The sequence below is a fragment of the Salinicola sp. JS01 genome, from assembly GCF_030284585.1.
Lineage (GTDB): Bacteria > Pseudomonadota > Gammaproteobacteria > Pseudomonadales > Halomonadaceae > Salinicola.
In genome coordinates this window covers 2,978,611-3,035,745 of sequence record NZ_CP127244.1, presented here as the reverse complement: position 1 = coordinate 3,035,745, position 57,135 = coordinate 2,978,611, and the positions used below count along the sequence as shown (strand labels likewise).

General features: G+C 62.6%; 48 protein-coding genes (1 of these 48 only partly in view). 26 read left to right on the top strand and 22 right to left on the bottom strand.

Annotated elements, in window-relative coordinates; translation table 11 throughout:
- Window positions 1-101: 101 nt before the first annotated feature.
- Both glrR and QO259_RS13875 read left to right on the top strand, forming a co-directional pair.
- Window positions 102-1,481, top strand: a complete 1,380-nt coding sequence (glrR, locus tag QO259_RS13880; RefSeq protein WP_285952780.1) for a two-component system response regulator GlrR — start codon at window positions 102-104, stop codon at window positions 1,479-1,481.
- An 858-nt stretch (window positions 1,482-2,339) separates the two neighbouring features.
- Window positions 2,340-4,406 (top strand): DUF4132 domain-containing protein, encoded by a 2,067-nt coding sequence (locus QO259_RS13875; protein WP_285950407.1) that lies wholly within the window; start codon window positions 2,340-2,342, stop codon window positions 4,404-4,406.
- 34 nt (window positions 4,407-4,440) lie between these two features.
- On the opposite strand, the gene QO259_RS13870 is transcribed toward QO259_RS13875, so the two are convergent.
- On the bottom strand, window positions 4,441-5,400 hold the full coding sequence (locus QO259_RS13870) for a LysR family transcriptional regulator (RefSeq protein WP_285950406.1): 960 nt from the start codon (window positions 5,398-5,400) through the stop codon (window positions 4,441-4,443).
- 256 nt (window positions 5,401-5,656) lie between these two features.
- Between QO259_RS13870 and QO259_RS13865 the strand changes: the two genes are divergently transcribed.
- Entirely contained in the window at window positions 5,657-6,463 is an 807-nt protein-coding gene (locus QO259_RS13865) for an NAD(P)H-dependent oxidoreductase (RefSeq protein ID WP_285950405.1), read from the top strand.
- A 25-nt stretch (window positions 6,464-6,488) separates the two neighbouring features.
- Here the strand turns inward: QO259_RS13865 and hepT are convergent, their stop codons facing one another.
- The 3 genes from hepT to xseA are packed head-to-tail and all read right to left on the bottom strand — an operon-like array spanning window position 6,489 to window position 8,743.
- A complete protein-coding gene (gene hepT / locus QO259_RS13860) occupies window positions 6,489-6,914 on the bottom strand; it encodes a type VII toxin-antitoxin system HepT family RNase toxin (protein ID WP_285950404.1) in 426 nt (141 codons plus the stop codon).
- Complete coding sequence (locus tag QO259_RS13855) at window positions 6,907-7,305, bottom strand: nucleotidyltransferase domain-containing protein (protein ID WP_285950403.1); 399 nt, start codon at window positions 7,303-7,305, stop codon at window positions 6,907-6,909. The genes hepT and QO259_RS13855 overlap by 8 nt, the downstream gene beginning before the upstream one ends.
- A gap of 55 nt (window positions 7,306-7,360) precedes the next feature.
- On the bottom strand, window positions 7,361-8,743 hold the full coding sequence (gene xseA, locus QO259_RS13850; protein WP_285950402.1) for an exodeoxyribonuclease VII large subunit: 1,383 nt from the start codon (window positions 8,741-8,743) through the stop codon (window positions 7,361-7,363).
- A 244-nt stretch (window positions 8,744-8,987) separates the two neighbouring features.
- Between xseA and guaB the strand changes: the two genes are divergently transcribed.
- From guaB to QO259_RS13830, 4 genes are all read left to right on the top strand, one after another.
- Window positions 8,988-10,457 carry an IMP dehydrogenase gene (gene guaB, locus QO259_RS13845; RefSeq protein ID WP_035477352.1) on the top strand — a complete coding sequence of 490 codons (1,470 nt, stop codon included), beginning with the start codon at window positions 8,988-8,990 and terminating at the stop codon, window positions 10,455-10,457.
- Window positions 10,458-10,628: 171 nt separating this feature from the next.
- Entirely contained in the window at window positions 10,629-12,203 is a 1,575-nt protein-coding gene (gene guaA, locus QO259_RS13840; protein ID WP_035477354.1) for a glutamine-hydrolyzing GMP synthase, read from the top strand.
- A gap of 115 nt (window positions 12,204-12,318) precedes the next feature.
- Window positions 12,319-14,496, top strand: coding sequence for an ATP-binding protein (locus tag QO259_RS13835; RefSeq protein WP_285950401.1), 2,178 nt, complete (start codon window positions 12,319-12,321; stop codon window positions 14,494-14,496).
- Window positions 14,497-14,527: 31 nt separating this feature from the next.
- The gene (locus QO259_RS13830) at window positions 14,528-17,794 is read left to right on the top strand and encodes a hypothetical protein (protein WP_285950400.1); all 3,267 of its coding nucleotides are present in this window, start codon (window positions 14,528-14,530) and stop codon (window positions 17,792-17,794) included.
- Window positions 17,795-17,924: 130 nt separating this feature from the next.
- Here QO259_RS13830 and QO259_RS13825 read toward each other — a convergent pair whose 3' ends face one another.
- The 3 genes from QO259_RS13825 to QO259_RS13815 all read right to left on the bottom strand — a co-directional run bounded on the left by QO259_RS13825 (window position 17,925) and on the right by QO259_RS13815 (window position 19,693).
- Window positions 17,925-18,272, bottom strand: coding sequence for a hypothetical protein (locus QO259_RS13825; RefSeq protein WP_285950399.1), 348 nt, complete (start codon window positions 18,270-18,272; stop codon window positions 17,925-17,927).
- An 83-nt stretch (window positions 18,273-18,355) separates the two neighbouring features.
- Window positions 18,356-18,697, bottom strand: a complete 342-nt coding sequence (locus QO259_RS13820) for an ArsR/SmtB family transcription factor (RefSeq protein ID WP_167406495.1) — start codon at window positions 18,695-18,697, stop codon at window positions 18,356-18,358.
- A gap of 123 nt (window positions 18,698-18,820) precedes the next feature.
- Window positions 18,821-19,693 (bottom strand): SDR family NAD(P)-dependent oxidoreductase, encoded by an 873-nt coding sequence (locus tag QO259_RS13815; RefSeq protein WP_285950398.1) that lies wholly within the window; start codon window positions 19,691-19,693, stop codon window positions 18,821-18,823.
- A gap of 118 nt (window positions 19,694-19,811) precedes the next feature.
- Between QO259_RS13815 and QO259_RS13810 the strand changes: the two genes are divergently transcribed.
- The 3 genes from QO259_RS13810 (at window position 19,812) to QO259_RS13800 (ending at window position 23,405) form a co-directional block, all read left to right on the top strand.
- Entirely contained in the window at window positions 19,812-20,729 is a 918-nt protein-coding gene (locus tag QO259_RS13810; protein WP_285950397.1) for a LysR family transcriptional regulator, read from the top strand.
- A 74-nt stretch (window positions 20,730-20,803) separates the two neighbouring features.
- Complete coding sequence (nosP, locus tag QO259_RS13805; protein WP_285950396.1) at window positions 20,804-22,036, top strand: nitric oxide-sensing protein NosP; 1,233 nt, start codon at window positions 20,804-20,806, stop codon at window positions 22,034-22,036.
- Window positions 21,951-23,405, top strand: coding sequence for a hybrid sensor histidine kinase/response regulator (locus tag QO259_RS13800; RefSeq protein WP_285950395.1), 1,455 nt, complete (start codon window positions 21,951-21,953; stop codon window positions 23,403-23,405). The genes nosP and QO259_RS13800 overlap by 86 nt, the downstream gene beginning before the upstream one ends.
- A gap of 17 nt (window positions 23,406-23,422) precedes the next feature.
- Here the strand turns inward: QO259_RS13800 and QO259_RS13795 are convergent, their stop codons facing one another.
- Complete coding sequence (locus QO259_RS13795) at window positions 23,423-24,169, bottom strand: response regulator (protein WP_285950394.1); 747 nt, start codon at window positions 24,167-24,169, stop codon at window positions 23,423-23,425.
- A gap of 132 nt (window positions 24,170-24,301) precedes the next feature.
- On the opposite strand from QO259_RS13795, the gene exaC reads away from it, so the two are divergent.
- From exaC to QO259_RS13770, 5 genes are all read left to right on the top strand, one after another.
- Entirely contained in the window at window positions 24,302-25,822 is a 1,521-nt protein-coding gene (gene exaC, locus QO259_RS13790) for an acetaldehyde dehydrogenase ExaC (protein WP_285950393.1), read from the top strand.
- A 112-nt stretch (window positions 25,823-25,934) separates the two neighbouring features.
- Window positions 25,935-26,111: a hypothetical protein gene (locus QO259_RS13785; protein WP_285950392.1), complete on the top strand. Its 177-nt coding sequence runs from the start codon at window positions 25,935-25,937 to the stop codon at window positions 26,109-26,111.
- A gap of 340 nt (window positions 26,112-26,451) precedes the next feature.
- The gene (locus QO259_RS13780; RefSeq protein WP_285950391.1) at window positions 26,452-27,429 is read left to right on the top strand and encodes a DUF1852 domain-containing protein; all 978 of its coding nucleotides are present in this window, start codon (window positions 26,452-26,454) and stop codon (window positions 27,427-27,429) included.
- Window positions 27,430-27,510: 81 nt separating this feature from the next.
- Window positions 27,511-28,539, top strand: a complete 1,029-nt coding sequence (locus tag QO259_RS13775) for a methionine synthase (RefSeq protein WP_285950390.1) — start codon at window positions 27,511-27,513, stop codon at window positions 28,537-28,539.
- A 121-nt stretch (window positions 28,540-28,660) separates the two neighbouring features.
- Window positions 28,661-29,137, top strand: a complete 477-nt coding sequence (locus QO259_RS13770) for an NYN domain-containing protein (RefSeq protein WP_110714640.1) — start codon at window positions 28,661-28,663, stop codon at window positions 29,135-29,137.
- 184 nt (window positions 29,138-29,321) lie between these two features.
- Here the strand turns inward: QO259_RS13770 and QO259_RS13765 are convergent, their stop codons facing one another.
- Window positions 29,322-29,723, bottom strand: a complete 402-nt coding sequence (locus QO259_RS13765; RefSeq protein WP_207032810.1) for a RidA family protein — start codon at window positions 29,721-29,723, stop codon at window positions 29,322-29,324.
- 182 nt (window positions 29,724-29,905) lie between these two features.
- Between QO259_RS13765 and QO259_RS13760 the strand changes: the two genes are divergently transcribed.
- Window positions 29,906-30,826, top strand: coding sequence for a LysR family transcriptional regulator (locus tag QO259_RS13760; protein WP_285950389.1), 921 nt, complete (start codon window positions 29,906-29,908; stop codon window positions 30,824-30,826).
- Between the two features lie 68 nt (window positions 30,827-30,894).
- Here the strand turns inward: QO259_RS13760 and QO259_RS13755 are convergent, their stop codons facing one another.
- A complete protein-coding gene (locus QO259_RS13755; RefSeq protein WP_285950388.1) occupies window positions 30,895-32,406 on the bottom strand; it encodes a DUF2252 domain-containing protein in 1,512 nt (503 codons plus the stop codon).
- 220 nt (window positions 32,407-32,626) lie between these two features.
- On the opposite strand from QO259_RS13755, the gene QO259_RS13750 reads away from it, so the two are divergent.
- Window positions 32,627-32,779, top strand: a complete 153-nt coding sequence (locus QO259_RS13750; protein ID WP_207032803.1) for a DUF2256 domain-containing protein — start codon at window positions 32,627-32,629, stop codon at window positions 32,777-32,779.
- Window positions 32,780-33,094: 315 nt separating this feature from the next.
- Window positions 33,095-34,198 carry a GGDEF domain-containing protein gene (locus QO259_RS13745; protein ID WP_285950387.1) on the top strand — a complete coding sequence of 368 codons (1,104 nt, stop codon included), beginning with the start codon at window positions 33,095-33,097 and terminating at the stop codon, window positions 34,196-34,198.
- Window positions 34,199-34,287: 89 nt separating this feature from the next.
- On the opposite strand, the gene QO259_RS13740 is transcribed toward QO259_RS13745, so the two are convergent.
- A complete protein-coding gene (locus QO259_RS13740; RefSeq protein WP_285950386.1) occupies window positions 34,288-35,250 on the bottom strand; it encodes an AraC family transcriptional regulator in 963 nt (320 codons plus the stop codon).
- 199 nt (window positions 35,251-35,449) lie between these two features.
- Between QO259_RS13740 and QO259_RS13735 the strand changes: the two genes are divergently transcribed.
- Complete coding sequence (locus QO259_RS13735) at window positions 35,450-36,844, top strand: NAD-dependent succinate-semialdehyde dehydrogenase (protein WP_353057288.1); 1,395 nt, start codon at window positions 35,450-35,452, stop codon at window positions 36,842-36,844.
- Window positions 36,845-36,905: 61 nt separating this feature from the next.
- Here QO259_RS13735 and QO259_RS13730 read toward each other — a convergent pair whose 3' ends face one another.
- Entirely contained in the window at window positions 36,906-37,820 is a 915-nt protein-coding gene (locus QO259_RS13730; protein WP_285950384.1) for a LysR family transcriptional regulator, read from the bottom strand.
- A 226-nt stretch (window positions 37,821-38,046) separates the two neighbouring features.
- On the opposite strand from QO259_RS13730, the gene QO259_RS13725 reads away from it, so the two are divergent.
- The 4 genes from QO259_RS13725 (at window position 38,047) to QO259_RS13710 (ending at window position 43,623) form a co-directional block, all read left to right on the top strand.
- Window positions 38,047-38,688 carry a glutathione S-transferase family protein gene (locus QO259_RS13725; RefSeq protein ID WP_285950383.1) on the top strand — a complete coding sequence of 214 codons (642 nt, stop codon included), beginning with the start codon at window positions 38,047-38,049 and terminating at the stop codon, window positions 38,686-38,688.
- Window positions 38,689-38,716: 28 nt separating this feature from the next.
- Window positions 38,717-40,387, top strand: a complete 1,671-nt coding sequence (locus QO259_RS13720; RefSeq protein ID WP_285950382.1) for a pyridoxamine 5'-phosphate oxidase family protein — start codon at window positions 38,717-38,719, stop codon at window positions 40,385-40,387.
- Between the two features lie 141 nt (window positions 40,388-40,528).
- On the top strand, window positions 40,529-41,725 hold the full coding sequence (lldD, locus tag QO259_RS13715; RefSeq protein ID WP_285950381.1) for an FMN-dependent L-lactate dehydrogenase LldD: 1,197 nt from the start codon (window positions 40,529-40,531) through the stop codon (window positions 41,723-41,725).
- Between the two features lie 194 nt (window positions 41,726-41,919).
- Complete coding sequence (locus QO259_RS13710) at window positions 41,920-43,623, top strand: mechanosensitive ion channel family protein (protein WP_285950380.1); 1,704 nt, start codon at window positions 41,920-41,922, stop codon at window positions 43,621-43,623.
- Window positions 43,624-43,672: 49 nt separating this feature from the next.
- Here the strand turns inward: QO259_RS13710 and QO259_RS13705 are convergent, their stop codons facing one another.
- From QO259_RS13705 to QO259_RS13695, 3 genes are all read right to left on the bottom strand, one after another.
- Window positions 43,673-44,128 (bottom strand): hypothetical protein, encoded by a 456-nt coding sequence (locus tag QO259_RS13705; protein ID WP_285950379.1) that lies wholly within the window; start codon window positions 44,126-44,128, stop codon window positions 43,673-43,675.
- A gap of 366 nt (window positions 44,129-44,494) precedes the next feature.
- Window positions 44,495-45,949 (bottom strand): PQQ-dependent sugar dehydrogenase, encoded by a 1,455-nt coding sequence (locus QO259_RS13700; RefSeq protein WP_285950378.1) that lies wholly within the window; start codon window positions 45,947-45,949, stop codon window positions 44,495-44,497.
- Window positions 45,949-46,407 carry a DUF2231 domain-containing protein gene (locus QO259_RS13695; protein ID WP_285950377.1) on the bottom strand — a complete coding sequence of 153 codons (459 nt, stop codon included), beginning with the start codon at window positions 46,405-46,407 and terminating at the stop codon, window positions 45,949-45,951. The genes QO259_RS13700 and QO259_RS13695 overlap by 1 nt, the downstream gene beginning before the upstream one ends.
- A 231-nt stretch (window positions 46,408-46,638) precedes the next feature.
- Between QO259_RS13695 and QO259_RS13690 the strand changes: the two genes are divergently transcribed.
- On the top strand, window positions 46,639-47,556 hold the full coding sequence (locus tag QO259_RS13690) for a DMT family transporter (protein ID WP_285950376.1): 918 nt from the start codon (window positions 46,639-46,641) through the stop codon (window positions 47,554-47,556).
- 63 nt (window positions 47,557-47,619) lie between these two features.
- Entirely contained in the window at window positions 47,620-48,273 is a 654-nt protein-coding gene (tmpT, locus tag QO259_RS13685; RefSeq protein ID WP_285950375.1) for a thiopurine S-methyltransferase, read from the top strand.
- A 102-nt stretch (window positions 48,274-48,375) separates the two neighbouring features.
- On the opposite strand, the gene QO259_RS13680 is transcribed toward tmpT, so the two are convergent.
- From QO259_RS13680 to QO259_RS13670, 3 genes are all read right to left on the bottom strand, one after another.
- Complete coding sequence (locus tag QO259_RS13680; protein ID WP_285950374.1) at window positions 48,376-49,860, bottom strand: tripartite tricarboxylate transporter permease; 1,485 nt, start codon at window positions 49,858-49,860, stop codon at window positions 48,376-48,378.
- Window positions 49,861-49,936: 76 nt separating this feature from the next.
- Window positions 49,937-50,389 (bottom strand): tripartite tricarboxylate transporter TctB family protein, encoded by a 453-nt coding sequence (locus QO259_RS13675; protein ID WP_285950373.1) that lies wholly within the window; start codon window positions 50,387-50,389, stop codon window positions 49,937-49,939.
- 38 nt (window positions 50,390-50,427) lie between these two features.
- The gene (locus tag QO259_RS13670; protein ID WP_285950372.1) at window positions 50,428-51,393 is read right to left on the bottom strand and encodes a Bug family tripartite tricarboxylate transporter substrate binding protein; all 966 of its coding nucleotides are present in this window, start codon (window positions 51,391-51,393) and stop codon (window positions 50,428-50,430) included.
- A gap of 112 nt (window positions 51,394-51,505) precedes the next feature.
- Between QO259_RS13670 and QO259_RS13665 the strand changes: the two genes are divergently transcribed.
- Window positions 51,506-52,519, top strand: coding sequence for a LacI family DNA-binding transcriptional regulator (locus QO259_RS13665; protein ID WP_285950371.1), 1,014 nt, complete (start codon window positions 51,506-51,508; stop codon window positions 52,517-52,519).
- Between the two features lie 47 nt (window positions 52,520-52,566).
- On the opposite strand, the gene QO259_RS13660 is transcribed toward QO259_RS13665, so the two are convergent.
- The 4 genes from QO259_RS13660 to QO259_RS13645 all read right to left on the bottom strand — a co-directional run.
- Window positions 52,567-54,015: an APC family permease gene (locus tag QO259_RS13660; protein WP_285950370.1), complete on the bottom strand. Its 1,449-nt coding sequence runs from the start codon at window positions 54,013-54,015 to the stop codon at window positions 52,567-52,569.
- Window positions 54,016-54,085: 70 nt separating this feature from the next.
- Window positions 54,086-54,862 carry a carbon-nitrogen hydrolase family protein gene (locus QO259_RS13655; protein ID WP_285950369.1) on the bottom strand — a complete coding sequence of 259 codons (777 nt, stop codon included), beginning with the start codon at window positions 54,860-54,862 and terminating at the stop codon, window positions 54,086-54,088.
- A 132-nt stretch (window positions 54,863-54,994) separates the two neighbouring features.
- Entirely contained in the window at window positions 54,995-56,299 is a 1,305-nt protein-coding gene (locus QO259_RS13650) for an aspartate aminotransferase family protein (RefSeq protein WP_285950368.1), read from the bottom strand.
- Window positions 56,300-56,340: 41 nt separating this feature from the next.
- On the bottom strand, window positions 56,341-57,135 hold the 3' portion of the coding sequence (locus QO259_RS13645; protein ID WP_285950367.1) for a CoA-acylating methylmalonate-semialdehyde dehydrogenase. 705 nt of this gene lie beyond the right edge of the window; the window shows 795 of its 1,500 coding nt (coding positions 706-1,500); its start codon lies beyond the right edge, outside the window — the gene reads right to left on this strand; it ends in the stop codon at window positions 56,341-56,343.

Below are 57,135 nucleotides of genomic sequence, written 5' to 3'. Positions count from 1 at the left end.
GACCGGTCTGTCTCGATGACAGGCCGCGCGATGGCAGGAGGAGTCCATTCATGTCTTTGCAAACCGACGTCACCAAGCGCCGCCCGACGCGCACGCCCGCGATGCAGCCGGGGCGGTCTACCAGCACCGCGCACATCCTGCTGGTCGACGACGACCCCAGCCTGCTCAAGCTGCTGGGCATGCGCCTGGAGAGCCGTGGCTTTCGGGTCACCACCGCCGAGAGTGGCCGCGCCGCGCTCAGCCACCTGGCCGACGACACCCCGGATCTGGTGCTCTCCGATCTGCGCATGGACGAGATGGATGGGCTGGCGCTGTTCCATGAACTGCAGCGCCGGGTGCCCGGCATGCCGGTGATCATTCTCACCGCCCATGGCTCGATCCCCGATGCGGTGAGCGCCACCCAGCAGGGGGTGTTCAGCTTCCTGACCAAGCCGGTCGACCGTAACGAGCTGTTCGCCGCCATCGACGAAGCGCTGGCGCAGACGCCGACCACCCGCGGCGAGGGCGGCGAGATGTGGCGCTCCCAGATCATCACCCGCAGCCCGCAGATGGAGCGCATCCTGGAGCAGGCCTACATGGTCGCCGCCTCCGATGTCAGCGTGCTGGTGACCGGCCCCAGCGGGACCGGCAAGGAGCTGCTGGCCAACGCCATGCACCAGGCCAGCCCGCGTGCCGACAAGCCGTTCGTGGCGATCAACTGCGGCGCGCTGCCGGAGCAGCTGCTCGAGAGCGAGCTGTTCGGCCACGCCCGCGGCGCCTTCACCGGCGCGGTCAGCCAGCACGAAGGGCTGTTCCTGGCCGCCGACGGCGGCACCCTGTTCCTCGACGAGATCGGCGACATGCCGCTGACCCTGCAGGTCAAGCTGCTGCGTGCGCTGCAGGAGCGCCAGATCCGCCCGCTGGGCAGCACCAAGTCGGTGCCGATCGACGTGCGCATCATCTCGGCGACCCACCGCGATCTCGACCGCGCCATGCACGAAGGCGACTTCCGCGAGGATCTCTACTACCGCCTCAACGTGGTCAATCTCAAGCTGCCGCCGCTCAAGGAGCGCGCCGAGGACATCCCGCTGCTGGCCAAGCATATGGTGGCCCAGGTCGCCGCCCGGCATAAATCGTTCGTCAAGGGCTTCTCGCCGGAGGCGCTCAACCTGCTCGCCTCCAGCGCCTGGCCCGGCAACGTGCGCCAACTGGTCAACGTGGTCGAGCAGTGCGTGGCGCTGACCAGCACGCCGATGATCCCCGAAGCGCTGGTCTCCCAGGCGCTGGCGGCGGAGGAGAACGCGCTGCCCTCGTTCAGCGAAGCGCGCGCCGGGTTCGAGCGCAGCTATCTGATCAAGGTGCTCAAGATCACCGAGGGCAATGTCACCCAGGCGGCGCGTATCGCCGGGCGCAACCGCACCGACTTCTACAAGCTGCTGGCCCGCCACGAACTCGACCCCGGCGCCTTCAAGCCCAGCGCGATGCCCGATACTACGAGTTGAGTGACGATGGATGTGTCGTTGCCTTTCACGCAGAGACCTGCCGGTGAATGTCGGCACGCTTTTGAAATCGCTTGTTTTAGTGCAGCTCTAGCTGTCAATCGAGTGGCTGTCTGTGATCTCTCAGTAGGCCCCCGATGAACAGTCTACAGAGAGATTACAGCTAGTTCATGCCCAAGCCGGTTTTATATCGACGATGAAGACGACACACTGCTTTTCACGACCACCTATCACGACAACGAGCACATTAAATTCGATCAGATGACCCTGGCGAGTCACTATGCCAACTTTTACACAGAAGTTTTTACCACCGCGTTCAAGGGTCGCTCGGCGGTCATAGGCAATCGGTGCTACGATGATCTAAACCACGACTGATCGTGATTGTTTCGAAGGTCTGAATACAAGCGACTTCTGGATTCAGAAAATTACGCTCAAAGGTGCGGTTGACTCGTTTGCTCTCGTCCTCTTCGACGACGAGGCGCTGGCCAGCAATCACATCTTGACTATCACTCGACTCAATTCATCGCTATAACGACCAATGGCTAATGCTTTCAACTCCCGTGCGATTGTCAGGCCACTATGAGTTGATGTTGGTTGGCGCGAAATTGGTAGGGAAGTCGTGTGAGGTTAGTATAATATGGCGAGTCATTTGCTGCCTAATTGCGTAATTTGATTTTCAGCGTAACTTTTTCGTTGGATAGGGCGTTCGGTAGCGAAGTCAATATGGGAGGCGATGCATTGGTTAGCTCAATCACACCCTTTAGCCGGTGCCGGCGCGCTCTGTCTCACCTTGAGGTGAGTCATTGCCTGACGACACAAGAGATCAACAGATTAACTAATGATGAGCTGCACGAGCTACTAGTGCTATCAGGGAGAACACTGTTCGAGCTTCGAGAGCTTCGTCTAGCTGGCGATAGCAAAGGGGATGCTCCAGAATTGCTGGTGATGATCGATACGTTATTTTTTATCGACCGGCAACGTGCTTTCCCCCTGACCCCCGAATTGTGCTTGGAGCGGTTGTCATCGCTTTTGTCTTGTGCATCGGGAAAGTCTGGTAAGAGACTTCGCGCCAGCCTAGTGTCAAATGTGATTCGTTTTCTTCAGCGCTGTACTGATCCAGCCGTCCATATTTTGCAAGATGTGCTTTTGCAACTTCTGAATAATGATGTCACCAGATCGGCAACTCCTTCTTGGAAAGAGGTTTATATTAGGTTGGCTATTACAGGCTGCCTTTTGCCAGAGAATATTGGTAAAGTGCAGTCTTTTGGTAAAGATTTTTCTTCATCTTCGCCGATATTTAGTGATGAATTTGGTTTGGTTTGCTCTTGGCCTGTTGGGACGAAGTTGGATTGGGCAGGCTTGTTCCTAGATGATGATGTCGATGACACTCAAATCATACCCGCACGAGATCCTCTTTGGGATGTGATCGAGCAGTGCCCGGGTTACGGGGGCTTTGCGAAGAAAGCCCTGCAAGTCGCAGCGCAACGGCTAACAGAAATTCATAATGGGGCTCTTCCCTATCGTGCTGATGGAGCTTTCGACGGAGCCGAGATAGCTGCTCTTGATCGGGCGAGTCGTTACGCTTTAAGACGAGACGAAGAGTGGGGGCACGCTGTGATGATGCGCCTGCTGCCAGATGCAAGTGTTGCGCCTACTTCGGCTAAGACCGCTCCTTCTCAGGCGCTGGCATTCGGTCTGGCCAAAGCTATAGCGACTTTCCCCACTCCTGAGGCCATCACGGCATTGCGTGAGGCGAACCGTGTCGTCAGGCATGCAGCTCTTGCCAAGCGTTTGCGCCGCGAGTTGGGTGCCGCAGAACGGGAGTTGCCTTTTTGGCCAGAGCGCGCGCTACGCATCGCAGCTCATAAGAAACTGAATCGAACACAGAGAGCCACTTTGATCAATGCACTCGAAGGCTCTTTCTATACGAGCAATCGCTTTACGTTTGATCACTGGCGCTATCTGAGTCAGCGTTATCCAGGGGTCTTGTCGTTGTTCGAGTCGCTGGTCTGGCGCGTAACGATAAATCAGAAGAAAACTGTCTCTTTTATTCCCCGCTTTCACGAAGATGAAGTCTTTGGGATCGAGTGCCTTGATTCAAGTGGGAAGTGTGTGGAGCCTTTTCCAGACACAGCAATGGTCGACCTTTGGCATCCCTCTGAAGCTGATGAGGAAGAGCGTCAGGCATGGCAACACTACGTTGTCAAACGGCGTCTGAAACAGCCGTTTCGACAGATCTGGCGAGAGTGCTTTACCGCGCCGGATAGCAGCACTCCCTCGCCTTACCCCTACCAAATGTTATCGGTAAAGCCTTTTGCTGGGCTGGCGCGTAAGCAAGGATGGGTCAATGATCGTGATGGTTGTTATTACCGTTTATTTGGGCCATTGCGTCTTGTTCTAGAACTTAGCGATAGAGTCGTGCCGGGCTCCACGGGGGTTGTCGAGATTAAAATGCTTAAGCTCTTTGAAAGCACCCACAGTGGATTTAGACCCATTTCATTTGTGGAAATTCCAACGCGATTGGCCTCTGAAATGCTCCGTTGCGTTGATCTCTTGGTCAGTGTCGCGACTATTGCGGAGAAAGCTTCTGTATCATTATCTCCGGCGGAGCGCACGCGTCGCGAATCTGCGGCTATGTTTCTTGCGCATGGGCGCACTGCGTCTGCAATGACTCAGCTTAGGCGTGATGCATTAGAAAAACTGTTTGAGGGGTATGATGCCCGGATAGTTTTTGATGGGCACTATGTCCGTTTGGAAGATTTTGCTATTCATCTCGGTTCCAGTGTTGTTTTTCATAAGGGGGAGCGAGTCGATTTTAATATCCCTGATCAGCCCAGAAGTGCTCAGGTGCCGTGGTTGCCTTATGACGAAGCCCTTCTTGAAAGAATTGTCATGATTCTGATGGTTATCAGGGAACAGGTGAAGTGAGGTGCTGCTTCAGCATCAGCTATTGCGCGACGTATTATGTTCTATCGTTGTCTACACTTTTCTCCGACCCAGCCGACGCTGCCTGCTGCCCTGAGCCAGCTTGCACCAGATCCGCGAGGCGCTGACGCAGCCAGCGCTGTAGCGGATGAGTGGTGGTGCGCTCGTGCCACAGCAGGGCCATGTCGAAGCCGGGCACGATCAGCGGTGGCGCCAGCCGCTGCAGTTGTTCGGCTCGCCCGGCGGCGACCCGCGAGGGCACCAGGGCGAGCAGCTCGCTGCGCGCGACGATCTCCGGCACGACCAGAAACCCCGGCGCCGAGAGCGCCACACGGCGGTGTCGGCCGATCGCCGCCAGGGCGTCGTCCACCGGCCCGCGGAAGCCACCACCCTGGGGCGAGACGATGACGTGCGCCAGCGCGCAGAAGGTCTCGAGATCGAGCGCCCCGCCCACCCCGGGGTGACCGGCGCGGGCGATCGCCACGTAGTGCTCGTGGTAGAGCCTGCGCATGCGCAGGGTCTCCGGGGCGATCTCTGGCATCGTCAGCGCCAGGTCGACCTCGCCGCGGGCCATCTGCGCCGCCAGCGCGGCATGGTCCAGCGTGCGCCAGGCGATCGTCAGCCCCGGGGCCTCTTGGCTCAGCGCCAGGGCCAGTGGCAGCAGCACCGCGTACTGCACGTAGTCGCTGGCGGCGAGGGTCACCGTGGCGCGGGCGGTGGCCGGATCGAAGGGGCTGGTGCTGGCCACCACCTGGCGCACGCTCTCTAGCGCGGCGTGCAGCGGCGCTTGTAGCTCCAGCGCGCGCTGGGTCGGGATCATGCCGCGCGGGGCGGGCAGTAGCAGTGGGTCACCCAGCAGCTCGCGCAGCCGGGTCAGGCGAGTGGAGATCGCCGGCTGGCTCAGGTGCAGGCGCTGGGCGGCGCGGCTGACGTTACGCTCCGCTAGCAAGGTGTCGAGAGTCACCAGCAGATTGAGGTCCAACCGCTCGATATCCATTGAATTTATACCTGGTCATAAAATATCCGATTTCAAAGATACCAGAGCCGGCGTCAAGATCGTGATCGACCCCGCACACCCGCGGAACGACCACCGACAAGGGAAATGCTGAATAAATCGACGAGCGAGATGAAGCGCAAGGCGCATGGAACACAGAACACGAGACATAACATGGGGTTAGGTGAGTGTTCGAGTACCACGCAACGCAGCGATTCGCTCGCGCAGGCATTTATGCAGCGTTTCCCAAGGAGCCGGCATGTCCCATATCCTGATCATCCACGCCCACCCCGAACCGCAGTCGCTGACCAGCGCGCTGAAAGACCTGGCAGTGGCTACCCTCGAAGCCCAGGGGCACGAGGTGCAGGTCTCCGACCTCTACGCCATGCGCTGGAAGACACTCGCCGACCGCGAGGATTTCACCGAGACGTTCGATGCCGAGCGGCTGCGCTATATCGCCGAGTCCCGCCACGCTTACGCCAACGATACGCAGACGACGGATATCGCCGCCGAGCAGCAAAAGCTCCTATGGGCCGATGCGGTGCTGTTCAGCTTTCCGCTGTGGTGGTTCGGCATGCCGGCGATCCTCAAGGGCTGGGTCGACCGGGTCTTCGCCTTCGGCTTCGCCTATGGCGTGGGGGAGCATGGCGGCGAGCGCTGGGGTGACCGCTACGGCGAGGGCATGCTGGCCGGGCGCCGCGCCATGCTGATGGTGCCGATCGGCGGGCGCGCGCCGCACTACAGCGAGCGCGGCGTCAACGGCAGCCTGGAGGAGATTCTGTGGCCGATTCACCACGGCACGCTGTTCTATCCCGGGCTGACGGTCATGCCGCCGTTTCCGGTCTATTCAAGCGACCGTCTGGACGAGGCCGGCTGGCAGCAGGTCGCAGCGGATCTCGAGCGGCGCCTGGCGGGGCTGTTCAGCGATGCGCCGATCGCCTACCGACGCCAGAACGGCGGCCATTACGACGGCGAGCAGCGCCTCAAGCCGGGGCTAGGGAAGGGGGAGGGAGGTACGCGGATTCATCTGCTGCAGCCGGGTGACCCGGGGCAGCGCCCGGTATAGCCGACTCGAGAGCGTGACTATCGTCTCAATGCCTCAATGCCTCAATGGCGTCACGTGAAAAAGCCAGCAGTGCCAGGTAGTGATCCTGCTCGATGACGTCGCGAACGATTTCATCATCGACCTTCAGGTAATCGTGTACCAGCACGTTGCGAAGCCCGATGATCTTGCGCCACGGGGTCGTCGTATCGATGACGCCTTTGTCCATCAAGCGCTGAAAGGCCGTTATCGCTTCGCCACTGGTGTGGCCGGTTTGCTGTCTCGCCCAGTGTTTGGCCACGCCAATGCAGCTCTCGATAAGGACCTGAAGCGTTCTCGCCGCGGCATGCTGTTCCAGACGCGACCACGGGCGCTGCCTTGAAATGTCACGCAGGACATCGATATCGGCCTGGCACTCGTTCAGGTGGTCGCCCAAGGCATCGAGATAAGCGGTGCCGGGATGTGTATCAGCCATGTCGCTTCCGCTGGTGAAGATAATCCAGTTCCCAACGGGACATGATACGGGTTTCCTGCTGCATGCGAAGTTGCGGATGCAGATCCAGCAGCAAGCGGCCCTCGCTGAGCACGGTCCAGGCCAGCGGAATGGGGGCAATGGCCAGATCGATGACACTCAACTGCGCTTCGGGTAGCCCCAGTACATCCTGCCAATCCAGAGCCAGTAATTCGGGTCGAAGTCTGCGATCTAACGCTGGCTCCATCCAATCGATAAACACGACGGCCAGATCGTAATCACTCCCTGCCTGATGGCTCTCCCTGGCTCGCGAGCCATACAGCCACAACGCGGCCAGATCATTGCGCTGCCTGGCCAGGTCAACGAGGCGTCCTAGGGTGGGGTCTTCCGGCATTGTGGCGCCCTCGTGCGGTCGATAATGGGCATTATGGCACTGCCTGCGCGCGCTTTCAGCGCTTCAGACGCCGCTTCACTTCCAGCTTCAGACGCCCCTCGCCGAGGCGGGCGGTGAGCGTCTGGCCCGGCTGGGTCTGGCTGGCGGCGCGAATCACCTGGCCGCTGTCATCCTGCAGGATGGCGTAGCCGCGCCCCAATACCGCCAGCGGGCTGACCGCGTTGAGTTCCCGCGCGACCCCTTCGAGCCGCTGGCGCTCCTGGCGCAGCCGCATCTGCTGGGCGGCCTCGAGGCGCGTGCCCAGACGCTCGACCCGCTCGCGGGCCTGGCCCAGGGTGCGTCTGGGGTCGAGCAGGGCAAAGCGGCGCTGGGTGGCGTCGTAGCGCTGGTGCTCCTGCTGCAGGCGCTGGCGCATCGCCAGACGCAGGCGCCGCTCCAGCCCGTCCAGATGCTGGCGCTGCTGAGCCAGCCGCTCGCCGGGGTGGCGCAGCCGGGCGCGCAGATGATCCAGACGCTGCGACTCGGCATCCGCACGCCGCTGCCAGGCGCGAACGAGCCGGGCGCGCTGCTGGGCCAGCCCTGCACTCAGCTCGCGGCGGTCCGGCACCAACCGCTCCGCCGCCGCCGAGGGAGTCGGCGCGCGCAGGTCGGCGGCGAACTCGGCCAGGGTGAAATCCACCTCGTGGCCGATGGCAGCCAGCACCGGCAGGCGCGAATGAAAGATCGCCCGTGCCAGATGCTCGTCATTGAACGCCCAAAGATCCTCCAGGCTGCCGCCGCCGCGGGTGATCAGCACGGCATCGAACGGCTCGGGGGCGCCCGGTGCACGCGTCTCGACCGGCGTCTCGGCGTCCCGCCGCGCCTGGCGGTTGACCAGCGCGAGTGCACGGATCAGCGCCGGCGGCGCCTCGCGCCCCTGTACCGGCGTCGGGAACAGGCTCACCCGGGTCAGCGGCCAGCGCGCCGCGAGCACCGCCAGTACATCGCGGATCGCCGCGCCGCTGGGTGAGGTGATCAGCGCCAGATGGCGTGGTGGATAGGGCAGGGCGCGCGCATTGGCGAACACGCCCTCCGCCTCCAGCTGACGCTTGAGCCGCTCATAGGCCGCCATCAGCTCGCCTTCGCCGCTCGCCTGCACCGCATCGACGATCAACTGATAGTCGCCGCGCGGCTCGAAGATCGACACCCGCCCGCGCACCTTGATGCGGTCGCCATCCTTCAGCGCTACCCGGGAGAGGCTGGCGCGGTTGCGGAAGAAGGCACAGCGCAGCTGCGCCCGGGCATCCTTGAGGGTGAAATAGAGATGGCCGGAAGCGGGGCGCGCCAGCCCCGAGATCTCGCCCTCGACCCAGCAGTCGCCGAAGCCGCGTTCCAGCATCTGGCGGGCCTGGCGGTTGAGATCGCTGACGGAGAGGGCCTGGGGCGTCGGGGCGGGCATGCGGGTTTCCAGCGCTCGGGGATGGCCCGGCAGCGTAACACGAAGGCCGCCACGGGCGGCAGCGCGACCCGTCAGGCCACTTCGGTGGCGCGGGACTTCTCCATCGGCATTGAGGCTCATCGACCAAATGACTATAATGCGCGATTAACTTTTCGCAGCACCCGCCGAGTCGTCAGTCCCCAGACCCGGCGCCGGACGGGCGTTGCCACCGGCCCCCACCACCTGCCAAATTGGGTTTCCGACTATGCTACGTATGGCGCAAGAAGCTCTTACGTTCGATGACGTATTACTCGTACCCCGCTACTCGGATGTCCTGCCCAGAGACGTCGACCTCAGATCCCGCCTGACCCGCAAGCTGACCCTCAACATCCCGCTGCTCTCTTCCGCCATGGACACCGTCACCGAAGCGCGCCTGGCCATCGCCATGGCCCAGGAAGGTGGCATCGGCATCATCCACAAGAACATGACCATCGCCCAGCAGGCGTCGGAAGTGCGCAAGGTCAAGAAGCACGAGAGCGTCATCGTCAAGGACCCGGTCACCGTGGGTCCGAACGCCAAGCTTCAGGACCTGCTCTCGATGGCCGACGAGTACGGCTACTCGGGCTTCCCGGTGGTCGAGGGCGAGACCCTGGTGGGCATCGTCACCGGGCGTGACATGCGCTTCCAGCCGGACCACAGCGACACCGTCGAAGCGATCATGACCCCGCGCGACAAGCTGGTCACCGTGCTCGAAGGCACCGATCTCGACACCATCAAGTCGAAGCTGCAGGAAAACCGCATCGAGAAGATCCTGGTCGTCGACAAGGACTTCCACCTGCGCGGCCTGGTCACCGTGCGCGACATCGAAAAAGCGCGCACCTACCCCAACGCCGCCAAGGATGCCGACGGTCGCCTGCTGGTGGGTGCCGCCGTGGGCACCGGCCCGGAGACCCCGGAGCGGGTTGCGGCGCTGGTCGAAGCCGGTGTCGACGCGCTGGTGGTCGACACCGCCCACGGCCACTCCAAGGGCGTGATCGACCGCGTGCGCTGGGTCAAGGAGCACTACCCGGAGCTGCAGGTGATCGGCGGCAACATTGCCACCGGTGAAGCCGCCGTGGCGCTGGCCGAAGCCGGCGCGGATGCGGTCAAGGTGGGTATCGGCCCCGGCTCCATCTGCACCACCCGCGTGGTCACCGGTGTCGGCGTACTGCAGATCACCGCGGTGGCCAACGTCGCCGAGGCCCTCGCCCCCTACGACATCCCGCTGATCGCCGACGGTGGCGTGCGCTACTCCGGTGATATCGCCAAGGCCATCGTCGCCGGCGCCAGCACCGTGATGCTCGGCAGCATGCTCGCCGGTACCGAAGAGTCCCCGGGTGAGGTCGAGCTGTTCCAGGGCCGCACCTACAAGGCCTACCGCGGCATGGGCTCGATGGGCGCCATGTCCCAGAGCCAGGGCTCCTCCGACCGCTACTTCCAGAGTAAGGACGAAGGCGTCGAGAAGCTGGTGCCGGAAGGTATCGAAGGCCGCGTGCCCTACAAGGGCCAGATGAGCGCCATCGTGCACCAGATGATGGGCGGCCTGCGCGCCTCCATGGGCTACACCGGCTGCCACAACATCGACGAGATGCGCACGCTGCCGGAGTTCGTCAAGATCACCGGCGCCGGCGTGGTCGAGTCCCATGTGCACGACGTGCAGATCACCAAGGAAGCGCCGAACTACCGGGGCGCCTGATCGTTGGTGATTCGGGAAACCCACTATGCATCGCTCGGAAGGTTTCCCGTCATGGCCGAGTGCCTCCCGCAGGGGCTCGGCCAGCGACACAGTTTCCAGCCATTCCCGGCTTTGTCAGCGGCGCCTAACAGCGCCGCTGCTCGTTTAAGACTCACACCCAGGGCTCATTCGATGACCGACATCCATTCGCACAAGATCCTGATTCTCGACTTCGGCTCCCAGTACACCCAGCTGATCGCCCGCCGCGTGCGCGAGATCGGGGTCTACTCGGAGATCCGCGCCTTCGATATCACCGAAGAAGAGATCCGCGAATACAACCCCAACGGCATCATCCTCTCCGGCGGGCCGGAGTCGGTCTCCGAGCTGGGCTCCCCGCGTGCCCCCGAGTGCGTGTTCGAGCTGGGCCTGCCGGTGTTCGGCATCTGCTACGGCATGCAGACCATGGCGGAACAGCTCGGCGGCGCCACCGAAGGCTCCGACAAGCGTGAGTTCGGCTACGCCCAGATCAACGTCTCCAGCGAAGACGACCTGCTCGGCGGCATCAAGGATCACGTCGGCCACGACGGCGGCGCGCTGCTCGACGTGTGGATGAGCCACGGCGACAAGGTCGCCCGCGCCCCGGCCGAGTTCACGGTGACCGCCTCGACCCCGAGCTGCCCGATCGCCGCCATGAGCTGGGCCGAGAAGCGCTTCTACGGCGTACAGTTCCACCCGGAAGTGACCCACACCCTGCAGGGCCAGCGCATCCTCGAACGCTTCGTGCTCGAGATCTGCCAGGCCGAGCGGCTGTGGACCCCGGCGCAGATCATCGAAGACCTGACCGAGCGCGTGCGCGCCCAGGTCGGCGACCGCCACGTGCTGCTCGGCCTCTCCGGCGGGGTCGACTCCTCCGTGGTCGCCGCACTCCTGCACAAAGCGATCGGTGAGCAGCTCACCTGTGTGTTCGTCGACAACGGCCTGCTGCGCAAGAACGAAGGCGACCAGGTGATGGAGACCTTCTCCCAGCATATGGGTGTCAAGGTGATCCGGGTCGACGCCGAAGACGAGTTCCTGACCAAGCTCGGCGGTGAAAACGACCCCGAAGCCAAGCGCAAGATCATCGGCAACACCTTCATCGACGTTTTCGACCGTGAAGCGGCCAAGATCGATGGTGTCGACTTCCTCGCCCAGGGCACCATCTACCCGGACGTGATCGAATCCGCCGCCAGCAAGACCGGCAAGGCCCACGTGATCAAGTCGCACCACAACGTCGGTGGCCTGCCCGAGACCATGAAGCTCAAGCTGGTCGAACCGCTGCGCGAACTGTTCAAGGACGAAGTGCGCAAGCTCGGCCTGGAACTCGGCCTGCCCTACGACATGGTCTACCGCCATCCGTTCCCGGGGCCGGGCCTGGGCGTGCGTATTCTCGGCGAAGTCAAAAAAGAGTACGCCGACATTCTGCGTGAAGCCGACGCCATCTTCATCGAAGAGCTGCACAACGCCGACTGGTACCACAAGACCAGCCAGGCCTTTGCCGTCTTCCTGCCGGTGAAATCGGTCGGCGTGGTCGGCGACGGTCGCCGCTACGAATGGGTCATCGCCCTGCGCGCCGTCGAAACTATCGACTTTATGACCGCCCGCTGGGCCCACCTGCCGTACGAGTTGCTCGAAAAGGTGTCTAACCGCATCATCAACGAGATCAGCGGCGTCTCCCGCGTGACCTACGACGTCAGCAGCAAGCCGCCCGCGACGATCGAGTGGGAGTGAGGCTGCGTAGCCAACATCGCCTAACAGACCCGCCGCAAGGCGGGTTTTTTTTTAGATATGTTGACAAGGCAGTAACGGCAAGTGATTCTGCGATAAACTGTAAAGGTGATGTGCCATGTCAACAATAGTTGTACCCTCCGATGCTTCTAAATATTCTTTTCCCTCCACCAAAGGGCACGTTTTTCGAGATAGTACAATCGCTACGCTAGAACTGTATTTAAAGAACTATAATGTTGTTTATATATATGGTGATGAGGGGTTTGGCAAAACATCATTAATGGCAAAATTTTTGGAGCGCAATTCGGAAAGGTGTGTCGCCATATCGATAGATCCTTTTGTTAAGTATTCATATAATGAAGACTCTGTGCTAAAAGATTTGTATCTCCAAATAAAAACTTTTCTTGGTGAGACTGTTTCGGTAGATGTAAATGTAGATAGAAAGGAAGTTCAAAAGCTTATATCAACCACCGAATATTTTCTCAAGAAAAATAATAAAAGACTGTGTTTTGCCTTAGACGGCTTCGATCAAGTTGTGGATGAGGATGATTATTATGTTAAAGAGATCCTGAGCATCTTGCCAATTGGGATGCCGTATTTTGATTTTGTGTTCACTCTAAAGAAAGGAGCTCTAGAAAAATCGCTAAATATTTCAAATAAGAAAGCCATCAATATAGATCTTTTTTCTCTAGAGGAATCATGTCAGCTTTTGCCAGATGTGCCTAGAGAAAAAGTCAATCTTCTGATAGCAAGCTTTAGTGCAACGCCAGAAACATTGCTAACCATTTCTCGGATAATAAAAAAAGGTGGTTGTGTTGATGATATTTTGCAGATGAATATTGACAGTACAGAAGAGTTGTTTGAAGAAGAATGGAGAAAGTCCGCGCAACTAGTTGATAAATATTCTCTGGCTGTTTGTGCGCTAGCTTATTCAAAAAGCCCTATTGACGAGCGGCATTTGGCATTAGAGTTCGAGTTGAAGGATGAACAGCTTGATGAGCTAAAGAAAATAACTTTTCTATCGTTAGATAGAAGAGGGATTTCATTTAGCTCTTTGGGATTTGCAAAATTTGCCAAAGTCAAGCTTTCTGGCATCAAATCGTCTGCTATAAGAAAAATTATAAATATTGCCAGTCATTCTCAGAGTAGTAATGAGAACATGGTGGCAGTTACTGAGTATTACCAGGAGCTGGGAGATTTTGAATCCGTACTTGCCCAGCTCACTAATGAGAATTTAGAGTTGATGCTGGAGGAGTCAAGAAGCATTAATGATTTGTTAAGACAGATAACTATAGGGATAAAAAGCGCTGATGATAATGAGTCGGAGCTGTTAAGGCTCTGCTATTTAAAAGCCCTTGTTAGTGGTATAAAAGCTTCTGGCTTGCTCAAGAGTGAGTTGAAAAGCCTTTTAAAAAAAGAAGACGTTAAAAGTGCGTTGGATCTGACAAGCGACTCCAAGTCTAATGAAGAAAGACTGCAGATGCTTTGTTTATTGGCTGCTGATTACAAGAAAAAGGAAAAGCCGCTGCCTGAACAAATAAGTCGCCAGATAATAAATTTATATGAAGCCATTGATCCTGCTTTCCTAGGTGTGGAAAAGACGTTAGATATCGCAATGGATTTATTGGCTTTTGATTCTGAGAAGGCGATGTCGCTAATAAATAAAATAGATGGTCTCGATAATGCGGGTGAGAACAAATCTGAATATGCCTTTTTTAGATCCACTTTACAGGCATTGCAAAAGAACCCTGATGTATTCGACAGCTATGCACTTGATGCCAATAATGTGAGCGAAAAGAAAAGGCACGCAATCGAAGCAATACGTTTATTCAAGAAAGGAAAACCTGCCGCTAAAATAATTGAGGGTCTAGAAGATATCGCAAGCCCAGGAGAAAAAATATTCATCCTGCGCCATTGGATAAAATCTTTTCCAGAGTCTCCTGACAACCATCTCTTGGTGGAATATGTTTTAGACCTGGCGATAAAAACAACAGATTATTCAGCTAACGCCTCTTTTTATTCCGATGTGATTTCCTGCTTCTCATATATGCCGTGTGGCGATGATGCGTACGAAATTTATCGAAAAGTTTATTTTCAATTACCAAATATTAAGAAGCTTGGTCCAACCGTAAGTTATGTAGAGGTGCTGCTAAGAATAGGAGAGTATGAGGCTTCGCTGGGAATAGACGAGCATAGTGAAGAAAATATTTTAGAGTACATATTGAACGAGATAGAGGATAAATCCGTGGCGCTTGCAGCGCTCTGCTTAATGGGAACGAGGATTAATAAAGGCTGAATATGCCTTTTTTAGATCCACTTTACAGGCATTGCAAAAGAACCCTGATGTATTCGACAGCTATGCACTTGATGCCAATAATGTGAGCGAAAAGAAAAGGCACGCAATCGAAGCAATACGTTTATTCAAGAAAGGAAAACCTGCCGCTAAAATAATTGAGGGTCTAGAAGATATCGCAAGCCCAGGAGAAAAAATATTCATCCTGCGCCATTGGATAAAATCTTTTCCAGAGTCTCCTGACAACCATCTCTTGGTGGAATATGTTTTAGACCTGGCGATAAAAACAACAGATTATTCAGCTAACGCCTCTTTTTATTCCGATGTGATTTCCTGCTTCTCATATATGCCGTGTGGCGATGATGCGTACGAAATTTATCGAAAAGTTTATTTTCAATTACCAAATATTAAGAAGCTTGGTCCAACCGTAAGTTATGTAGAGGTGCTGCTAAGAATAGGAGAGTATGAGGCTTCGCTGGGAATAGACGAGCATAGTGAAGAAAATATTTTAGAGTACATATTGAACGAGATAGAGGATAAATCCGTGGCGCTTGCAGCGCTCTGCTTAATGGGAACGAGGATTAATAAAGGCTCAAGCTGTGTAGAAAGATTGGTAGAGGCAAAAGAGTCGATATTTAGCGTGGTTATTAGTGGTACTGCCGAACAATGTGAGGTTCTCAAAGAGGCTTTGGATTATGAGAGCAAGTTTGATTTTCTAAATGCTTTGAATTGGTCTAAAAGACTAAATACAAGCTACAGGCGATCTGAGTCATTGTCTCAAGTGATTTCTAGTCATTTGGAGAGTTTTGAGGATTTCGATGAACTGGGGGTTGATGCAATTTGTGCGGAAATTCGAGGGGTGTCAATTAATCATCACAGGGATAAGTGTATAGATGCGTTGCTTCAAGCGTTGTTGAAAAAAAGCTCGCTTAGTAAAAATGAGTTTAAGAACGTGAAAAAGCTTGCTCTCAGGACCAAAAATATTCCAATGAGGTGTAATTTTTCGGCCAGGCTTTTAGATATATCTCACTCACTAGGTTTGCATCTTGAGCAACAAGAACTAGCATTAAAAGATAATTTGTCAAAATCTTGGGATGCTCTGGATAGCGATTGCCAGAAAATTGATCATGCTTTTAAGATTGCATCATGCCTTTCCGATTATGATTTGCAGCTATCCGATGAGTATATTCAGCGAGCTCGTTCTCTAAGGCAGGAAGCGACAATTACGAATGAAAATGTGCTGAATGCTTTTGTTTCATCCGTTGACTTGCAGATTCGGGCATTTTATTTTCTTGTTAAGAACAAATCAGATGAGGCGCAGGATTTAGAAGAATTGCTTGATTCAATTTGCGCCATACCTAGCCTTTCAATAAAAGCTCGTGCACTAAGTAGACTGGTTTCAGTTTTTCAGAAATCTGGAAGGAATAAAGATTCAAGAAGAGTTGTTCAGAGCTACATTAATCCTCTTTTGGATTCTCTTGGTGAGGAATATACAACACTTTATGGGGTCTGTGCATATCACCTTAGTCCTGTTATTTTTACCGATAACCAAGTCTCTCTGGAACGAATTTTGGAGAGAGTAAAATACGCCGATACATATGTGTATGATGCTATACTTGGGTTTTGCATAGACTACATTAGGCGAGATTGTTTGTTGGGCGATCCTTTTAATCCGGTTAAAAATCATGACTTTTCTTTGGTTTATGCGGATATCGAAGCTGCGCTTAGTTTGGTTAGAAGAATGCAGAATGATTATTCAATCTACTTTCAACTAAGTAAGTTGTCTAAGGATGTGAGTAGCTCCAAGAAAAAACGACTCTTGTCTAATGCGCAGTATGAAGATGTGAAAGGTTTTTTTGCGCGCTCTGATGAGTATTTTTCACCTAATGATCGAGGTGTCTCACATGAAGGATATAAAGTCTGCGCTCATGCGGTGAGATTAAGTATAGAAGAAACCAAGCAGTCTGAAGGTTGGTTGGGATTGGTCTCGAGAGCTAGGTTGATACCAAACCAGTCTGATAGAGCTTACGTTTTAGGGTGTATTGCAGAGCTCGCCCCAGCTTCATTGCAGGGAGTGCACTCTTATCAAAAAGATTTGTTTGAGGAAGCCTTTAGAGCGATTGAGAGCATACCATCTTTTTATGATAAGCTTAGCCGCCTAGAGGACCTGGCTACTAAAGCTAAAGGATATAATAAAGATTTCGCTAAAAGATGTCTTAAACAAGCCTTCTCAATATCTGCAGCAGAAGATACAGAGGATAGAATAAAAAGCCGACTTTCTTTGATCGATGCTGCTTACGGTATCGACGAAGATTTTCCGGATACTTTGTCGGTGGTTTATAACGACGATCCTGCTAGGAAAGAGTTGTTGGAAAAGAATATTGCTCGTAAGAAACGTAATGAAACCGAGAGGAAGCAGTTTAACCCGGGAAGCGCGGATATTTCAAAACACTCGCATTCTGATAAATATGCGGACTTGGCTTGGCAGCTTCTGGGTAATCTAAATGCCTCTAATCATGGGCCTATCAAATCTAGTCGCTTCTATTCTTACTTGAAGGGAGTTGGTTTTTACGATCACGAAAAGATGTACCCGCTGCTTAGTTATTATATCCACTTGCTAGGTGAAAAGTATGAGGGTCGAGCTAAGGCGCAAAGGTATTTAAAGCCCGTTTACGATGTCTTGAAGGGTAATTCTATTTCCTTCTCTAGAATATATAACTTCGAGGCCGTTAGAAGGCACTCAGCCCCATCCTCCCCCAGTTCAAAGTCGATTGTTGTTAATGTTGGAGAGTATGATAAAGCACTTTCTTTTGCCTCTGAGTGGGTTTCCGGGTTAAACGGGTATGAGATATTGGTATTTGATCCGTATTTTGAAGTGGGTGATCTTTTGTTTCTAGGTAGAGCTGTTAATAAAGATCCTGACTTCAAGATTAGAATATTGACTACGATAGCTCAAAAGTTAAAGTGGCACGCGGGTGCTTCAACAGACATTGCCGACTCTATCTCAGAGTTTTGGAAAGACAACATAAGTACTGAATCGATGCCTGACATTGAGATCCTTTTTGCCGGAGCTGAAAGTTTGGGATGGGGTCTTCCTATTCATGATAGATGGTGGCTTGCAGAAGATTCTGGTATTAGTATTGGTACTTCTTTGAATGGCCTTGGGAAAAGCCTGTCCAGGATGGCTGTTATGGACGCTAATGATACCGCGGAAATAGAACAGCGGCTAGAAGGTTTTTTAAGCAAAAAGCAAAAAGTTTTTAATGATAAAAGAGTGAGGTATGAGTCTGTGACAGTCTGATTCCGAGCGAAGCACGCACAGATCATCCGTGAGCAGGTGCCGCTGATGATCAGGTGCGAGGCGTATCAACGAAAACGGCCAGGCATATCGATGCCTGGCCGTTTTGCATTACGAGCGATGCCGGGCGAGATTAGCGAACGACGCTGACCGGGCCGTGGTCGTCGCAGTGGTCGCCATGCGGATGGTGCAGGTGGCCATTGACCAGATAGTCGACATGGTCGCCGTGCGGCACGGCTTCATGGCCGCAGTCCGGGCCGTGCACGTGGTCGGCAACGTGGTCGCCGCACTGATGGTTCGGGGTGCAGGCGTCCGGGTTCTGGTCGGAGACTTCGATCACGTGCTCGTCGACGTGATCACCGTGCGGATGATGCAGATGACCATCGTGGAGATAGTCCACATGGCCGTTGTGCTCGATCTGGGTGTGACCGCAGTTCGGGCCGTGCTCGTGGGGGTGATTGTCGTGCGTGTTGCAGCTCATCGTCGACTCCTGTTTCTGCGTAAGAACGCTTGTATGAGAAGGGCAGTGGGTGGCGCTTCGGCCCGAGCGAGGCATCCCCGTGTCTATGAAGACTGGGCGTCCTCATCGGCATGCGCGAGCGCGTTGTCCATCAGTTGAACGACATGCTGGTCGGCCAGGCTGTAGTAGAGGTGCCGCGCATCGCGGCGCCGCTTGACCAGTTGGGCGTTCAGCAGTGTCTGCAACCGGGCGGAAACCGTCGAGAGCTTGGCATCTTCGCCAACCAGCTCGCCGACGCACCGCTCGCCATCCTTCAAGCGGTAGAGCAGATCCAGCCGAGCGGGATCTCCCAGCGCCTTGAACAGCGCCGCACTGCGCGTCAGCTGGTCGGCGGAGGGCAGCGTGGGGGAAGTGGGCGATGCATGCTCATGGTTGCAGGACGTCATGTGACATTCCAATATTCGATGTAACGTCGTTACGTTAATCGATGGTCGCCGCTGTGACAACAGTTATCGCCACCTCGAGGGGCATTCAGGGGCTGGCTGTCTAGATACTCGCCATAGCAGGGATTAGCGAGCTTCGGGCGTGACGCAGGCGATTCGCGCCCAGGCCTCGGCCACCTCGTCCAGGGTGCTTGCCGGCACGCCGCGCAGGTCGTGTGGGTAGTCGACGCCGCTGGCCTCAGCGGCGAGAGTGGCATGAAACTGGCCATTGGCCGCCCGCAGAATCCACCCGCCTGAATGACAGCGGGAAGAGGCGAGAAAAGCGACCCCCGGCGCCACGGCGGCGGGTTTCAGCTCTTGCGGCTCCTCCTCGACGCCCCACATGCGTGTCTTGGCGATCGGCGAGACCGCATTGACCACGATGCCGTGATCCGCGCCCTCGGCGGCCAGCACGTTTACGATGCCGACCGCGGCCATCTTCGCCGCAGCGTAGGCGGCGAGACCTCGGTGGACGTACTGCGGAAACAGCGCGCGGTCAGAGGTGGTCAGAACGATACGCCCGTGCCCCGCTGCACGCAGGCTGGGCCAGGCGGCCTGGGCCAGCCATAGCGGGGCGCCGGCCATCACCGCCATGGCGTGCTCGAACGATGACGCTTGGATCGCCTCGATCCGTTCGTAGGCCACCCACCCGGCGTTGTGGATGAGAGCATCCAGGCGGCCACGTACCCCGAGGCAGGCATTCACCAGCGCATGACACTGCTCGCGGGTTTCGATGGGGGCGTCGAAAGGGTGCGCTTCGATGCCTTCATCGCGCAGGCGCTGCGCCGCGGCGCGGGCGATGTCAGGGTCGAGCCCGTTGCCGCTGTCATCGGCGCCCACGTCGTGCAGCAGAATCGTCGCGCCGAGCTTGCCGATCAAGCGGGCATAGGCCAGCCCCAGGCCGCGCCCGGCCCCGGTGATGAGCACGACCTGATCTTGAAAAACAGGTGTCTGAGCCATGGCTTCCTCCTATGGGCATGAACCCTAGAGACATGAGAATTAGAGATATGAGAACGAGAGAGGGAAGCATGAGAGGGGCGCTATAATAGTGCCAATATCTTTGTAGGGCGGTTTTGATATGGCTTTCGTATCAAGTGCGGTGGCGTCGGGGCGGGGCATGGTCGACCTGCGCAAGATGGCGCAGTTCGTCGCCGTGGCCGAGGAGCAGCATTTTCACCGGGCCGCCGAGCGGCTCGGCATGTCCCAGCCGCCTCTGACCGTGGCGATGCGCAGGCTCGAGGATGAACTTGGCGTTCAGCTTCTGGAGCGGGGCGGTAAACGCGTGCTGGGGCTGACGGCGGCGGGGGCGGTCTTTCTACGCGAGGCCCGGGAGACCCTGCGTCAGGCGGATCTATCGGTTCAGGCCGCACGTGATACCGCCGCGGGCTGCCTTGGTCATGTGCGTCTGGGTTATGTCGGCAGCGCGCTATACGGCCGCTTGCCCGATGCGATCCGCGATTTTCGAACCGCGAAGCCGAGGGTGGATCTCGAACTGCGCGAGGCGACGACCGCCGCACAGCTGGCCGCGCTGCGCGAAGGGCGGCTCGATGTCGGCGTGGTCATCCCGCCGTTCGGCGAACATGCCGACCTTGCGTTGTACCCCTTCGATCAGGATCGGCTGTGCATCGCGCTCGCCCGGGATCACGCCCTGGCCACGAAGCGGGAACTCACCGTCGCCGATCTCGCCGATGACGCCTTCATCATGTGGCCGATGAACGAGGGGCGTGGCTTTCACCTCCAGGTGGTTCGGCTCTGTGCCAACGCCGGCTTCGTGCCCCAGGTGGTACAGGAAGCACACGGCATGCATGCGGTGCTCTCGCTGGTTGCGGTGGGGGCGGGGGTAGCGATCGTGCCCGAGAGCATGCAGACCTTCAGGCAGGATCGCATCCTCTACCGTGCCATCGACTCACCCGATGCGGCCTTCACGCTGGCGCTGGCGGTGGCGGCGAATGCGCCGTGCGTTGCCGAGTTCGTGGCCATGGCGACTGGCCGCTGACAAGGTGCCCCATTGTGGGCCCGCGCCTGCGCGGCCTACACTGCCAGCATCACTCCCTGCGCAGGTTCGCCGTCATGCTCGATGCGCCGACGCCGCCTTCGGTGACCCGCCCGGCAGGCGCCTCTTCGCCCGCCGCGGTGCTGCCCACCGCCTGTAGCCATGAGCCGGACCCGGCGCGCGCCGCGCGTGAACTGGCGCAGGCGTTGGCGGAACCGCTGGCAGGGGCGCACCTGGGCGCGGTGCTGTTCTTCTGCAGCGCCGAGTACCCGCTGGCGGCCCTCGGCGAGGCGCTGACCGCCGCTTTCGAGGGCGTGCCGGTCAGCGGCTGCACCACCGCCGGGGAGATCACGCCGAACGGTTACGCCCGCGGCGGCATCGTGGCGATCGGTTTCCCCCGGGCGCATTTTGCCGTGTCGACCGCACTGATCGACGATCTGGCGCACTTCGATCTGATCCGCGCCCAGCGCCTGACCGATACCTTGCTCAACGAGTGCCGCCATCAGGCGCTGGCGCCAATCGCCGGGCACAGCTTCGCGCTGACTCTGCTCGATGGCTTGTCGAGCAGTGAAGAGCAGGTGCTGGCCACCCTGGATGCGGCGCTGGGCAGCATCCCCAGCTTCGGCGGTTCGGCCGGTGACGACAATCGCCTGGCGCATACCCACGTCTTCCACCAGGGGCGCTTTCACGATCAGGCGGCGGTGGTGGTGATGGTCAATACGCCGCTGCCGTTCGAGGTGTTCAGCACCCACCATCTGCGGCCGCGGGGCGAGAAGTTGGTGGTCACCGCCGCCGACCGCCAGCGGCGTACCGTGTTCGAACTCAACGCCGCGCCCGCCGCCGAGGAGTATGCGCGGCTGGTGGGGCGCCCGGTCGAGGCGCTCGACGAGACCGACTTCGCCCGCCATCCGCTGGCGGTGCGTATCGGCGAGGCGCACTACGTGCGCTCGATCCAGCGCGTCAATCCCGATGGCAGCCTGACCTTCTACTGCGCGGTGGAGAACGGCATCGTGCTCACCGCGATGACCCCGGCACCGATTCTCGACGACCTCGAGACAGTGTTCGCCGGGCTGGAAGCGCGCCTGGGGCCGCCGGCACTGGTGATCGGCTGCGACTGTTTCCTGCGCCGCCTGGAGATCGAGGCGCTGGAGAGGGTCGCGGCGGCGGAAGACGTGTTGCGGCGCCATCGTACGGTCGGCTTCAACACCTATGGAGAGCAGCACCATGGGATGCACATCAATCAGACCTTCACCGGGGTGGCTATTGGACGCCCCGAGTGCCGAGACGGCGGAACCGGCGAGCGAGCGTGAGCGCGCGCTGGCCGAGGAGAACGCCCGCCTGCGGCGGACCTGCGCGGCACTGATCGAGCGCGTGGAATCTAGCGGGGTTGCCGGTGGCGCGCCCTATGCAGCCTTCGAGCACGCCGTGCTGCTGGCCGAGCAAGTGCGCGAGCGTACCGAGGCGCTGCACCGCACCCTCGACGAGCTGGGCCAGGTCAACGATCAGCTGCGCGACGAGATCGCCACCCGCGTGGCCGCCGAAGCGCGCCTGCGCGAAGCCAAGCGCGAGGCCGAGGCGGCCAACCTGTCGAAGACCCGCTTTCTGGCCGCGGTCAGCCACGATCTGCTGCAGCCGCTGAACGCCGCGCGGCTGTTCACCAGCGCGCTCGACGAGCACGAGGTGCCGGCGGCGTCCAAGCCGTTGGTCGGCCAGATCGGGCGCTCGCTCAAGGATGTCGAGGCGCTGCTGGGCACGCTGGTGGATATCTCGCGGCTCGATGCCGGTGTGCTCAAGCCGGATATCGCCGCCTTCGGTGCCGACGAGCTGCTCGATACCCTGGCCGAGGAGTACCGCCAGGTGGCGCAATCCCAGGGGCTGACCCTGCACTACGTGCGCAGCACTGCGGTGGTCGACTCCGACCTGCAGCTGCTGGCGCGGGTGGTGCGCAACTTTCTCACCAACGCCATCCGCTACACCGCCACCGGGCACGTCCTGCTGGGCTGCCGGCGGCGCCACGACGGGCTGGAAATTGTGGTCGGCGACACCGGGCCGGGGATCGCCGACGATCAGCGCGAAGCGATCTTCCTCGAATTCCGGCGTGCGGCGGCGGGGCTCGACCGCGAACAGCGCGGCCTGGGGCTGGGGCTGGCGATCGTCGATCGTATCGCCGCGATGCTGGGCCACCCGATCACCCTGCGCTCGCGGCCGGGGCAGGGTTCGGCCTTCTCGGTCCGCGTGCCCTACGCCTGCCGCGCGCCACGCCCCGCGACCCCGGCGGAGGTGATGCCTGGCAATGACCAGCTCGCGGGGGCGAAGGTGTGGATCGTCGATGATGATCCGGCGGTGCTCGAAGGCATGCGCGCGCTGCTCTCGGGGTGGGGCTGTCGCATCGCGGGTGGGCTATCGCTGGCAGCACTACGTGAGGCTGCCGTTGAGCTGCCCAGCCCCGACCTGCTGGTGGTCGACTATCACCTCGACGCGGCGGACGATGACGGCCTGGCGGTGGCCGAGCAGCTCCAGCGCGAGCGGCCCGGCCTGCCGGTGCTGATGGTCACCGCCAATCACGATGCAGCGCTCAAGGCGCGGATTCGCGAGCGCGGCTACGCCTACCTGTTGAAGCCGGTCAAGCCGCTGCGCTTGAAGATGCTGTTGGTGTCGCTGCTCACTCTCGCTTCTTAGCCGCTTAGCCTCTCCGCTTAGCGCGGCGGATATCGAGGATCGTCGAGCTCCAGCGTCTGGGCGGTGAGAATCGCCTGCACTCGGCTGTTCACCCCCAGCTTGCGCAGGATCGCCGAGACATGGCTCTTGACCGTGGTCTCGGCGATCGCCAGGTCGCGGGCGATCGCTTTGTTGGATTCCCCCCGGCTGAGACACGCCAGCACCTGCAACTGCTTGGCGGTGAGCTGAGAAAGGCCGTCGGTGAGGGCGTCGCCGTGGGCGGCCACCGTTGACGCCGTGGCCCTCGTTGAAGGCACGGACCTCGTTGAAGGCGTAGTGGGCGCGGCGGATGTCGTGGCGTCAGTCGGTGCGTGGCGGGCGGTGGGGCGGCGCAGGATATCCGCCGGCAGATAGACCTGGCCGGCGAGAATCTGGCGCAGCGCCGCCAGCAGGTCGTCGCGCGGGGTCGACTTGGGCAGGTAGCCCACCGCGCCCAGCCCCAGCGCTTCGAGCACGATATCGCGGCTCTGCTCGGCGGAGAGGATCGCCACCGGCAGCCACGGCAGCGTCTCGCGCAGCCGGCGCAGGCCGGCCAGGCCCTCGCTGTCCGGCAGTGCCAGATCGAGCAGCAGCAGGTCGAGTTCCTCCTGCGCCTCGGCCTGGGCGATCGCCTGGGCCAGGCTCGCGGCTTCCAGCACGCGGCTGTCGGGGAGGGCGGCGGCGATCGCACCGACCATGGCCTCACGGAACATCGGGTGATCGTCGGCAACCAGCAAGGTGTACATGGCGTCGGCTCCGGGGTGGCGTCTCCTCCCAAGGGAGGAGACGATTTCCTGCTTGAGGAGTATGTCGCAGCCTGGCGTCGTGACCAAGAATCGATCTGTGTCACGCATAACGATAACGTCAGGAGCACAGCCATGATTTACACCAACCCCGGAAGCGACGGCGCCCTCGTCAGCTTCGACAAGCGTTACGGTAACTACATCGGCGGTGAGTTCGTCGCGCCGGTGAAGGGCCAGTACTTCGAGAATATCAGCCCCGTCACCGGCGAGGTGTTCTGCGAGATCCCGCGCTCCACCGCGGAGGATATCGAGAAGGCGCTGGACGCCGCCCATGCCGCCGCCCCGGACTGGGGCAAGACCTCGGTCGCCGAGCGCAGCAACCTGCTGCTCAAGATCGCCGACCGTATCGAGCAGAATCTGGAAATGCTCGCCGTCGCCGAGACCTGGGATAACGGCAAGGCGGTGCGCGAGACGCTCAACGCCGACCTGCCGCTGGCGGTGGATCACTTCCGCTACTTCGCCGGCTGCATCCGCGCCCAAGAGGGCACCGCGGCCGATATCGACGCCAACACCGTGGCCTATCACTTCCATGAGCCGCTGGGTGTGGTGGGGCAGATCATCCCCTGGAACTTCCCCATCCTGATGGCGGTGTGGAAGCTCGCCCCGGCGCTGGCGGCGGGCAACTGCGTAGTGCTCAAGCCCGCTGAGCAGACCCCGGCCTCGATCCTCAAGGTGATGGAGCTGATCGGCGATCTGCTGCCGCCCGGGGTGGTCAACATCGTCAACGGCTACGGCGAAGAGGTCGGCCAGGCGCTGGCCACCAGCAAGCGGATCGCCAAGATCGCCTTCACCGGCTCGACCCCGGTCGGCTCGCACATCCTCAAGTGCGCCGCCGAGAACATCATCCCCTCCACCGTGGAACTCGGTGGCAAGTCGCCCAACGTCTACTTCGCCGACATCATGAACGCCGAGCCGGAGTTCATCGACAAGGCGGTCGAAGGGCTGGTGCTGGCCTTCCTCAACCAGGGTGAGGTATGTACCTGCCCGTCACGGGCGCTGATCCAGGAGTCGATGTACGACGCCTTCATGGCCAAGGTGATCGAACGCACCAAGGCGATCAAGCGCGGCAACCCGCTGGATACCGACGTCCAGGTGGGCGCCCAGGCCAGCCAGGAGCAGTACGACAAGATTCTCTCCTACATGGACGTGGCCCGCGAAGAGGGCGCCGAGTTCCTCACCGGCGGTGGCAAGGAGAGCCTGGAGGGTGCCTTCGGCCGGGGTTACTACATCCAGCCGACCCTGCTCAAGGGCAACAACAAGATGCGCGTCTTCCAGGAGGAGATCTTCGGCCCGGTGGTCGGCGTGACCACCTTCAAGGACGAAGCCGAGGCGCTGGCGATCGCCAACGACACCGAATTCGGTCTCGGTGCCGGGGTGTGGACCCGCGACATGAATGTCGCCTTCCGCATGGGCCGGGGTATTCAGGCCGGGCGCGTATGGACCAACTGCTACCACCAGTACCCGGCGCATGCCGCCTTCGGTGGCTACAAGAAGTCCGGCATCGGCCGCGAGACCCACAAGATGGCGCTGGAGCATTATCAGCAGACCAAGAATCTGTTGGTGAGCTACGACATCAACCCGATGGGCTTCTTCTAGGCCGCCTGTCGCGATCCGCTCACCCTTGGCACGGCGCCGGCTCCCCGCCGGCGCTGTTCTTCAACAAGACAACCTCTCCAACAAGAAAACCTCTCTAACAAGAAAACCAAAGGTGCGCGGTTCGATCGTCGGCACCCGGCTCGACCTGCAGGAGGCGCTGGACTTCGCCGGCGAGGGCAAGGTGAAGGCCACGGTGCATGCCGACAAGCTGGAGAACATCAACGCCGTCTTCGATCGCATGATCGCCGGTAAGATCGAAGGGCGGGTGGTGCTCGACATGGCGAGTTGAATGCGTCAGCGAACTGCTGCTCGGGGCGTGTCAAGGCACGCCCTTTTTTGTGGGTGCTGATCCGGATATCCGCTGGCGTGACAGGCGCCAAGGCGCTTTATCGTCGCGAGCCCACGCTCTTTATGAGTGTGATTCATCTTGAGCTGAATTCTTATCGCTTTTCATGCATCCAGCCGCTCTGGCATAAATAGCACATCGCTTCGATGGCAGCCGCCCAGGTGCCTGTCGTCGATACGCCAGACACGGTAATGGCATTGACGGACGTTGGGCTTCTCAGGGCGCCAGCGGCTCTCTTGACCAATAGCTCGACCAACATCTCGACCAACAGGGTGCTTTCGCGATGAGTCACGATTTCACATTCGATATCAAGAGCGTGCGGTTCGACGAAAACTATCGCCCGGCCGAGAACACGCGCACCACCACCAACTTCGCCAACCTGGCGCGAGGGGAGCGGCGCGAGGAGAACCTGCGCAATGCGCTGACGATGATCGACAACCGCTTCAATGCGCTGGCGCATTGGGACAACCCCAGGGCGGATCGCTACGCCGTAGAGCTCGACATCATCACCGGCGAGCTGAGCGTGGGGGCCGAGGACGACACCTTCCCGGCGATCGAAATGCTCAAGACCACGATCATCGACAAGCACACCGGCAAGCGTATTCCGGGCATGGTGGGGAACAACTTCTCCTCCTACGTGCGCGACTACGACTTCAGCGTGTGGCTGTCGGAGCACAACCGTGATCGTGCCGAGTTCGGCATCCCGGAAGGCTTCGGCGATCTGCACGGCAAGCTGTTCAAGCGCTTCGTCGACTCCGACGCCTACCGGGCTTCCTTCAGCAAGGCGCCGGTCATCTGCCTCAGTGTCTCCAACAGCAAGGTCTATCGCCAGACCGACAATCGCCACCCGGTGCTGGGCGTGGAGTATGAAAACGACGACTCCTCGCTGACGGACTTCTACTTCGGCAAGATGGGGCTCGAGGTGCGCTACTTCATGCCGCCGCATGCCGTCGCGCCGCTGGCGTTCTACTTCTCCGGCGATCTGCTGGCCGACTACAGCGATCTCGAACTGATCAGCGCCATCAGCACCATGGAGACGTTCCAGAAGATCTACCGCCCCGAGATCTACAACGCCAACTCGGTCGCCGGCAAGATCTACCAGCCGAGCCTGGAGCATCAGGACTACTCGCTGACGCGCATCGTCTACGATCGTGAAGAGCGCAGCCAGCTCGCCGTCGAGCAGGGCAAGTTCACCGAGCGGCACCTCATCAAGCCCTATCGCCAGGTGCTCGAGCAGTGGTCGGCCAGTTACTCTTTTTGACCGACTCGTTTCAGCGACGTTTTTTGATCAGCCCGTTACAACGACATTCTTTGCTCAACCCGTTATGAAGGTCATTTTTGCATGAAGACTCTGTTGCCCACATCGACCGCCGGTAGCCTGCCCAAGCCCGCCTGGCTGGCCCAGCCCGAGACACTCTGGTCGCCGTGGAAACTGCAGGACGAGGAGCTGGCCGAGGGCAAGCGGGACGCCCTGCGGGTCTCCCTGCACGACCAGCAGCGGGCCGGTATCGATATCGTCAGTGACGGTGAGCAGACTCGCCAGCACTTCGTCACCACCTTCATCGAGCACTTGAGCGGTGTCGATTTCGAGCAGCGCGAGATCGTCAAGATCCGCGACCGCTACGACGCCAGCGTGCCGTCGGTGGTTGGCCCTGTGGCCCGGGAGAAACCGGTCTTCGTCGAGGATGCCAAGTTCCTGCGCCAGCAGACCGACCAGCCGATCAAGTGGGCGCTGCCCGGGCCCATGACCATGGTCGATACGCTCTATGATGGCCACTACAAGAGCCGCGAAAAGCTGGCCTGGGAGTTCGCCAAGATTCTCAACCAGGAAGCCCGCGACCTGGCGGCGGCCGGCGTGGATATCATTCAGTTCGATGAGCCCGCCTTCAACGTCTTCTTCGACGAGGTGAACGACTGGGGCATCGCCGCTCTGGAGAAAGCCATCGAAGGGGTCGAGTGCGAGACCGGCGTGCATATCTGCTACGGCTACGGCATCAAGGCCAACACCGACTGGAAGAAGACCCTGGGGTCGGAGTGGCGCCAGTACGAAGAGATCTTCCCCAAGCTGCAGGCGTCGAACATCGATATCGTCTCGCTGGAGTGTCAGAACTCCCACGTGCCGATGGAACTGATCGAGCTGATCCGGGGCAAGAAGGTGATGGTCGGGGCGATCGACGTGGCCACCAACACCATCGAGACGCCGGAAGAGGTCGCCGCGACCCTGCGCAAGGCGCTGCAGTTCGTCGATGCCGACAAGCTCTACCCCTGCACCAACTGCGGCATGACGCCCTTGTCTCGTGAGGTCGCGCAGGGCAAGCTGAAGGCTTTGAGCGCTGGTGCGGCGATCGTGCGCCAGGAAATCGCCCGCTAGCTTCGGTCGCTGCCGCGAGTTCGACGTCGGTGAGCCATCAATGGCTCACCGACGCGTCTTGGTTCGCCAGAAGGTGTAAGAAAAGGCGCCGGCGCTCGGCCACCTCTGGAAATGCCGCCCCATGACCACGGTCGCGATCTTCGTCGACACTCAGAACGTCTACTACACCACCCGCGACGCCTACGCCAAGCAGTTCGACTATCGCCGCTTCTGGGCGCGGGCGACGGCGGGCCGCGAGGTGCTGACCGCGCGCTGCTACGCCACCGACCGCGGCGATCCCAAGCAGCGCGGCTTTCAGAACACCCTGCGCAGCATCGGCTTCGAGGTGAAGCTGAAGCCGTTCATCCAGCGCGCGGACGGCTCCGCCAAGGGCGACTGGGACGTGGGCATCACCCTCGATGCGATCGAGTACGCGGCCCGGGCGGACGTGGTGGTGCTGGTCTCCGGCGATGGCGATTTCGACCTGCTGGCGCGTAAAATCCGCGAGGTCCACGGCAAGCGCGTCGAGGTCTACGGCGTGCCCAAGCTCACCGCGCACTCGCTGATCAACGCGGCTAGCCAGTTCATTCCCATCGAGGGCGATCTGCTGCTGGGGTGATCCCCCTGATGGCCTGGCCTCCATGGCCTGCTGTCGTCTGTCGCTTGTCGTCTGTCGCCACCGCACACATCTGCGACCGCCTAGCGAGCCTCTGGGCACCCTGTGTCTTGCGCTGGGGCCCGCCGCCGCAGCCACAGGCTGAGTCCCAGACCCAGCAGAGCGAGCGCTGAGCGCTCCGGTTCAATCAGCCGGCTGACGCCGGCAGCTTGGCGATGACCTTGATCTCGAAGTGGAAACCGTAGAGCCAGGTGACGCCGATGCCGGTAAGCGTTGGGTAGGGCGCTTCGCCCCAGAACTCGGGCAGCACTTTCCACAGCGTATCCAGGGTCGACTCAGGGTCGACGAGGAAGAGGGTGACATCGACCACGTCGTCGAAAGTGCATCCCGCGGCTGTCAGGATCGCGTTCAGGTTGACGAAGGCGCGTCTGGCCTGCGCCTCCAGGTCCGGCTCGGGGGAGCCATCTTCTCGACTGCCTACCTGGCCTGACACGAACAGGAAGCCTTGGGATCGAACCGCCGGCGAGTAGTGATTACGCTCGTAGAGTGCCTGGCGTCCGGTCGGGAACACGACGTCTCGCTGGTTCATGCGCTATCTCCGTCTCTCTGGAGGGGGCCTGGCGCCCCACCGTGAATACGGGTGACAATCTAGGTGGCGTGACGAGGCGGATAAACGGGCAGGTCTGGTCATCACTGTTCGTGGAGAGCGAACAATTACACGGAGCCTGCTATGGCGAGCGGGCGTTGCCCCGGGGCGTGGGCGGGAGAGTCATGGACCGTTTTGACGCAATGCGGGTGTTTGCGCGGGTGGTGGAGACAGGCAGCTTCACCCGGGCCGCCGAGACCCTGCAACTGAGTAGAACCAGTGTCACCCAGCTGGTACAGCAGTTGGAGGCGCGCTTGCGTGTTCGCTTGCTCAACCGCACCACGCGCAAGGTCAACGTTACCGCCGACGGTGCCGCCTACTATGCGCGCGTGCTCAGACTGCTGGCCGACCTGGACGATGCCGAGACGAGTCTTTCCAGCGCTGCGACCGAGCCGCGGGGCCGGCTGCGGGTAGATGTGCCCAGCCCGCTGGCGCGGCTGATACTCATCCCGGCACTAGGCAAGTTCCATGCCCGCTACCCGGAGATCCAACTGGACCTGGGCGCGAGCGACCGCATGGTGGATATCATTGATGAGCGGGTGGATTGCGTGGTGCGTGGTGGCGAGCTGACCGATCAGTCGCTGATGGCGCGTCGTATCGGCGACCTGCCGCTGGGCGTCTATGCCTCGCCCGGCTATCTGGCGCGCGCCGGGGTGCCCGCGCATCCACGCGAGTTGGAGAATAGCCATCACCGGGTCGTGGGCTTTCTGAACTCCCGGCTCGGCGAGCCCGTCACGCTGCAACGCGACGACGAAATCATCCGGGTGCAAGGCCGTTACGTGCTGTCGACGGACGACGGCAACAGCTATCTGGCGGCGGGGCTCGCTGGCCTCGGCATCCTGTGGCTGCCGGACTACATGGCCAAGGCAGCGCTCGCCGCGGGTGAGCTGGTCGCCCTGTTCGAGACGTGGCGGCTCGACCCGCTACCGCTATATCTGGCCTATCCGCCGAACCGACATGTCAGCGCCAAGCTGCGGGTCTTCATCGATTGGATCGTCGAACTCATGGCGCGACACGCCCCGTGCCTCCCGCCGGGGCGTGCGTGACCCGTGTGGCTATCCAGCCTGCGCTCGCGTCGAGATAGGCGCGGGGTGCCGATCCGGCTCTTAAGGTTTCACCGATGCACCCAGTCCAGATGCTCGAAGGCGCCATGGGCATGATCCTCGCGGAACATCTCATGATCGCGGCGCAGACGGTCAGCGGCTTCGGCAGCGAACTCCACCATGTCGCAGGTGAATAGCTCGGCGGGTGTCACCGCCTTCACGATCGCGGGTTCGATGTCGTAGTCGATCCGGCCGGAGTCGTCGGAGAGGGCGTGCACGCTGGCCAGCACCTGGCCGCAGAGGCGGGCATAGGTCTTCCACTCGCTCTTGGAGAGGTCGTCGAGATCGATATCGTCGCGGAAGGGCGCGCGCTCGCGGGAGAGATAGCTGTGGCCTTCGAACTCGACATGGCCGTAGAAGATGTCTCCGCGCACCAGGTGCACCGCCTGGGCATGGCTGATGCGCTCGGCGCGGCTGTCCAGGGTATAGGCGGAGGGCGGCACCAGCCCGGAGAGGGCGGAGCGTCGAGCCTGCTTGAGCTCGATGATCAGATCGTCCTTGCCCTCGCCGCCGGGGCCTTCGAGCAGCACGTAGTAGCGGTTCAGCCCGAGCGAGGCGGTGCCCTGGCCGAGCCGGATCGCCACGTCCTTCACCCGCACGCCGTTACCCTCCTGCGCGCGGGCACGGGCCGGTATCTCGATGTCGTTCTCGGCGATCAGGCGATCCATGATCGTCTGGAACTCGTCGCGCCGCGAGGAGATCGGCACCAGCTTCTGGGTCGGGCGAAAGCCGCGGCGGCCCTCGTCGAGATAGTCGTCCGCCAGCCACTCGTCGCGGGGCTCGTCGGCATCCTCGAACAGCTTCTTGATCAGCTTGGGCGCGTTGTCGTGGCGCATCTCCTCGTCCTGCTCGGTGCCCTCCCTCGCCAGCCGCTGCATCGCGTCGATATAGCCTTCGACGAAGTGGCGCACGACCTTGAGGCCGTGCTTTCGCTTGAGATCGCCCTCGGTCTCGGCGGCGATCAGAAAGCCCACCGCGCCGCGCTTGAGGTCCCAGGTGAAGGGGGCGTAGTAGGCCTCGTCGAAATCGTTGACCGAGAAGATCGGCACGTTATCGGCGTTGGGCATGACGCCGAAATTGCTGGGATGAACGTCACCCAGCGCGAGCACCGTGGGCATCCAGGCGTCGTCGCCGGCCATATCGCGGTAGAACAGCAGGGCGGTACCGCGGAAGAACGAGAAGAACGAATCGGCGAGCTTGTCGAACTTGGCACTGGCCTCTTCGGAGCCGTCGGCGATACGCGTCTGGTGGTCCTCGCGTAGCGTCTGGCGCACGTGGCGGCGCCGCTCGTGGCCGCTGAGCGCGCGTGGGCGCAGTACGAATTCGCCCGCGGCGACCGCTTCCGCCAGGCGCTTGAAGGTGGCGTAACGGGTGGCCACCTGAGGCGCCTCTGCGGCAGCGTCGCCGTGCTGAGCCAGCGCCTGTGCCAGCTGTGCCTTGGTCATCGTCGAGCGCCCCTCGATGCCGCGCTGCTGGGCCTCGGCGTAGAGCGTCTTGCGGGTGGCGTCGGCTGGGGTGGTCATTGTCGGCTCCCTGGCGTGTGATCGACATGGTCATCGATACGGTTATCGGCATGGTCGTCGATAGGTTGCCGATAGGCTGATCGGCGTCGGCGATGGCTTGCTATGCTCAGCATGGACGAGAGTGGCGCATTGCGCCCGCCGGAATCAGACCCGCCCAGCCGCCTCGTCACCGCTGAATCTCACCCGGGCCGCCTTGGCGGCCGCAGACGGAGCCTCCGCGATGGCCCACCGCAAGCCTCATCTGCCGACCAAGACCTGCCCGGTCTGTCAGCGTCCCTTCACCTGGCGCAAGAAGTGGGCGCGCGACTGGGACAACGTCGTCTACTGCTCCGAGCGCTGCCGCCGGGCCGGACGCCAGGCGTTGGATACCTGAGCATCGCCTCTCTGGCTTACAAGCGTTGGCGTACAAACGCTGGCATACAGACTCTGGCGTACAAAGAATAACAGTTCACTACATAATGAAATGGCGATAGGATCTGGCAAGTGCGCCGACGAGGCATTGCCGAGGGGGCTTCCGGCCCGGTGTGGCGGTTGCACGGCACCTTGAGCAGGGGGCGGTAAGCATTTGTCTTCATTACATAATAAACACGGCCTGCATTGGCTGACGGGGCAGTTCTGCGATGTCGATAGAGAATCTGTTTATCGGCAGTCGATGCAGTCTCGGATGCGCCTCGAGGCACCTGTTTCCTTGGCCATCGCCACGCTGATATTCGGCATGTTCGCGATTGCCGATTACCAGATATTGGGGCTGACTCGAGCGTACTATCTGCTGGTCGCCATGCGCATCGTGGTGGTCGGTCTCTGTCTTTTCCTGGCCTTGATCATGCTGCTGCGAGGGGACGTCTCCCATGAGGTGTGGCTGCACGCCATGCCGCTCTGGGTGCTCGCGACGGGGATCATCCTGATCGTTCCCTTGCGTCCGGACAGTCTCTCCACCCAGGTCATGGCGGTGATCGTGGCCACCATCGGCTTCTATCTCCTGATCCCCAATCTGCTGACGGTCGTGGCGTTTGCCAGTCTCTACTTGAGTCTCGGATTTCTCGCTGCCGCTGCGCTATTTGCAGACGCGCCCCCTGGCGCGCTCCTGCGCCTCGCGCTGCTGTTGATCATGGCCAACGGCGTGGGTTTCTGTGCCTTGCTGAGGCTGGAGAAATTACAGCGCAGACAGTTCTCGCTGCTGCACGATGAGCGTGATCAGAACCGCCAACTGCTCAAGGAGATAGCCCACCGCGAGCTGCTGGAAGAACAGCTGCGCCGGGTCGCCGAACGGGACTCGCTGACGGGTCTGAACAGCCGGCGTCATTTCATGAAGCTGGCCGACGCGCTGCTGCAGGTCTCGCGCGAGGACCAGACGCCATTCAGCCTGTTCATGATCGACGTGGATCACTTCAAGCGTATCAACGATACCTGGGGCCATAGCCAGGGCGACTGGGTGCTGACTCGGATTGCCGAGATTTGTACGCAGGCGCTGCGCCCCACCGATGTGATTGGCCGCTTCGGGGGTGAGGAGTTCGTGGTGGCGCTGCCCGATACCGACGCCGAGCAGGCCGTGATCGTCGCCGAGCGCTTGCGAAGAAAGGTGGCCGCGCTGCCCCTCGAGGAGGCGATGAGTGAGCTGCAGTTGAGTGTCACCATCGGTATCGCGGTCGCCCGTGGCGATGAAGTCTCGCTGCAGAACGTGATCGCGCGAGCGGACCGGGCGCTCTACGCGGGCAAGCGCGAGGGGCGAGATCAGGTCGTGGCCTGCGCCGAGATAGGCGCTGAAAAGCGTGCCGAAGACAGTCTGAAGTGATGGATCTCCGGTCGTCTCATGAGGCGCTTGGGTCTTCGGTATGAAGAGAAAACCTATTGCGAAGAGACGATTCAGTGTGAAGAGACGATCTAGTGTGAAGAGACGAAGGTAGCCACGGCCTGCGCCGGCGGGATCGCGAACGCTGCCTTCATCCGTTTCACCTCGGCCATCGGCGGACGGCCGAACAGGCGCTTGAACTCGCGACTGAATTGCGAGGGGCTTTCGTAGCCGACCTGAGCGCTCGCGGCGGCGGCGGTCATGCCGTTTCTCACCATCAGCAGCCGGGCCTGATGCAGACGGGTGGACTTCAGATACTGCATCGGCGAGGTGCCTGTCACGGCCTTGAAGTGGGCATGGAAGGTCGCGATGCTCATGCCGGCGCGCCGCGATAGCTGATCGACATCGAGATCGTCCTGGTACGCGGCGTGAATGCAGCGCAGTGCCCGCGCCACCTTGCCGAACTGGCCCTGCATCGCCAGCGCCGCCCGCATCGAGGGGCCTTGAGCCCCGGTCAGCACGTGAAAATAGATCTCGCGCACCAGCGCCGGCCCCAGAACCGCAGCGTCCAGCGGGCGGCTCATGGCTTCCAAAAAACGCCACACGGAGGTTTGTAGAGGCGCCTCCATAGGGGTGGAGATCATCCCACGCGGGGTGGCCGCAGGCACATCGCCGAAGGTGTCTATCTGCAGCATCAATTCCGCGGCGAGCTCGAAGTCCAGGTGCATGTAGATCGCCAGCAGCGGCTCTCGCTCGCTGGCGTCGGTTTCCATGGTGAAGGGGACCGGCACGGAGACCGCCAGGTAGTGCTGAGCGTCGTAGCGATAGACCTGGCCGCCGAAGAAACCCCGCTTCTGGCCCTGGCAGACGATCACGATACCGGGGTCGTAGAGTACCGGTGTCGACGCGAGCGGGCGGTTCGAGCGCAGGAACCTCACGTCCGGCAGCGCGGTCAGGTTGTAGCCTTCATCGGGCGCGAGCCTTTCCAGCAGGGCGACGATCGCCTGCTGCTGGGCGTCCGGCTCGACGCGATACCGCTGGTTTGCTGGGGGCATGCTGGCAGCCTTTTTCAACGGATGGTTATGGTGCGCTGCTCGATGTGGTGGCCGCTAGAGTCTGGCATGGTTTGGCCGGATCCAGGGCAGTCGAAATAGCTTTAGGCAATGATGTGAGAGCGTGAGCCATCGTGGGTCGTTTGCGGCATTTCTATCATGCAAGTCGTTCTACGAGTGCTGTGTTGTTCTCGAATGACTTGTGAGGAGTGCTGCTGTGATCGACGTTTTGAACCCCGCCAATGGTCAAACAGTCGGCCAGGCGCCGGCCATGTCCGTGAGTGAAGTGAACGCCGCGATCGACCGAACCTGCGCCGCCTTTCCCGCCTGGTCACGCAAGCTGGCGAAGGCGCGCAGCGATCTGCTGCGGCGCTGGCTCGAGCGCATCCGCGACGACAAGGCGGCCTTCGCCGAGCTCATCGTCAAGGAGAACGGCAAGTGTCTCGCCGAAGCCTATGGTGAGATAGAGTACGGTCTCGGTTTCATCGAGTGGTACGCGGAAGAGGCCAAGCGCGTCTACGGCGATACTATCCCCAGCCATGCGCTGGATTCGGCCATCACGGTCGTCAAGGAGCCGCTCGGCCCGACGGCGGCCATCACGCCGTGGAACTTCCCCTTCATGATGATCACGCGCAAGATCGCCACCGCGCTGGCGGCGGGCTGCACCATGATCATCAAGCCCTCCGAGGAAACGCCGCTGACCGCCTACAAGCTGCTGGCAACGGCGCGGGAAGTCGGTATTCCGGAAGGCGTGTTCGAAATGGTCACCGGAGACCCCAAGGCGATCGGTGAATGCTTCACCGGTGATACCCGTATTCGCAAGCTCTCGTTCACCGGATCGACGGCAGTGGGGCGTCTACTCGCCAGTGCCAGCGGGCAGACGCTGACCCGCATGACACTGGAGCTGGGTGGCAACGCGCCGTTCATCGTCTTCGACGATGCCGACCTCGAGGCCGCCTTGGAGGGCGCGGTGAGTGCCAAGCTGCGCAACTCGGGCCAGGTCTGCATCTCGCCCAATCGCTTCTATGTGCACGCGTCGATTCACGATGCCTTCGTCGAGGCGCTCGTCGAACGCGTCTCGCGAGTCGAGGTCGGCGAGGGTATGCGTGAGGACTTCGTCGTCGGGCCGATGATCAATCGGGCCGGTTTCGACAAGGTGGCGTCGGCGGTGGACGCAGCTCGCGCGCAGGGGGCTCGTATCGTGCTCGGTGGCCAGGCGCATGCGAAGGGTGGGTTGTTCTACCAGCCGACCATCGTCACAGGGCTCGATGACGATGCCGAGATGGCGCGGACCGAGATCTTCGGCCCGGTGTTCGCCCTCTATCGCTTCGAGACCGAGGAGGAGGTCATTGCACGCGCCAACGCCACCGAATATGGCTTGGTCGCCTACGCTTACACTCGCGACCTGGGCCGGTCTTTGCGCCTGTCCCGAGCGCTCGAGGCGGGGATGGTCATCCTCAACAGCGGTTCGGTGGGGACGGCGTCGGTCCCGTTCGGCGGCGTCAAGCAGTCCGGCTATGGTCGTGAGGGCAGCTACTACGGTATCGAGGAGTACGTCGACGTGAAGTATGTGCTGATGAGCTGGCTGGGCCGGTGACTCGGCCTGCTCTCCAGACGCTCACCAGACGGTCTTCAGATGCCCACCAGGACGGCGCTCGCTAGTCGCGCTCGGTGTCGCCCCGAAGCACGGGTAGCGCCCGTAGTCGCGGCACCGCGAAGTCGAGAAAGGCGCGCACCTTGGCCGCCGCCCGGCGCCCTTCGACATGGACCAGATGCACCGGCAGCGGAGCGGGTTCATGGTCTTGCAGCACGCGCACCAGTTGCCCGGCGTCGAGGTCCGGCCCCACCTGATAAGAGAGTACCCGGCACAGCCCCCAGCCCTGCCTGGCGACATCGATGGCAGCCGCCACGCTGCTCACCGTGAGCCGCGCGTTCACGCTGACACGCTGCGGTGCCGCCGCGCCGAGCTGCCACTCCCGCGCTGCGGCGCCGCCCGCCAGGGCGACGAGGCGATGCTGGGCGAGATCGTCCGGCGTGCGCGGATGCCCCCTGCGGGCGAGATAATCCGGTGAGGCGCAGATGACGCGCCGCACCTGACCGATACGCACGGCGGTGAGCTCGGAGTCGGGCAGATGACCGATGCGCACGGCGATATCGAAGCCCTCCTCGACCAGATTGACGATGCGATCGAGCATCACCGCTTCCGCCTCGACCTGCGGGTAGTGGTCGAGGAAATCCGTGAGCAGCGGTGTGACGTGAAGGCGGCCGAACTCCTGCGGGCAGGTGATTCGCAACCGGCCCACCGGGGTGTTGGCTGCCCCCGAGGCGGCATCGTCGGCAGCCTGCAGCTGGGCGAGGATCTCGCGGACTTCTCCGAGGTAGGCCCGGCCCGCCTCGGTCAAGCGCACACGGCGGGTCGAGCGGGTGAACAGGCGGGCGCCCAGATGGGCTTCTAGCGTATTGATGGCGCGGGTCGCAGAGGGTGCGCTGAGCCCGCTGGCGCGTGCCCCCTGGGCGAAACTTTCCGCCTCGGCGACGGCGACGAAAACGCTCAGGGCCTGTAGACGATCCATGACGGTGGCGTGGCTCCCAGTGTCGATGGCGTTTCAGCATTCATCTTGGAATTTCAAAATACAAAACAGTTCCTTTCAGAATAGACCCATTCTTTCAGTAAACGATGGCGAATAGTGTGGTCATCAGGACGCGCCGCACGGCCGTCACTGACTCATGCCGTGCATGGTTCGTGCCCTCCATGAGTCTTACCACGCCGATCCGTGCCAACACTGAAGGAGTCTGGTCATGTCGAATGCCAACGCCCTTAGCGACGCCCCCATCAAGCTCTACCGCAACCCCAAGTCGGGCCACTGCCACCGTGTCGAACTGATGCTGGCGCTGCTAGATATCCCTTATGAGAACGTCGATCTCGATATGGCCAACGGTGCCCACCGTGAGCCCGCCTATCTGGCGATCAGCCCGCTGGGGCAGGTGCCGGCGATCGATGACAACGGCCTCACCCTGGCGGATTCCAATGCGATCCTCGTCTATCTGGTCGAGCGCTATGGGGATGCTGCCCGCTGGATCGGCAGCGAACCGCTGGAGAAGGCCCGGGTGCAGCGCTGGCTCTCCATCGCCGCCGGCGAGATCGCCCACGGCCCTTGCGCCGCGCGGCTGGTCACGGTGTTCGGCGCGCCGCTGGACCACGACGCCGCCAAGGCAAGTTCGCACACCCTGCTGGCGATGATGGAAACCCATCTCGATGGCCGCGCGTGGCTGGCGAGCGATCATCCGACGCTGGCCGACATCGCCGGCTACAGCTACATCGCCCATGCGCCGGAGGGCGGTGTGAGTCTCGATCCTTATCCGCAGGTGCGCGCCTGGCTGGGGCGCATCGAGGCACTGCCGCGTTTCGTTGCCATGGCGTCCTCGCCGCGGTTGGCCTGAACCGGAGAATGGCGTACGGAGGTTGGTCATGACACCCGAGACGACGCCCTTCCATGCGGGAGAGCTAGAGGCGCAGCGCCGCGCCGGCGTGGCGCCATCCGGTCGCTTCATCCGCGATTACATGCCCGAGCAGCATCGCGAGTTCTTCGCCCAGTTGCCGTTCATTGTCCTCGCCGCCGGCGATGACCAGGGCCGTCCCTGGGTCACGCTGCTGGCGGGAGAGCCGGGTTTCATCGACACGCCCGATGCACGAACGCTGAGCGTGGCGGCAGCGCCGGGGCGCGAGGATCCACTGGCGACGGCGCTGGAGGAGGGCGCCGAAGTCGGCCTGCTGGGGATCGAGCTGGCCACGCGGCGTCGCAACCGGCTCAACGGGGTGGTCCGCGCGGCCCAGGGGGGACTGGTCGTTGCGGTACAGCAAAGCTTCGGCAACTGCCCGCAGTACATCCGCGAGCGGGCGTGGCATCGCGTCGAGCCCGCGCCAGCGCCCGCTGCCACTGTCTCTTCGCGGCTGGATGCCGACCAGCGCGCGCGAATCACTGCCGCGGACACCTTCTTTATCGGCACCGTTTCCGGTGCCGTCGCCCCGGATTCGGCCCAGGATTCAGTCAGGGAGCAGCGTATGAAGCGCGGTTACGACGCCTCCCACCGTGGCGGCGAGCCGGGATTCGTCCAGGTCACCGGGGCTGGCACGCTGCGCTTCCCGGACTATCCCGGCAACAACTTCTTCAACACCCTCGGCAACCTGATTCAGAACCCGCGCGTGGGCCTGCTGTTCGTCGATTTCGAGACCGGCGGCCTGCTGCAGATCAGCGGGCGTGCCCGCATCGAGTGGCAGCCGGAGCAAGGCGAGGATCCGAGCGCCCAGCGCTGGGTCGAGGTCAGCATCGAGCGAGTGGTCGAGCGCCCCGAAGCGCTGGACCTGCGCTGGCAGCGAGAGACGCCGGCGCTGCGACTCGAAGTGGTCGAAAAGCGCCGGGAGAGCGACCTGGTCACGTCCTTTCTGCTGGCCAGCGCCGACGGCGGCGCGCTGCCCCCGTTCCGGGCCGGGCAGCACTTGCCACTCGAACTCAGTGTGCCGGGGCAACCGGGTCGGGTTCGGCGCAGCTATTCGCTCTCGGGGTCGCCAGGGGATGAGACTTACCGCATCAGCGTCAAGCGCGAGGCGCATGGGATCGCGTCACGCTTTCTGCACGACCGGATCGCGGCCGGCGACTGCCTCACCGCGCACGCCCCCGCCGGCGACTTCGTGCTGCCCGCCGGGCAGGGGCCGCTGGTGCTGATCAGTGCCGGCGTGGGCATCACGCCGATGCTGGCGATGCTGTACGCGGCGATGGCGGAGGGCGCGCGCGGCGCCGCGCGCGATATCTGGTTCGTGCACGCCACCCGCAACGGTGACGCCCATGCCTTCCGGGCGGAGGTCGAGGCCGCGATTCGAGCCAGCGCACATTCGGACGCCCACCGAATCGAGCGCCGCGTCTTCTATAGCGCCCCGCGGGCAAACGATACCCTCGGCCAGGATTATGACACCGATGGCCGCCTCACCGCCGCGGACCTGCTGGCGCTGGAGGCCGGGGAGGATGCCCACTATCTGCTTTGCGGGCCCGCCGGGTTTCTCGCCGATCTCAGCGCTGGTCTGGAAGCGCACGGCATCGCGGTGGACCGCATCGCCTTCGAGACCTTCGGCCCGGCGGGGTGAGACGAGAGCTGCAATAGCGATTAGCGTATACGACTAAAGTCCTGATTCCCTGGAACGCTTTTCGGCGAGGGGAGTTGATACGCTAGGCGCTGCTTGTGTTTTTCCTTTCACCGCTTGCGAAGCGAGCATTAAGGCGACTCCATGATCATCTCAGGCCCTACCGATTACCGCCGAGCCGCCAAGCGGCGTATTCCTCGCTTTTTGTTCGATTACCTCGATGGCGGCGCGGTGACCGAAAGCACGATGCGCGGCAACGTCGAGGCGCTGCAGGCCATTCCGCTGCGCCAGCGGGTGCTGCAAGGGGGCGGTGATCCGTTGCTCGAGACCGAGGTGCTCGGCAGCCGCTGGAAGCTGCCGGTGGCGCTGGCGCCGGTCGGGGCGACCGGCATGTACGCGCGCCGCGGCGAAGTGCAGGCTGCCAGGGCCGCCGAGAAGGCCGGCATCCCCTATACGCTGTCGACGGTGTCGGTCTGCTCCATCGAGGAGGTGGCGGCGGGGGCCAGCGGTGAGCTGTGGTCGCAGCTCTATGTGCTCAAGGATCGCGGCTTCATGCAGAACGCGCTGGAGCGCGCCTGGGCGGCGGGCATGAAGACCCTGGTCTTCACCGTCGACATGCCGCTGCCGGGTTCGCGTTACCGCGACCGCCACTCCGGCATGTCCGGCCCGCATGCCAAGTTGCGCCAGGCCACCCAGGCGCTGACCCACCCCTGGTGGGCGTTCGACGTTGCGCTCAAGGGCAAGCCGCTATCGTTCGGCAACATCGAGGCGTACACCGGTCGTCAGATGAGCATGGACGACTACATGGGATTCCTGGCCAAGAACTTCGACCCCTCCATCAGTTGGAGCGAGCTGGAGTGGATCCGCGAGAGCTGGAAGGGCAACCTGATCATCAAGGGGTTGCTGGACAAGGAGGACGCCCGCGATGCCGTGCGCATGGGCGCCGATGGCATCATCGTCTCCAACCATGGCGGCCGGCAGCTCGATGGCGCTATCCCCACCGCGCGGGCGTTGCCGCATATCGCCGAGGCCGTGGGTGACGAGCTGACGGTACTGGCGGATTCCGGCGTGCGCTCCGGGCTGGACGTGGTCAGGATGCTGGCGCTGGGGGCGAAGGGCGTACTGCTCGGCCGGGCCTATGCGTATGCGCTGGCGGCGGCCGGCGAGCGCGGCGTCTCGCATCTGCTGGAGCTAATCGCGGCCGACCTGCGCGTGACCATGACGCTGATCGGTGCCCAATCGCCCGCGGATATCAATGCAAGTCACTTGGAGTCGATGGTGAAGTCGCTGGAGAGCGAACACCGCCCGGCGGTGGCGTCGCCGGAAGCCGCCAAATTCTGATTCCTTGACGTCGTCTCGGGTCGTCACGGCTGTCACGGCAGTTATGCACGGCAGTTATGCATGGAAGTTATGCACGAGGTAGGCACGCCAGATACGGATAGCACTGCCCGCTGGCGGGATTGACCCACGTGATGGACGCGCCCCAGGGAAGGCCGGATGATTCGGCGCACGATTCACGCAAGCGAGACTCAGGGATGATACGGATGGGCTCATGGCCGCGCTGGTGGCTGGCGCTATCGATATGGCTGGTCTCCAGCCTGTGCCTGGCACAAACGCCGGACGCCGGCGGTGCCCAGGAGTGGTACGCGACCGATGCGCTGAATAGCGGCCTGGGGCCGGTGCCGGACGCCGTCAAGCTGAGAACCCCGCGGGAGGCGCTGCGTACCTTCCGCGATTTGACCGAACAGGATGATTTCGCGGCGGCGGCGCATATCCTCAACCTCGCCGATCTCTCTCCGGCGGAACAGCGCGAGCAGGGCGCGGTGCTGGCGCGTGAGCTCGCCGCCATCTTCCAGCGCGGCAAGTCGATCCGCATTTCCCGGCTTCCCGGACGTCAGGATGCCGCCATCGAGGACCCCTCGGGCAAGAGCCCCCACGTTGGCGAATCGCGTCGCGATATCGAACTGGCCTCGCTCGAGGCCGATGGCGACACCTATGACATCCGGCTGGGACGTTATCGCGTCGGCAACGCGGATCCGGTGTGGCTGATAACGCCGGAGAGCGTGGCGGCGATTCCCGCGCTCTATCGCGAATATGGCCCGACGGCGTTCGAGCGCCACATTCCCGAGCGCTTCAAGACCTCGTTCGGGCCGCTGCGGATCTGGGAGTGGATCGCGATTCCGCTGGTGCTGCTGGCGGTCGCGCTGGTCGGCCTGGGTGTCTATCGCCTGATCGAGGCGCTAACGCGCTGGTTGCCCTCCGGGGCGCCGAGCATCTTCGCCAAGCAGATTCGCGGCCCGGTAGCGCTGATCGTGATGTCCTTGCTGACCCAGGCGCTGCTCGATTACGTCGTCTCCTTCTCGGCGGTGGCGACGACCACCCTGCGCGTGGTGCTGATCGCCATCCTGGCCTGGGGGATCGGGGCTGTCGGGCTGCGCCTGGTCGATACCATGATGCTGAAGATGACGCGGCGTCTCGCGGGACAGATCGATGATTCCAAACCCAGGGACGAACGCAAGCTGCTGACCACGCTCTACGCCGTACGGCGCATCATCATCCTCATTCTGGTGACGGTGGTATCGATCTATGTTCTGGGGCAGGTTCAGCTGTTCGAAACCCTGGGGCTTTCGCTTCTGGCCTCGGCCAGCGTACTGGCGGTGCTGGTGGGCGTGGCGGGGCAGGCGGTGCTCGGCAACATCCTGTCATCGTTTCAGCTCTCGCTGGCCAAGCCGATCCGGGTCGGCGATCTGGTGATGTTCGAAGGGCAGTGGGCCTATGTCGAAGGGATCTTCTACACGCATATCCGGCTGCGGCTATGGAACGAGCGACGCCTGATCGTGCCGGTCACCTACTTCGCCTCGAAGGCGTTCGAGAACCTCTCCTCCAAGAGTGCCAAGGAGTACCGCAGCCTCGTGCTGACGCTGCACCTGAGCGCCGACATCGCGATTCTGCGCGAGAAATTCCTCGCCTTCGCCAAGGCCGAGGAGAACGTGATCGAGCATCACAAGCTGCTGTGCTGCGTGACCGATCAGACCGGCCCGGCACAGACCGTGACCTGCTATCTGATGACGGTCGATCCGCTATCCGGATGGACCGCCGAGGTCAGCATCCGCGAGAAGCTGCTGGCGTTCATTCGCGACGAGCATCCCGAGTGGTGGCCCCGGGACGTGGTGGTGCTCAGCCATCGTGACATCGCCCGAGGGCACACCTCGGGCGAGGCTGGCGAGCCGGCGCCATGAGACGCCCGGACTCGCCGTGCCGTTGCTTGGCCGTGTGCCTGGGTGAGCATTAGCGGCAGGCTTGCTCGCCATCCACCCACAGCCAGTAGCCGACGCCGAACAGGGCGCCGATGATCAGGCCGGGGCCGCTGGCGGCACCCGCGACGATGGCCAGGTTCCAGCCTCCCGCGGTCATGCCGGCGGTCTCGACGCCGTAGTGGGCGCAGGCTTCATTGACGCCGCCATATTCGTGCAGCGCGTACTTCACTCCCTGCTTGAGGCCGATGGAGGCCAGGGCGGTGAGATACGGGTCACCGATCGGCGACAGCAGCGGGTTGGCCTCGTCATAGCCGTGATCCAGCGCGTAGGCAGTGGTGGTGGCGTCCAGCGTGGTCCCCAGGCCCGGGCCACGGGTGCCCGCGCAGCCGCTGAGCAGTGAGGCGACGAGCGCAAGGCTCGCGAGGCCGGTAACGGTCTTGAAGCGCTTGGCGGTAGTGAAGCGCTTGACGGTCTTGAAAGTTTTCATCTCGAGGATCTCTGGGTGATCGGCCATGTGTGCGACGGTGTGGCGCGAGCCGTCTTTCTGGTCGATACCGCAGGATCTTTCGTCCCTGCGTAGCTACCCCGACGGTGTCTCTGTTCCAGCTCTCGCTGGCTGCCGAGGGGATTATCGGCGTTACTAAAAGTAAACTTTAATTAGGAATTTGTAATCGTATCGTAGCGATAGGGCGCACCGGATGGGAATTAGTGAGTTCTGTATCGGTGGTCGAGTGGGCTGCCGGGGGCAGAATCGGCGCTGGGGTATGAAGGGCAGGCTTGTCGGTGGGCGTGATACGCAAGTGCCCCGGTGGATCTCTCCACCGGGGCACGCGTTTGGTACGGTCTGTCGCTGTCAGGTATTGCGGGTGTCGCTGTCACCGTCGATGGGTGCGGCCTCGGATGCCGGTGGCGGTGATGCATCGCCGGTGGCGCCGGCGCCTTCATCGTTACCCATACCCTCCCGGGTGGCAGTATCGCCGCCCGCATCGATCGGAGCATCGCGAGTCACCCGCCAGACCGCGTTGGTGAGGTCGTCGGCGATGATCACCGCGCCGTCGGGCGCCACGCTGACCCCCACCGGGCGGCCGCGGGTGGTGTCGTCGCTGGCCAGAAAGCCGGAGACGAAGTCGACCGGGTCACCGGCGGGCTTGCCATTCTCGAACGGAATGAAAACCACCTTGTAGCCGACCGGATCGGCGCGGTTCCAACTGCCGTGTTCGCTGACGAAGACCCCGTCGCTGAACTCGCCGCCGACTGCGGGGTTTGAGAAAGCGACGCCGAGCGGCGCGCGGTGGGAGCCGAGGCTGTAGTCGGGGGCGATGGCGGACTCGACCTTGGCCGGGTCCTGCGGGCGCACCCGCGGGTCGACGTGCTGGCCCCAGTAGCTGTAGGGCCAGCCGTAGAAGCCGCCTTCCTGCACGCTGGTGAGATAGTCCGGCACCAGATTGGGGCCCAGCTCGTCACGCTCGTTGACCACCGTCCACAGCGTATCGGTGCCGGGCTGGAAGGTCAGCGCGGTGGGGTTGCGCAGGCCGCTTGCGTAGGTGCGATGGGCGCCGGTCTCGGTATCGATCTGCCAGATCTCGGCGCGGTCGACCTCGGCGGCCATGCCGCGCTCGGTGATATTGCTGTTGGAGCCGATCCCCACGTAGAGATGCTGGCCATCGGGGCTCGCGGTCAGCGCCTTGGTCCAGTGGTGGTTGATCTGTGCCGGCAGCGGGGTCAGCGTCTCGGGGGCGCCGCGGGCGGCGGTCTGACCCGGCTGATAGTCGAAGCGCACCAGTGCATCCTGATTGGCGACATAGAGATCGCTGCCCACCAGTGCCAGGCCGTAGGGGGCGTTCAGGCCGTCGGCGAACACCGTCTGCTGCTCGTAGGTGCCATCGCCATCGGCATCGCGCAGCAGGGTGAGGCGATCACCGCCTTTCACCGCGGTGGTACCCTTGGACTGGATCAGCCCGGCAATGAAATCCTTCGGCCGGACCTTGGGCGCATTGCCGCCGCCCTTGCCCTCGGCGACCAGGATATCGCCGTTGGGCAGCACCAGGGTCTGGCGCGGCACCTGCAGATCGGTGGCGATGGCGGTAATGGTGTAGCCCTCGGGGACCTCGGGCTTGCGCTCGTTCCAGGGTGTCTGCTCGGGCACGCCCATGTTGGGCAGCAGGCCGCGCTGCGGCTCGGGCAACTTAGGGTCGGCGCCATACTGGGCCTCGGCGGCCAGGGCGCCAGTGGCGACCAGCAGCAGTGGCAGCAGGGTCAGGCGTGACAGACACGCGAGCGGGGCGGTGTGACGCGGGCGAGTGGTCATCAGGCGCGACCTCCCGTCATCTCTTGTGCGATAGCGCGGTTGCGCGAAAGTCCGATCAGTGCCGCCACCAGGGCGAGCAGGGCAATCACGATCGAGAGCACGAAGCCGGTGGGCATCATCGCCCAGGCATCGCGGGCGTGGACCAGGGCATTGATGAAGCCGAGCACGAAGGTGACCAGCAGCAGCAGGCACTCCAGCGCGGCGCGACCGCGCTGTCCGCTGGCCATCACGATGCCGCCCAGCGCGAACAGCCAGGCGAGGCCGTTGAACACCAGGCCGCCGGCGATCGCCCAGGAGGCAAAGGTCGACCACTGAATGTGATAGCTGGTGGCATAGGCGTAGTCGCTCAACGCGGCGGTCAGATAGAGCGGGAAGGTGCCCGCCAGCAGCAGCCCGTGCAGCGGATTGATTCCGCGACGGACCACGCGGACGCGGGTCGATTCGGCAGTGGCGGTCATGGCAAGGTCCTTTTGCGGTGGCCAGCGAGGCGCTGAATGCCATATTGAGGCGAGCGCTGTCGATTGAAGTGTAGCCGACATACCCGACTTGTCGTGGCGTGGTACTCGTGCCCCCGGCGAGCGCCGTACATGTTGTACCGAAGGTGCATGTCATCGGCGCGCCGGCGTTGCTATCGTGCTCCGGCGTCGGCGGCTGGCCGCCTCACTCTCATCGTCATCGACAGGTGCCATGTGCCTTTTATCGCCGTGTTCTATCTCGCGGTCGTCGTGCTGCTCTTTTCCGGCAATCTGGTGGTCGGCAAGTTCGCCACCGCCAGCCTGCCGCCGCTGACCCTGGCGTGGTCGCGCATGCTGGTGGTGTTCCTGGCGGTGACGCTGATCTTCGGTTCCGCCGCCTGGCGTCAGCGCCAGGTGCTGGGGCGCGAGATCAAGGCGCTGGCGATCATGTCGATCAACGGCATGGCGCTGTTCTCCGCGCTGCTCTACTCGGCGCTGCGGGTCAGCGATGCGACCACGGTGGCGGTGCTGGAGAGCCTGACTCCGGCGGCCACCGCCATGCTGATGGCGCTGTTCTTCCGCGAGCGTCTGGGGCGCATACGCTGGCTGGGGATTCTGCTCTCCGCCGCCGGTGCGGCGTGGGTGGTTTCGGACGGGGCTATAGTGCGCACGCTGGCGCGGTTGCAGACCGGCGATGCGCTGGTAGCGGCGGCGGTGCTGGCCTGGGTGGTCTATTCGGTGGCGGCGCGCCACTGGCTGAGCCGGGTGCCGTTCTACGCCTCGCTGGTGCCGATGACCGGCATCGCGGTGCTGTTTCTCACGCCGTTGGTGGTGGTGGAAAACGCCTTCTTCGCCGAGGCCTGGCAGCTCGACGGTCGTGCCCTCGTCGCCATTCTCTATCTGGGGCTCGGCCCTTCGCTGATCGCGTTGATCTGCTACAACCGGGCGCTGCTGCTGGTCGGCCCCAGCCACACCGCGACCTCGCTCAACCTGCTGCCGGTGGTGACCATGGGGCTCGGCTATCTGATGCTCGGCGCGCCGATTACCCTCAATCAGGTGATCGGCGCGCTGGTGGTGATCGTCGGCGTCTCGCTGGTGACACTCAATCTGCGCCGGCGGCGGCTGCCACCGCTGGAAGACTCGGCGGGATAAGCGTGTCGATCCTTCAAGAGACCGCTGATAGATTCGATCCTATCCAACCAGGCGGAGCGCGACATGGAACATCGATTCTGGCAGCAGCGCTGGGAGCAGTCACAACTCGGCTTTCATCTGAGCTTCGTCCACCCCATCCTCAAGCGGCATCTGGTGCACTATGCGCTTAGCCCGGGGGCGCGGGTGTTCCTGCCGCTGTGTGGCAAGACCCTGGATATCGGCTGGCTGCTGAGCGAGGGGTATGCGGTGGTCGGCGCCGAGCTGAGCGAGCTGGCGGTGGCGCAGCTGTTCGCCGAGCTCGGGGTCGAGCCGACGGTGAGTGAGTGGGAGGGCGGCCAGTGCTGGCAGCACGGCGCGCTGAGCGTCTATCAGGGCGATATCTTTGCGCTGACCCCGGCGACGCTGGGCGCGGTCGATCTGGTCTACGATCGCGCCGCCCTGGTGGCGCTGCCGCCGCCGATGCGTGACGCCTACGCCAGCCAGCTGCTCGCGCTGAGCGCTGCCGCACCGCAGCTGCTGATCACCTTCGAGTATGACCCGGCGGAGAAGGAGGGCCCGCCGTTTCCGGTACTGCCGGCAGAGGTTGCCCGCCACTATGCAGACACCCACGAGATCGAGGAGCTGTCGCGCAAGGACGTGCTCGATGCCGCGCTCAGCTTCCGCGATGCGGGCGTGTCGCGCTTCGTCGAAGTCGCCTGGCGGTTGCTGCCGCGCTAGCTGCTACCTGCTACCTGCTACCTGCTACCTGCTACCTGCTACCTGCTATCTGCTATCTGCTATCTGGGCGAGATGCGGCGGCGAGGCCCGAGGCGACGTGGACTATCCCCGTTGCTGGCGGATCGCTCGGATCAGCGGTAGCGACAGTGCCAGCAGCGTCAGACAGAGCAGTCCGATGGCGATGGGGTGGCCGACGAACAGGGCAGCGAAGCTGCCGTTGGTGATGATCAGCCCCTGACGCAGGCTCATCTCAAGGGTTGGCCCCAGCACCATGCCGATCACCAGCGGTGCCATCGGGTAACCCTGGCGCCGCAGCACGAAACCGCCGATACCGGCCGCCGCCATCACGATCAGATCGAACGGGTTGCCGCGGACGAAGTAGACCCCTAGAGAGCTGAGCATCAGGATCAGCACCAGCATCCACGCCTCGGGAATGCGCAGCAGCGGCGAGGCTATCTTGCCGAACAGCACACCCAGCGGTAGCAGCAGCAGGTTGATGATGAAGAAACCGGTGAAGATCGCCGCGATCAGCAGCGGATTGTCCGCCATCAGCCGTATGCCGGGGGTGACCCCGTGCAGCGTGAGCGTTGCCAGCATCACCGCGGTCACGGCGTCACCTGGAATGCCGAGTGCCATGGTGGGTACGAGCGCGCCTCCGGTGACAGCGTTGTTGGCGGCTTCCGAGGCGATGACGCCATCCGGCTCGCCCTGGCCGAAGCGCGCGCGGCGCGGTGACGAGCGCTTGGCTTCGGCGTAGGAGATGAACGCTGAGGTCGCCGCACCCGTGCCGGGCAGGATACCGATGACGTTACCGATCAGCACCGACTTGCTCAGGCCGCTGAGTCGGCCTTTCCACTCCCGCAGCCGCGGCAGGACGAGGCCGTTGAACTGGACGCCGGAGGCACTGCCGTCGTCACCGCCGGAGAGCCGGATCAGGACTTCGGAGACGGCGAACACGCCGATCACCACGGCCAGCAGATCGAAGCCGGCGATGAGGGGGAATTGCCCGAAGGTGAAGCGGGTCTCGCCGGTGATCGGGTCGCCACCCACGGTTGCCAGGAACAGCCCCAGCGCTCCGGCGATCAGCCCCTTGCGCATCGAGCCCTCGGACACCGAGACGATACAGGTCAGCCCCAGCAGGATCAGGGCGAAGGTCTCTATCGGTCCGAAATTGAGGGCGAATGCGGCCAGCTGCGGTGCGGCCAGAATCAGCACCACGGCCGAGACCAGCCCGCCGACGACTGACGCCTGGGTGGCCCAGCCCAGCGCCTTGCCGGCCTCGCCGCGCTGCGCCATGGGATAGCCATCGAGACAGGTGGCGGCCGACTGCGGCGTGCCCGGGGTGTTGATCAGGATCGCCGAGACCGAGCCGCCATAGACCGAGCCGGCATAGATCGCCAGCAGCAGCAGAATGGCCGGTGCCTGGCCCATGGTCAGGGTGAACGGCAGGATCATGGCCACCGCGACAGTCGAGCCGATGCCCGGCAGGGCACCGAGCACGATGCCCAGAAGAGTACCGAAGATCAGCGCGATCAACCCCTCCGGGGTCATGATCAGACCGATGGCCTGGGGCAGCAGCTCGAGCATGACAGGTCTTCCGTGTCGTAAAGGGAGAGGAAACCGCGAGAGCCGTCGCGCGGCGAGCGTGTCAGCGAGATATCGCTCAGAACCACCAGGTGAAGGGCGAGGTGGGCAGCGGCATGCTCAGCAGGTGATTGAACAGCAGCACCAGCGCGCCGGCGGCAACGGTTGGCATGACGAGCGTCGCGACGAGACCGGCCCGCATCACCGCGAGTATCAGCATGCCCATGAGGGTCGAGCTGATGAAGTAGCCCAGCACCGGGATCAGCAGCACGTAGAGCGGCAGCGCGAGCACCACCGGTAGCGTCCTGCGCCAGGCCAGGGCCGTTCGCTCTTGGCGCTTGGCGAAGCTCATGCCGAGGTCGAGCAGGGCGAGCGCGAACAGCACACCCAGCACGATGCGCGGGAAGAACTGAGGATTGAATGCCAGATCGATGGGGGCGCTGGGGCTGGCGAGGCTGGATACCAGCAGGCCGCCGCTCGAGACCATGAGCACCACCGATATCAGCCGATTTTCGCTGAATGACTTGAGCATGCGCGCCCCCTCCGCGTGGAATGATCAGGGTGTCACTGTCAGAGCCCGGCGGCGTCGATCAGCTTGGCGTTGGCGCTGTACTGGGCACGGTAGAAAGCATCGAACGCTGCGGCATCGCGATAGTGCAGGACCGTGCGGGTGCGCTCGGCGAAGGCCTGGAACTCCGGTGATGCCACCGCTGCCCCGCAGGCCTTGCTGAGCGCGTCGCGCTTGTCTGCCGCCAGGCCGGCGGGTGCGAATAGCCCGCCCCACAGATAGAGCTGATCGAGCGGCGGCTCGATCCCGGCTTCCCGGGCGGTGGGCACGTCGGGGAGATCCGCCAGCCGGGTGTCGCTGAACGCCAGCAGCGGTCGGAAGTCGCCGCCCTGCATCAGCAGCTCGGTATCGCCGTAGAACTGGATGGTGCCGGCGGCCATGCCCTGCAGCGCCGGGCCGGAGCCCTGGAAGGGCAGATGGCGGACGTCTTTGAGCACGCCCAGCCCGGAGAACGCGGCGACCGAGGCCAATTGGGTGATGGTGCCGGGGCCGGAGGAGCCGTAGATATAGCGCCCCGGCTGCGCCTTGATCGCGGCCACTGCCTCGTCGATGGTGTGGAAGGGGCTCTTGGCGTTGACGAACAGCAGCGTCGGCGACGCGGCGACCGAGCAGATCGGTGTCCAACTATCCTCGCCGTAGGGTAGATCCTTGATCTGCGGCTGAATGGTCGAAACCGTGACTGACCAGTAGCCGAGCTTGTAACCGTCGGGTGTGTCGTGGGCGAGGGTCGAGGCAGCGACCGTGCCCGAGCCGCCGGCCATGTTGGAGACGATGACGTTGCCGTCCAGCGCCTTGGCAAAGGCCGGTGCGAAGGCCCGCATCAGCAGATCATGGCTGCCGCCGGCATTGAACGGCACGACGATATTGACCGGCTTGCTGGGAAAGTCCGCCGCCAGCGCCGGCGCGGTAATACCGAGGGCTAGGGAGACGGTAGCAAGGCAGTGGGTGAGGCGGGAGAAGCGGGGCATGGCAGTCACCGTTGTAATTGTTTCACTTGATGGTAACGTTGTCTCAATCCGTTAACATCGTCAATGGCGCCTCAGTTAGACTTTGGGTTATCACCCGTGGAGACAGTGGCTTATGCAGAGCAAAAAGCGCCGTCCGACGCTCAAGGACGTAGCGGCAGCCAGCGGCGTCAGCGTGATTTCAGCCTCGCGGGCGCTGCGCGGTGAGCCCAGCATGGCCGAGCCGCTGCGGCGTAAGGTGCTCGACGCTGCCAGGGCGCTGGGCTACCGACGCAACCGCGCGGCCGGGTCGCTACGTGGTGCGGTCAGTGAGCTGGTGGCGGTGCTGGTGCCGTCGATCAGCCACCAAGTCTTTTCCGAACTGGTCGACGGGATTCATGCGGGACTGCGCGGGAGCGATCTCAGAGTGGTGCTGGGCATGACCCAGTACGACGCGAACGAGGAGGCGCAGGTCCTCAGCGACATGCTCTCCTGGAACCCTGCGGCGGTAGTGCTCAGTGGGGTCGAGCATTCGGCGCGAACGCGGGAACTGCTCGCCGATTTTCGTGGGCCGATCATCGAAGTGATGGATACCGACGGCGAGCCGATCGATGTCGCCGTAGGCATCTCCCAGGCGGAGGCCGGTGCCATTATGGCGCGCCACTTCCTCGCCCGTGGTTACACCAATATCGGTTACATCGGCGCCTGGGGCGAGCGCCCGATGCGCTCACGCAAGCGTCGCCAGGGCTTCGAGGCGGCACTGGCCGCTGCCGGGCAAGCGCTGACGCGCGTGGTGATTCGTGAGGAGCCGTCGTCGCTGGAAACCGGTGCGCTGGGAATGGCGGCACTGCGCGAGCGCCATCCCGATGTCGATGCGGTCTTCCTAGCCAATGACGATCTCGCCCTGGGCGCGCTCTACTGGTGCCAGGAGCAGGGTATCGGCGTGCCCGGCGAGATCGCGCTGGCGGGTTTCAACGGGCTCGACATGGGCCGTTTCGTACGCCCGCGGCTGACCACGATCCACACCTCGCGGCACGCCATGGGCGCCATGACCGGAGAGATCATCCGCTACCGCTGCGCGGAGGAGCCCATCCTCTATCGCCAGCGCGAAAAACTCGCACTCTCGCTCAGGGTCGGTGAGACCACTTGAGCGAGAGTCCGCGCCTCTGAGCGAGGCGATCCGCAAAGGATTCGCGGTCAATAAGCCCCGGCGCCGGGCGGTGAGAGCGGCGCGTCGCCGGCCATGGCGCGGGCACGGCCGAACAGCGCGCCCGTCAGCAGCGCGAGCAGCGGAATCAGTGCCAGCAGGGCGCTGATCCCGATGCTGCCGCCGGTCACCAGAGTGAAGTTGGAGAGCACCAGGGCCAGGCTGGCGAGCAGCAGCACGGCGGCGAGACTCGGCGCGATCCGCGTCTGCCAGCGGCGCTGCCCGGCGAGTTCAGGATGGCGCCGGAAGAACGCCAGCGAAGCCAGGGTGGTCAGTAGCATCAGACCGATCATGCCCACGGTGGCGATACCCGCCATATAGCCGAAGACCTGCGTCAGCGGGTTCAGCCCCAGCGCCAGACACAGCAGCATCAGCGCCAGCGCGGTGAGTGTCTGCACCAGCGAGGCGTGGGAAGGCGCGCGATGGCGCGGGTGAATGCGCGCCAGCCGCCGCGGCAGCGTACCCTGACGCGCCAGGGTGAACTGATAGCGGGCAAGCACGTTGTGAAAGCTCAGCACGCAGGCGAAGAGGCTGGTGAGCAGCAGCACCTGCATCAGATCGCGCATCACGCCGCCGGTGTAGTGCTCGGCGGTATCGAGCAGCAGGTTGGCGTCGCCATCCAGGGTCTTCTGGGCGATGCCGGCGACCTCACCGGCGCCATTGGCGACCACCAGGGCCCACACCGAGAGGGTGTAGAACACGCCGATGATCAGCACCGCGAGATAGGTCGCCCGGGGAATGGTGCGCGCCGGCTGGCGGGCTTCGTCGCGAAATACCGCGGTGGCCTCGAAGCCGATGAAACCGGTGAGCGCGAACAGCACCGCCACGCCGAGGCCGCTGGTGAGCGCGGCACTGGGTGTGAAGGAGGAGAACTCGATGCCGTGGGCGCCGCCGTCGGCGAAGATGGTCAGGTTCATGATCACCACCACGGCGATCTCCAGCACCAGCGCCACCCCCAGCACCTTGGCGCTGAGTTCGATATGGCGATAGCCGAGGTAGGCGACGATGGCGACAGTGAGCAGCGAGTAGATCCACCAGGGGATGGCGGGGCCGCCGCTGTGGCGGACGAAGTCGCCGACCGCCCAGCCCATGTAGCCGTAGACGCCGGCCTGGATGGCGGTGTAGGCGACCAGCGCCATGAACGCAGTGCCCAGGCCCAGGCGCCGGCCGAGCCCGAGGGTGACGTAGGAGAAGAAGGCGCCGGCCTCCTTGACGTGGGGTGTCATCGCCACGAAACCGACCGAGAAGATCAGCATCACCAGCGAGGCGATGAGAAAGCCCACCGGCGCCCCGGCACCGTTGCCGGAGGCCAGGGCGATGGGGGCGTTGCCGCCGATCACGGTGAGCGGCGCGGCGGCGGCGATGACCATGAAGACGATACTGCCGGTACCCAGACTGCCGTGAAGGCGTGTCGGGTCCGCAGGGGTGGTGGTGTCCATGAGACGATTTCCTCGTTGTTTTTGGTTGGAAATTCGAGATTGGAAATACGGGGTGTCGCGATAAGGCTGTCTAGCTAATGAAAAGCTCCTGGCGCAGATCATCGAGATAGGGGTTGGCAGCGCGGCCCGCGGCGACGACGGCGGGGTCGACCTCGGCGTGGATCAGCGCCTCGCCGGCGCTGGGCGCCTCGGCGAGGGGCTCGCCGTTCGGTGCCACGATCAGGCTGTGGCCGACGTAATCGAACGTCGCCTCCTGGCCATGCTGGTTGGTATAGGCCACATAGACCTGGTTCTCCCAGGCCCGGGTGGGGATGAGCCGCTGATTGACGTGGGCGAACGGCTGCATCTGGGCGGTGGGCACGCAGATCAGCTCGGCGCCCTGGCGCGCGGCGGCGCGTACGCTCTCCGGGAACTCCACGTCATAGCAGATCATCAGGGCGATGCGCACGCCGTGATAGTCCGCCACGCAGGTGGGGCGGTCGCCGGCGGTGAACTGATCGCGGTCGACATCGCCGAACAGGTGCGCCTTGTAGTAGCGCGCGAGCACCTGGCCGTCGGCGCCGATCAGGTGGGCGGCGTTGTAGCAGGCGCCGGACTCGATCTCCGGCCCGCCCACCACCAGGCCGATGGCGTGGCGTGCGGCGATTTCGCGGGCGCGCTCCAGCGGTGCCGCCTGCGCCAGCGCCCGGGTGTCGTCGCCGAGGACATAGCCGGTCAGAAACATCTCCGGGGTGATCAACAGCGCCGCGCCTTCCGCGGCGGCGCGACGGGCACTCTCGTCCAGGCGCGCAAGATTGGTGGCGATATCGCCGTGCGTGCTCAGTGCCTGCCAGGCGGCGATCTGCATGGGGAACTCCTTGCGAATGAATAGGGCGAGTGGCGGCGGGCGCGTCGTCTTGGGCGTTATGTCGCTATAGACGTTACCCCGATATAGACGTCACGCCCGCCGGGGCTGGCCGGTTTTCGACCCGGCTTCCTCTCAGGCCAGTGTACCCAGCGCCTCGTCGATGATCGCCAGTCCCTGTTCGGCCTCACCGGCGGTGACGATGCACGGCGGCACCACGTGAATGCGGTTGGCGACCACGAATGCCAGCAGGCCACGCTCCATCATCGCCTGCTTGAGCTTGCCGACCTTGGCCGCCGCCAGCGGCGTGCGGCTGTCGCGATCCTCGACCAGCTCGATGGCGTGGAACACGCCCAGGCCGCGCACCTCGCCGACATGCGCATGGCGCTGGGCCAGGCGGGCGAGGCCGGGGGTGAGCACCGTCTCGCCGATCTGGCGGGCGTTGTCGACGATACCCTCTTCCTGCATCGTCTCCAGGGTGGCGCAGATCGCCGCCATGGCCAGCGGATGGCCGGAGTAGGTCAGGCCGCCGTAGAACATCTCTTCATCGAAGTGGTGGGCGATGCGCTGATTGACGATCACCCCGCCGGCGGGTACGTAGCCGGAGTTGACCCCCTTGGCGAAGGTGATCAGGTCCGGCACCACGCCGAAGTGGTCCAGCGCCAGCCAGGCGCCGGTGCGGCCGAAGCCGGCCATCACCTCGTCGAAGATCAGCACCAGGCCGAACTCGTCGGCCAGTGCGCGCACGCCGGCCAGATAGCCCGGCGGCGGCACCAGCACGCCGGCGGTGCCCGGGATGGTCTCGAGCAGCAGCCCGGCGATGCTCGCCGGCCCCTCGCACTCGATCACCCGGCGCAGATGGTGCAGCGCGCGCTGGCACTCCTCCTCCTCGTTGCCGGCCCAGAACTCGCTGCGATAGAGCCAGGGGTTGAAGAAGTGCACGTGGCCACGCGCATACTCGTTGGGCACGCGGCGGAAATCCCCGGTGGCGGCGATCGCCGAGCCGGTGCCGCCATGGTAGGAGCGATAGGCGGAAAGGATCTTGTCGCGGCCAGTGACCGCGCGCGCCATGCGGATGGCGTTCTCGTTGGCGTCGGCGCCGGCGTTAGTGAAGAACACCTTGGCGAAGCCAGCCGGGGCGCGTTCGAGGATCTTCTCGGCGGCGCGCCCGCGCATCCAGTTGGCGTGGGCGGGGGCAATGGTGGTCAGCTCGTCGGCCTGGGCCTTGATCGCCGCGATCACCCGCGGGTGCTGGTGGCCGATATTGGTGTTGACCAGCTGGCTGGAGAAGTCGAGGTACTCGCGGCCGTCGTAGTCCCACAGCCGGCAGCCTGCGCCGCTCTTGATCACCAGCGGATCGAGCGCGCCCTGGGCCGACCAGGAGTGGAACACATGGGCGCGGTCGAGCGCCTTCACCTGCTGATTGTCGATCGAGTGCATGGGGAATCCTGTCGTGTCACATGGTGTCCGGCGAGCGCTGCTCACAGCGTTGGCATGGTGTACTGATTGGTCGCCTCCCGCAGACCGGAGGGCCAGCGCGCGGTGACCGTCTTCATGCGCGTGTAGAAGCGCACGCCGTCGGCACCGTGCACGTGCAGTGCGCCGAACAGCGAGCGCTTCCAACCGCCGAAGCTGTGGAACGCCATGGGCACCGGGATCGGCACGTTGACCCCGACCATGCCGACCTGGATCTGCTCGCAGTACTGCCGTGCGCTGTCGCCGTCACGGGTGAAGATGGCGGTGCCGTTGCCGAACTCGTGGTCGTTGACCATCTTGACCGCGGCATCGAAGCTCTCGGCACGGGCGATCGCCAGTACCGGGCCGAAGATCTCCTCGTCGTAGATACGCATGCCCGGTTTGACGTGGTCGAACAGGGTGCCGCCGATGAAGAAACCGTCGCTGTCGTGCTGGAGCTGGCGGCCGTCGCGCACCAGCTCGGCGCCTTCCTGCACGCCCTGCTCGATATAGCCGCTCACCTTTTCCAAATGCGCGCGGGAGACCAGCGGGCCCATGTCGTGGTCCGGTCCGTCGGTGATACTCGCGCCCACGCGCAGTTCGTCCAGGCGTGACAGCAGCTTCTCGCGCAGCTTCTCGGCGGTCTCGTCGCCCACCGGCATCGCCACCGAGATCGCCATGCAGCGCTCGCCGGCACTACCGTAGGCGGCGCCCATCAGCGCGTCTGCGGCCTGGTCGAGATCGGCATCGGGCATGACCACCATATGGTTCTTGGCCCCGCCGAGGGCCTGCACGCGCTTGCCGTGGGCGGAAGCGGTGGC

What these genes read in the sequence shown, in the direction of transcription:
- QO259_RS13760 (WP_285950389.1), top strand. Translation starts at nt 29,906, where the DNA reads ATGGACCGTTTTGACGCAATGCGGGTGTTTGCGCGGGTGGTGGAGACA.
- QO259_RS13650 (WP_285950368.1), bottom strand. Translation starts at nt 56,299, where the DNA reads ATGCACTCGATCGACAATCAGCAGGTGAAGGCGCTCGACCGCGCCCAT.
- QO259_RS13815 (WP_285950398.1), bottom strand. Translation starts at nt 19,693, where the DNA reads ATGGCTCAGACACCTGTTTTTCAAGATCAGGTCGTGCTCATCACCGGG.
- QO259_RS13730 (WP_285950384.1), bottom strand. Translation starts at nt 37,820, where the DNA reads ATGGATCGTCTACAGGCCCTGAGCGTTTTCGTCGCCGTCGCCGAGGCG.
- QO259_RS13710 (WP_285950380.1), top strand. Translation starts at nt 41,920, where the DNA reads ATGATACGGATGGGCTCATGGCCGCGCTGGTGGCTGGCGCTATCGATA.
- QO259_RS13870 (WP_285950406.1), bottom strand. Translation starts at nt 5,400, where the DNA reads ATGGATATCGAGCGGTTGGACCTCAATCTGCTGGTGACTCTCGACACC.
- QO259_RS13820 (WP_167406495.1), bottom strand. Translation starts at nt 18,697, where the DNA reads ATGACGTCCTGCAACCATGAGCATGCATCGCCCACTTCCCCCACGCTG.
- QO259_RS13810 (WP_285950397.1), top strand. Translation starts at nt 19,812, where the DNA reads ATGGCTTTCGTATCAAGTGCGGTGGCGTCGGGGCGGGGCATGGTCGAC.
- QO259_RS13655 (WP_285950369.1), bottom strand. Translation starts at nt 54,862, where the DNA reads ATGCAGATCGCCGCCTGGCAGGCACTGAGCACGCACGGCGATATCGCC.
- guaA (WP_035477354.1), top strand. Translation starts at nt 10,629, where the DNA reads ATGACCGACATCCATTCGCACAAGATCCTGATTCTCGACTTCGGCTCC.
- QO259_RS13865 (WP_285950405.1), top strand. Translation starts at nt 5,657, where the DNA reads ATGTCCCATATCCTGATCATCCACGCCCACCCCGAACCGCAGTCGCTG.
- QO259_RS13770 (WP_110714640.1), top strand. Translation starts at nt 28,661, where the DNA reads ATGACCACGGTCGCGATCTTCGTCGACACTCAGAACGTCTACTACACC.
- QO259_RS13780 (WP_285950391.1), top strand. Translation starts at nt 26,452, where the DNA reads ATGAGTCACGATTTCACATTCGATATCAAGAGCGTGCGGTTCGACGAA.
- QO259_RS13675 (WP_285950373.1), bottom strand. Translation starts at nt 50,389, where the DNA reads ATGCTCAAGTCATTCAGCGAAAATCGGCTGATATCGGTGGTGCTCATG.
- QO259_RS13855 (WP_285950403.1), bottom strand. Translation starts at nt 7,305, where the DNA reads ATGCCGGAAGACCCCACCCTAGGACGCCTCGTTGACCTGGCCAGGCAG.
- nosP (WP_285950396.1), top strand. Translation starts at nt 20,804, where the DNA reads ATGCTCGATGCGCCGACGCCGCCTTCGGTGACCCGCCCGGCAGGCGCC.
- QO259_RS13680 (WP_285950374.1), bottom strand. Translation starts at nt 49,860, where the DNA reads ATGCTCGAGCTGCTGCCCCAGGCCATCGGTCTGATCATGACCCCGGAG.
- lldD (WP_285950381.1), top strand. Translation starts at nt 40,529, where the DNA reads ATGATCATCTCAGGCCCTACCGATTACCGCCGAGCCGCCAAGCGGCGT.
- QO259_RS13825 (WP_285950399.1), bottom strand. Translation starts at nt 18,272, where the DNA reads ATGAGCTGCAACACGCACGACAATCACCCCCACGAGCACGGCCCGAAC.
- QO259_RS13800 (WP_285950395.1), top strand. Translation starts at nt 21,951, where the DNA reads ATGGGATGCACATCAATCAGACCTTCACCGGGGTGGCTATTGGACGCC.
- xseA (WP_285950402.1), bottom strand. Translation starts at nt 8,743, where the DNA reads ATGCCCGCCCCGACGCCCCAGGCCCTCTCCGTCAGCGATCTCAACCGC.
- QO259_RS13795 (WP_285950394.1), bottom strand. Translation starts at nt 24,169, where the DNA reads ATGTACACCTTGCTGGTTGCCGACGATCACCCGATGTTCCGTGAGGCC.
- hepT (WP_285950404.1), bottom strand. Translation starts at nt 6,914, where the DNA reads ATGGCTGATACACATCCCGGCACCGCTTATCTCGATGCCTTGGGCGAC.
- QO259_RS13775 (WP_285950390.1), top strand. Translation starts at nt 27,511, where the DNA reads ATGAAGACTCTGTTGCCCACATCGACCGCCGGTAGCCTGCCCAAGCCC.
- QO259_RS13670 (WP_285950372.1), bottom strand. Translation starts at nt 51,393, where the DNA reads ATGCCCCGCTTCTCCCGCCTCACCCACTGCCTTGCTACCGTCTCCCTA.
- QO259_RS13750 (WP_207032803.1), top strand. Translation starts at nt 32,627, where the DNA reads ATGGCCCACCGCAAGCCTCATCTGCCGACCAAGACCTGCCCGGTCTGT.
- QO259_RS13705 (WP_285950379.1), bottom strand. Translation starts at nt 44,128, where the DNA reads ATGAAAACTTTCAAGACCGTCAAGCGCTTCACTACCGCCAAGCGCTTC.
- QO259_RS13660 (WP_285950370.1), bottom strand. Translation starts at nt 54,015, where the DNA reads ATGGACACCACCACCCCTGCGGACCCGACACGCCTTCACGGCAGTCTG.
- guaB (WP_035477352.1), top strand. Translation starts at nt 8,988, where the DNA reads ATGCTACGTATGGCGCAAGAAGCTCTTACGTTCGATGACGTATTACTC.
- QO259_RS13740 (WP_285950386.1), bottom strand. Translation starts at nt 35,250, where the DNA reads ATGCCCCCAGCAAACCAGCGGTATCGCGTCGAGCCGGACGCCCAGCAG.
- QO259_RS13665 (WP_285950371.1), top strand. Translation starts at nt 51,506, where the DNA reads ATGCAGAGCAAAAAGCGCCGTCCGACGCTCAAGGACGTAGCGGCAGCC.
- glrR (WP_285952780.1), top strand. Translation starts at nt 102, where the DNA reads ATGCAGCCGGGGCGGTCTACCAGCACCGCGCACATCCTGCTGGTCGAC.
- QO259_RS13720 (WP_285950382.1), top strand. Translation starts at nt 38,717, where the DNA reads ATGACACCCGAGACGACGCCCTTCCATGCGGGAGAGCTAGAGGCGCAG.
- QO259_RS13835 (WP_285950401.1), top strand. Translation starts at nt 12,319, where the DNA reads ATGTCAACAATAGTTGTACCCTCCGATGCTTCTAAATATTCTTTTCCC.
- QO259_RS13700 (WP_285950378.1), bottom strand. Translation starts at nt 45,949, where the DNA reads ATGACCACTCGCCCGCGTCACACCGCCCCGCTCGCGTGTCTGTCACGC.
- QO259_RS13765 (WP_207032810.1), bottom strand. Translation starts at nt 29,723, where the DNA reads ATGAACCAGCGAGACGTCGTGTTCCCGACCGGACGCCAGGCACTCTAC.
- tmpT (WP_285950375.1), top strand. Translation starts at nt 47,620, where the DNA reads ATGGAACATCGATTCTGGCAGCAGCGCTGGGAGCAGTCACAACTCGGC.
- exaC (WP_285950393.1), top strand. Translation starts at nt 24,302, where the DNA reads ATGATTTACACCAACCCCGGAAGCGACGGCGCCCTCGTCAGCTTCGAC.
- QO259_RS13695 (WP_285950377.1), bottom strand. Translation starts at nt 46,407, where the DNA reads ATGACCGCCACTGCCGAATCGACCCGCGTCCGCGTGGTCCGTCGCGGA.
- QO259_RS13725 (WP_285950383.1), top strand. Translation starts at nt 38,047, where the DNA reads ATGTCGAATGCCAACGCCCTTAGCGACGCCCCCATCAAGCTCTACCGC.
- QO259_RS13755 (WP_285950388.1), bottom strand. Translation starts at nt 32,406, where the DNA reads ATGACCACCCCAGCCGACGCCACCCGCAAGACGCTCTACGCCGAGGCC.